The organism is Undibacterium sp. Tian12W, from assembly GCF_049339405.1.
In the GTDB taxonomy this organism is placed as follows: Bacteria; Pseudomonadota; Gammaproteobacteria; order Burkholderiales; family Burkholderiaceae_D; genus Undibacterium.
This window is the reverse complement of record NZ_JBMPPK010000013.1, coordinates 167921-209751: the sequence shown is the minus strand read 5'-3', so window position 1 is coordinate 209751 and position 41831 is coordinate 167921. Positions and strand designations below refer to the sequence as shown.

Here is a 41831-nt window from a genome sequence, read left to right as displayed (position 1 = left end):
CGTCGTCTAAAAATGCGTTATGAGAAACTAGCTATGACACACGAAGCATTTCTTTCGTTGGCTTGTTCTCTCATTTGCTGGAACTTTCTTAAACCTTTAATTTAATTTCGCAACAGCTTCTTAGTCACACTTTTGGCAATGAGTGTTTATGGCTACTGATACCACTTTGGGTGATGCTCACGGCAATACTTATTCGAAGTACCGTGCATTTGAAGGATGGAACGTCGCCACCGAATCCTGGACTAATTTCTTCGTTTGCGGCCGTTGGCGCAAGTTTTACTGGCCTGTTGACGTTTTACTTTTCAAAGGCCACGTTAAGTTTTGTTCTTGGGATAACGATGAATGTTTTGCTTTCTTTTGTCATGGCCTGCTCTGTTATCGTTTGGATACGCCGTTGTTTGACATTGAGGGCCGATAAAAGGAAGGCGTGACTTCCTACATTCCCAAGCTCGGGCGTTGATGATGGTTTACAGCTGATATGTGATTGCAACAGCCAGATTGCCGGAGCTAACAATCAGCCCCAGCATAAAAGCATCTCCTATTTTCCCGTGACCACCGCAGGCAAAGTGCTGATGATAGTCCGCTGAAATTTTTCTGCTTCCTCTTTATGGATTTGATGCCCGGAATGTTCAAATAAAAACAGCGCTTTCTTTGGTGCCTTCAATTGCGCGAAATAGTCTTGGGTAATCTGGGTGGATGTTTGTATGTCGTTTTTACCCACCAAAAAATACACTGGGCAATCAACTTTTTTCAAGGTCTTTGGTAAATCTACATCCATGACGGCATTCCACACCGGCGACCAGGTTTTTGCCCATTGCAGAAAACCATTCTGGAATTCAGCACTTGTTGCGAACTCTTTGCCTTCTTTGTACAGCAACCATTTTCTCAGGTAGAGCAGGTCTTCATCGATTTTAAAGGGGATATTGACGCTGGCCAGTTCCTGGCTGGCGATTGCATTGTCCTTGAAATGCTTCTTCAGGGCAGTCAGCAATTCTTTTTCACTTGCGAGCTGACTGATGACGGGATTGGACGCAAAATAGGCATGCAATAATTCAGGGTGGTTTTTGACGATGTAAAAACCCAGTACATTGCCCCAGGAGCTGCCGAGCAAATATATTTTTTCCTGCTTTAATTCTTTTCTGATGAATTGTATGACTTCATAGGTATCCTTCTCCATGAGATCGACCGAGGGCTGTACGGGTGAGGGATTGAGTTTCAGGGTTTTACCGGCATCTCGCTGGTCCCATTGAACTATGGTAAATCTGTCTTTCAAGATATTTGTGAAAGCATCCGCATTGTTGATCATCGAGCTTCCGGGCCCGCCCGATAAAAATAGCAGGACGGGCTTGTTGGCATCATCGGTTTTAATCTCGACAAGCTGTTTTATTCCGCCTATTTCCGGGGTCAAGGTCTTGTCGATTTTTATTGACATGGTTTGAGGCTGAGTCTGGTTCATGTCTTGCGCAGTGCTTGCAGAAAATGGGATCAGGGCGGTAAATAGTAAGACCAGCAGGTTTTTATTTATCATCGGTGAGCACTCAGGTTGATTAATTATGCTTTGGAGTCGTAACGGGGAACATCGTTCCCGCATCTTGGAAATTGATTCATGCATACAGCTTGTGGTTTCAGGATTATCCTTCAACGTGCAGTTGCAGGCACAGCCCGGAAAGCTGCAGTCTGGTTCGACATGATTTTTACCGGCGGTAGCACATAGGTGGAGTCGGTGGCAGTGAAGCTGAAGGTTTGCGTAGCAGCGGCAGCATTGGCATTGAAGGATGAATTGGGGATGGCTGCCAGCGTATTGTATTGATACACATTGTATTTCACCCCAACGCTGAGGCCATATACGGTTGCTGTCAGGGTTAGTGGGGCTGCCATGGGCGAGGTATTGGCGCCATTGCTCATTGCCGGGTTTTCGTAATTCAGGTCGGTTGCCAGACGCACCGGTACGGTTTCTCTGTTTATATCGATGACACCGGTAATGGCAACGGCTGAATTGATGTTGTTGCTGCTGCTATGCAGGGCCAGCGAGTATGGTGGCGCAGCCTGGGCGTTGGCCTGGGTGCGTGTAACCTGGAATTTGTCGAAGCCATACTGGAACAGATAAGCTGCGGCTACTGGTGGGGCAGTGAATTGATTGGGGTAGCTGGCATTATTGGTGCCGCTGTTATCGCTGAACTGCAAAATATCATCGGCGTAATAAGTCTGGTTCAAGCCCGGTACGAGCGGGTGGCTGGACGCGATGCCATTCACTGGCACGATATGGTCGTAGCTGGAAAAACCCGCCGCAGGGTTACCGCCAGGCTGATACTGGTTCACATAGATACCCATGATGACCGGATAACCCGCCAGCACATAGCCCTTGATCCAGGCCAGGTACTGGCTGGTCGTGGTGGCGTTTGACAGCCCGTTCCACTCAACGGCATTCAGGTGCATGTTGGCTGCTGCGGTCAGGTCATTGACCGAGACGAGCAACTGGCTGTTGACATCGTTTTGGCTTAAACCCGGTGTCGCGGCAGCGCGTGCGGTGTATTGCGATACATACTGGCCATAATACAAACCGGCGCTGATGAAGGCGGTTTCGCCACAATAGCCGTAGTTGGCATTCCACTGGTGACGTGGTGGAATCGCCAGTGACATCGCATAGCTGCCACCAGTGGGCGGTGGCGGTGAGTCTACCGGAACCGGCCCTGGCAAGATGATAGGCACCAGGCTGACACTGACCTGGGTTTGACTGCTGGTATCTGGCGCAGTGCTGGCACTGCCGCTGCCACCTGAGCCGCCACCACATCCTCCCAATGTCGCTGCCAAAATCGTTGCCAACAGGCTCAATGCGTGTGCACTGGCTATTTTTTTATTCATGGTGTCTCCGTATTGAGTGTGAACTTGTGGTTCATTTTTTTTGCCGGGTTTGCTGGCAGTCGCAAGCAATTGCGCGGTAGCAATTATGCAATGATTTGGTTGTCGGGTGAGAAATACTTCAATGTACTGGGGGTGTGACTGGAGTAACTCAGGCTGTTTCATGTAGCGGGCATTGGAATTAAGCTTTAGATTCAAGCTTTAGATTCAAGCTTTAGAATCAGGTTTTAGAATCAGGCTTAGCAATGTTATCCTGCGTTAATATTTGTGTTTTGCCGCTGAGACTGTCTCATCGCCTGAGATAATGCGGCAAACAGTACTGAGCAAAGGATATCTGGATGTTTTCCTGGTTTAAAAAGCGCCTGGGTGCAGGCAATGAGGCTGAAGTTCAGCCTGTGGCACAGCCAGTGACTCCGTCTGAACAGGCGGCTGGCGGGCCAATTGAGAGCCCGGCGAAGCCGGCGCCTGTCGCAGGGCAGTTGTCAGCAGTGGGTAGCTTGCTGGAGCAGGCTAATTATTTGTTTGCTGCTGGCAAACTCGATGAGGCAGAGGATTATTGCCAGCAGGCGCTTGTACTTGACCCGCAAGATGCGCAGGTGCACAACAAGCTGGGCGATATTGCCTATGAGCGTGGGCAACTGGCGGTAGCAGAAGCGGCTTATCGCCGTGCCCTTGAAATGGCGCCCGGCTTTGGTGATGCGGCGATTAATCTGGGTCTGGCCCTTGATGGGCAAGGTCGCAGCGCAGAGGCTGAAGCCACTTACCAGCAATTGATCGTGCGTGAGCCCGGTAATGCGGTGGCGCAGTTCAACCTGGCCGCCAACCTGACGGCGCAAAACCGTTTGCCCGAGGCAGAGGCCAGTTATCGCCAGGCCATACAGATCAACCCGGTTTTTTCTTTTGCGCATTTCAACCTGGGGACTTTATTGCAGGGGCAGAACAGGCTGGATGAGGCTGAGTCATGCTTCCAGCGTGTGCTCGAGATCAATCCCGACTCCGTCAATACCTATGCCAACCTGGGTGGCATACTGCTGACGCAGGCGCGCTATGCCGAGGCTGAGGCATTGCTGAAACAAGCCATTACCAATGCCCCGGTATCACCGCAATTATTGTGGATGTTAAGTAATGCGTTGCTGGCCCAGGCCAAGGGGGCAGAAGCTGAAACCTGGTTGTGGCGCTTGCTGGAAGTACAGCCCACCCATGCAGAAGCACGCGCCATCCTGCTCGAAACACTGGGTGCGCAAGACCGGCTGGTACAGGCCGACAGCCACTACCAGCGCCTGATCGCCAGTGTGACGGATGATGCCAACTGGCATTTCCAGTTAGCAGAAAAGCAGATGCAGCTAAGGCATATGGCAGAAGCGGTAAGCTGCTACCAGGCAGCGATCAAAATCAAACCTGATTTTGTCGAGGCGCACTTTAATCTCGGCGGCATACAGATAGGGCAGGGGCTGACGGCCAGTGCCGAGCGCAGTTTCAGGGCCGTGCTTGCGATCAACCCGCAGCATGCGTATGCGCATATCAATCTCGCCCTGTTGCTGATGGGGCAGCACAAGCCTGAAGAGGCAGAAGCGAGCTGCCGCAGCGCTATTGAGCATGTGCCGCAAACTGGCGATTTTTATTGCATACTGGCGTCCATCCTCAAATCCCAGGGCAAGATGGCGGATGCAGAACAGGCACTTAAACAGGCCCTGGAGGTTGATCCCGGCCTGATCGACCAGCGCCTGGAGCTGGCCAGCTGGAAATTATTCAACATGGTTGAAAATCAGGCGACTGATCCGCAAGCCCTGTTTGCTGAACATTGCCGCATAGGCGATATCTATGAAGCCGGCTTGCGCGATGCCTGGCCCAGACATCAAAACCAGCGTGACCCGCAAAAGCAACTGAGGGTAGGCTTTGTCTCGGCAGATTTATGCAATCACGCTGTCGCATCTTTCATAGAACCTGTGCTTGAACACCTGACGAATGCCAGTGATATTGCGGTATTCATTTACTATAACAATAGCGTGGATGACGAGATCACTTACCGCATCCGCTCCCGCTTCAGGCACTGGCGCAAGGTGGCTGGGTTGTCTGACGCTGACCTGGTCACCCAGATCACGCAGGATGGCGTTGATATTCTCATCGATCTTTCCAGCCACACCAGCATGCACAGGTTGCAGGCCTTTGCGTATAAACCAGCGCCAGTACAGGTGAGCTGGATGGGTTACCCCGGCACTACCGGCTTCCGCTCTGTTGATTATTTCCTGTCTGACCGATTTATCCTGCCACCCGGGCAGTTCGAGTCTCAGTTTGTCGAGAAGATAGTTCGTCTGCCTGCCAATGCGCCGTTCAAATCGACGGTGAACCCGCCTGATTTAGTGGCCTTGCCTGCGCTGGCGAAAGGCTATATCACCTTTGGCAGTTTTAACCGTGTTGGCAAGATCAATGCAGAAGTCGTCGCTATCTGGGCCAGGGTCTTGCAGTCTGTACCCAACTCACGCATGTTGCTGGGTTCCATGCCTGCCGATGGTGAACATCCGGCTATCCTTGGCTGGTTTGCTGATGCAGGCATCAGTGCAGATCGCCTGACGTTTGAACCGCATTGTGACTTGCGCAAATACCTGATGCTGCATCAGCAGGTGGATATCTGCCTCGATACCTTCCCGTATTCAGGTGGCACCACCACCATGTATGCGGTCTGGATGGGCGTGCCCACCGTGACCCTGCATGGCCAGACCATACCCAGCCGCACCAGTACATCCATCATGGGGCATCTGGGCCTGGATAATTACATCGCTGGCGATGCTGATGAATTTGTGCGCAAGGCCGTGGCTGCGGCCACTGATTTGGACAGCCTGGCCAGCCTGCGCATGAGCATGCGCACACGCATACAGCAATCAGTACCGGGCCGCCCTGAACTGATCGCCCGCGGCTTGCAGCGCGCCTTGCGCATCATGTGGCAAAACTGGTGCCAGGGTTTGCCGGCACAGTCGTTTGAGGTGCTTGAAAAGGATTTGAACGACGCGCAGTAATACATTGCGCGTCGCTGGTGTTCATGGGTGCTGCACTTTTTTCTGGATGAACAGTGCTCCACCCATAAAAAACGCCGTAGCTATTTCTGCCTGATGGCTGGCGAGATAAGCGTCGGCAGCACGGCGCGGGCCATCGCCAAAAGGCCATGAGTAATCATCAATGACTATCCAGCCACCAGGTGCCACCAGCGGGCACCAGGCAGCCACGTCTGCTCTGGCGCTGTCTTCGCTGTGGTTGCCATCAATGTGCAGCAAGGCGATCTGGCCGCTGTAGCTTGTGTTGCCAAACACGGTGTTATTGACACTGCCGTGGCTGGCATAATAGCTGGCACCATCAAGTGATGGCATGCGCAGATAATTAAGCCTGCCCTGGCTATAAGGCAGCAGGTTGACCAGGAATACGCCAAAGGCTTCTTCTGCGCTGAAATGGGTGAAGGCTGCTTCAACCAGGCTGTCTGCACCTTCTGAGACGATGCCGGTTTCTGACCACGGGTCTATGCACAGCACATTGCCCAGACCATAGCTTTGCGCCAAGTGGCCGAGGATGAAGGCTGACTTACCCCACCAGCTACCAATTTCAACCACATCACCAGCCGGGCAACTACGGGCAATTTCATACAGGGCGCGCAGTTTTTCATGGTCGCACATGCCGGGAATATCCTGCACATGCCGGTACAGGGCGGCGATGCTTAACAAGGGCAGGTCAGGTTTGATGCTTGTCTGCGCAGCCACGGCTATCGGTTGCTCAAGCACAGCTCTCGCCCATTGTGTCGCAACGCGAAAGGCATCCAGCTCGGTATTGGCGGGTGTGGTATTCAATAAACTCACTGCGGGGGCCAGGGTTGGCAGCAAACGGTTCAGGTAATCCCAGACTACCGCATGCGGCGTATAGATGCTGGTGATGCCTTGCTCTTGTATCGCGTTTGATAAAGCCTGGTCAAAATCTGCATGATTCACAAAGGGCAGGTGCAGCCAGTCGCTGTCACCATAGGTCTGACGTGCCGGGTCCAGTGCCAGGGATGAGGCACCGATCAGCCTGTCATTATCGTTTTTGCGTGACTGCATGAAGGCAACAGCCTGCGGCATGCCGGCAGGGAAAATCAGTATGGTTTTATTCATGATGGGCAGGGGATAGTAGGGCGGGTTTCATGAAAAAATATGGCGCATCACGATATTGTCTGCTGTATTCATATTCGCTTCTGCATGCTGCACAAAGCCGATTTTTTCATACAGCGCAATGGCGGCAGGATTGTTGGTGTTGACTTCAAGTTCCACCTGCAGGCAGCCACGGGCTTGTGCAAATTGCAGCGCCTGCTTTAACAAGGCCAGGGCGATACCCTGCTGCTGCCAGGTGGGCAGTACACTGACATTGGTGATGAAGGCGCGGCGATGTTGCACGTCATTACAATACATGGCGACCAGACCCGCCAGCTCATGTTCGGCGCTGGCGTTGGCCTCAAACCGCTGTGCAAGCTTGGTGATTTTGCTGGCATAGTCGTCTATGTTCAGGCGGCTGCTCAAAGTCGGCATAAAGGCAGCATCACATTGCTGCAGATGTGCTGCTATCGCCTGCTGGCTGGCCTGGTTATGCGAAAACTGGATGGCGGGATTCATTTTGTGGAATTTGTGGGGCTTGTCGTGACTTAAGTTTCCAGCACGGCTGCACCAAAGCCATAACGCCCGAATTCACTGCCGTTATACAGCAGGTAGGTATGGCCATCGCTATTGAAGGCATGCGGGTAGCACTGCATGTCGGCATCCCATTCGCCGGGTGTGCCTTCCAGCCTGGCTTGCCGGTCATCCCTGGTCCAGTTCAGCAAATCATCTGACCAGGCATGACCTATGCGGTAGCCGCGCTCAGTATTGGTCCTGAAGTCATAGGCATGGCGGTAGCAAAAAAACATATGGTAACGGCCATCAATTTCTACCACCGTCGGCAGGGCCTGGCATTCATGCTCGCCTATCTGGTCAGCAATGATCTGGCGCGCTTCTTCTTTTTGCCAGCTTATGCCATCGGCAGATGTGGCATGGCCTATCTTGTAAATGCGGTCTGGTGCGGCATCAGCAGCAAACTGTGTCCAGCCTGTGCCAAAGATATACCACATATGAAAAGTATTGCCGATGACTTTGACAAAGCCATCACCCACCAGGCAGGGTTCATGCAAGGATGCTGACAATACCGGGCCTGGCCCCATGCGCTGGAAAGTCAGGCCATCATCATCGCTGCTTGCGAGACCAACCGCCGTTTCCACAGACACTGACACACGCCTGCTCCAGCCACAGGTATAGCCATAGATACGGCCTTCGTGGCGCAGCACATTCATGGGGAAAATACCATGCTCATCAAAACTACCCAAGTCCCCTAGCGGTATCACGGTTTGCTGTGATACCCGCAAGGTGGTTTTTAATTCCTTGTCCATATCAACAAAGGCAATATGGCTCAGGTATTTGCCGGTTTTTTGTTCGAGCGCGCGGGTAGAAAAATAAATACGGATGAAATCATCAAACACCAGCGCCTGCGGTGACTGGGCAAATGCCACGCAGTCATTCGGCAACTGGTGTTGGGTAGGGTCAAATATCTTGCCCAGTTTTTTCCATCTCATGGTGCTGCTCTTCATTCAGCGTCAGCCGTGGTTTTCTTGCGCACGACGGCATACACGTCTGCGCACATGTCGGGATATTCATTACCAAGGCTGAACAAACCCTCGAGTTGTGGCTCACCGAGTATGCCGGAATCGATCATTTTATCCATCTGGAAATCCGCCAGGTATTTGAAGAAAATGCCGCCCTGGGCGACGATCTCAAAACCGGCAGTTTCCAGTTCACGATTGAGGGTGACGCGGTCATACACGCGGCGGTGGCCGCCACGCAAATCATTCGGTGTCAGTTCATACAGGCTGTCAAGCAGGCCCATGTGCCTGGCCAACTGGCGCGACAAGGCACGCGCATTCGGTACCGCAACAAACAGCAGGCCGTCTTTGCTCAGTGACTTGTGCACCATCTTCAAGACTTCCTGCACATCCAATAAATGTTCGAGAACATGGGAAGCGATGACGGCATCATATTGATGGGGCGCTTCATAATGCTCAAATAGCGAGCAAAAATAATTCGCGTTCGGCAGATTGCGAGACTTGGTCCTATCCAGGAATTCTTGTGAAGCATCGACAATATCCAGCGTATCTACCAGCGGGCTCAATAGCTCGGACATATAGCCGATCTCGCAACCCAGCTCCAGCGCCTTGCCGCGCTTCATGAATTGTTTGAAGACACGGATCTCCAGTTCACGCATCAGCCTTTGCTGGCTGGAATCGTCGGAGGTAATGTAGTTGGCGGCATAGGCTTCCAGCAAGCCTTTTTCTTTGTCGAGCAGAGGATTCACTGTCATCTTATTCATCTCATTTATTAAGTTGCCCTTGCTGAAATCAAGCAGCAAGCGGCAAGGATTTTATCAGTTCAGCTTTCCAGCCTGGCCAGGCCAAACCCATGCCTGCCCATCTGGTTACCCAGGTAGAGCAGATAAACTGCGCCATCAACGGCAAATACATGGGGGAAGGATACCATTTCTGAATCCCAGCCTTCTTCAGAAATCTCCAGCCCCGCCTTGTCATCATCGCGCACCCAGTTGAACAAATCATCAGAACTGGCATAGCCCATGCGGTAACCGCCTTCCTTGCCATGGTAATTGGTACTGGCACGGTAGCTGAAGAGCATGTGGTATCTGCCACCATATTCAAAGACATCGGGGCAGGCCTGGCATTCATTTTCGCCTATCCTGCATTCGACCAGGTTGCGGCCATGCTTGACCCAGTTGATGCCGTCATCCGAGGTCGCCATCCTGATCTGATACACCGGCTCTGCGCGGCTGGGCGTCTGCAACCAGCGTTGCCCGGCACTATAGAACAGATACCAGCGGCCATTGAAGCGGCGGATTCTTGGTACCGTCAAAAAAAATGGTTCATCCAGCGTACAGGGCAAGACCGGGCCAGGGCCAAGCCGGGCAAAGCTATCGCCACCGTCATGGCTGATGGCGGCACCGATATTGATCGTAAATGGTACAGACTCACAGCGCGAATAACCGACATAATAGGCCAGTATGTCTTCATCCTTACGTATTACTGAAGTGAAGTAAGCCCCAAACTCATCAAAGCTACCAGGGCCACCCAGGGGTAGCAAAGGCGCTTCGCATACACTGATCAGCTGGCTAGGGTCATCCCGCCTGAAGTCGGCATAGGCCGACAAGCTGACATAATTGCCCTGGTTATCCACCGGCGGGCGGCAGGCAAAATACACTCTGATTCTGTCTTCAAAGATCAAGGTGCTGGGTGCTTGTGCAAAGGCCGATATCCATGGCCGGTCTTTGATGAGCGCCGGATCAAATATCTTGCCCAGTTTTTTCCATTTGAACATGGATGCTTCCTTCATGCTGTCACTCACGCTGTCATTCATGCAGTTATTCATGCAATTATTCATGCAGTTATTCATGCTTCATAAGCGCATTTTACGCGAGGCCGGCTCAAATCAAGTCAAAACCCTGGTCCAGAGTGCTTTGTATGGTTTCAGGCGGGTTGAACATCATCACATCAATGATCGATAGCCAGGGTACAAAGTCCGCGCCAGCCTGTGCATATTCAAACGGTTTCGAGCGTATGAATTTAAGCTCCAGCCCATGCTGGCTGAACTCTTGCGGTTCGTACAAGTCCATACCGCCTATCGCATTGACATAGGTATGCGCACCAACAGCCTGGCACATGGCCATGACTTTATGCTTGCCCTTGAGCTCATGGGCGATGGGGATGGTCGATGACACCTTGAACTCAGTTGCTATACCCAGATGCGCGCAAGTCTTGCGCAAGGCATGCTCCAGAAAGCGGAACAGATTCTTGTCATCATGCAGTAATACCGCCTCCAGCAAAGGCAGGGTTTGTGCAAAATAAGGCGCACGGCGATAAGCGCCGCTGAGCTGCTGCAAGAGTTTGCGCGGGTTGAAGTCGGCGGCCAGTTCGCGCTCAACAATATCCAGCATATCCGAATCACTTTTCAGCGGCAGCGAAAACATGCAGTCCTGGTCGTTTTGCAAAAAGCGGTTACGGTTGATCCAGCCTTTTTTGGTATATTTGATATTGTCATACACGATGAACAAATCCACCGCATTGACGAGCTGGAAGTAGCCTATATAGGGAAAAAAATAAGGCTGCATGATGGCAACCTTGAGGCCAGTCCCTGAGCCGGTATCGGGGCCGGCATCTGCAACAGTAGGAGCCGCTTCCATTATTGACTGGCGATGTGCTCAACGATCATGCTGACCTGCGCATCGCTGAGCTCAGGATAAATCGGCAGGCATAATACCTGCTGTGCCGCCACGCGGGCGACTGGCAGGTTATCTTTTTGTGCCGATGGCAAGCCACGATACATGGGGAAGTCAGAAATCAGTGGGTAAAAATAACGCCGCACCATGATCTTTTGCGCCCGCAATGATTCATACAACGCATCGCGGCTGACAGGATAAGCCTCGTTGATCAGGATAGGGAAGTAAGCACAGTTCGCCACCTCATTGCCACCGCCCTGCACACAGCGCAGGCCTGGCACATCCTTCAGCAATTCACGGTAGAGCGCATCAATCTCGCGGCGTCGCGCCAGTGCCTGGTCTATATGCTTTAACTGCAGCAAGCCCAGTGCGGCATTAAACTCACTCATTTTGCCGTTAATGCCGGGTGCCGTGACCGTGGTTTCATCGACAAAACCAAAGTTCTTCAAATGATCTATATGGTTCTTGGTCTTGGCGTCAGGGCATATGATGGCACCACCCTCAAAGGTATTGAATACCTTGGTCGCATGAAAACTCAATACTGACAGATCACCATGACGCATGATGCTCGCGCCCCTGTCCTTGACCGCAAAAGCATGGGCCGCATCGTAGATAATCTTCAAATTGTAACGGTCAGCAATCGACTGTATCGCCTCGACATCGCAAGGGTGACCATAGCAATGCACAGGCATGATGGCCGTGGTCTGCGGGGTGATGGCCGCCTCGATTTTTGTCGGGTCAAGATTCAGGCTATGCGGGTCTATATCCGCAAACACTGGCTTGATACCATTCCACAGCAGCGAATGCGCGGTTGCCACAAATGAATAAGGGGTAGTTATCACCTCGCCAGTAATGCGCAAGGCCTGCAAGGCCGTGACCAGCGCCAGCGTACCATTGGTGAACAGCGCCAGGTGCTCAACACCGAGGTATTCGCACAGCGCAGCTTCCAGCTGTTGATGGAAAGGCCCGCCATTGGTCAGTATCTTATTGCCCCAAATTTGCTCCAGATAAGGAATAAATTCCTCAAGCGGAGGCAAATGAGGTTGCGTGACGTAGATGGGCTTTTTGTCAGGTGAATTATCCATAAAGCCTTGGCAGTGGCAGGTGCATCATCGGAGCTGATGGCTTATTGTTGGTGTTTGTAGCTGTTGTATATTGTCTATTTGTAAGGATAGCACAAACGGTCTGGATTTTAAGCTTGCCTGATTAAGCTTGCATAAGCCAGCTGATATTGCCAGAATGTCGAATATCTCTGGTCTTGTTTATTTATTAATCTCGTTGTATTTTTGGCTAAAATTGATGCATACAGAATTAAATATCGCCGAAATCCCCTATGAGAATGGTGGAATTCATTTCAGGTATTCAAGATATATGTCTGCCGACGGTACGCGCTGGATAAGACATGGATTGTTTCGCGCATACCATCCAAATGGAAACTTGTCCTCAGAGGGTTCATATACTGATGGTCAGGAAAATGGGCTGTGGCGCGATTATCATGACAATGGCCACATTGCCGCTGAAGGCGAGTATCTGGATGGAGTTGAAGCCGGTGAGTGGATGTATTGGAGTGCTGATGGGTTACCCTATAAGTGAGCGGCTTTGCTTGAATTTTTGAATGACCGGTTTTAAGTAAGGAAATTAATGAAAGATAAGTCAGTGCTGGACCAAGTGATTACACTTGAACCAAATGTAGATTATTTTCTGGGCCCGAATTTGCGATTGTTGAACTGCAAAATCGTTTCAAATGCAATTGCAAGAAATATATTTTTTTCAGGCGTGGAAATGACAGAAGGGTTTTTTGAACAAGGCCCGCGGCTTGAGAATTTTCATTTTGAGAAGGCTCATTTTAACAAGGTGAAATTCTGCGGAGATTTTGCAGGCTGTGATTTTGGAGACTGGGATAACTCTGACAAATCTTCAATTGTGAATTGCGATTTTGTAGACGCGAATATGAATGATTGCCGCTTTCTTAATACAGACATGCGGACCATCAGCTTACCTGCATGGCCACATTTTTCACTTCATTCTCCTGTTGATGCACGCGATTTTTCTTACGGGGAACTTGGCCAAAGAAACTGCGAGTTACATTGAATGTGTTTACCGACACAGATCCCGAGTGTACCGCCATTGTTTCCAATGCAGAGTTTCTAGCGCAGGATGTAGGACTTCCAATAAATGAGTTGAAGGCTTTTTTGGTGCAGATACCTGGAGTTACGATTTTGGAAAAATAACATTTTTATGCAATGCATGGCATTAGAACTTCAAATTAAGCGTCAAATGTATCCCATGTAACTACACACCATCACGCACAAAAAACCACCCAAAACATGATCGCAAATGCGTGATGGGAGGTCTTCTCCTCTGGACCCAATTTCTTCCATGCTCCTTCATTTGGCCCACTTGGCGTTATCATGGTTCCTCTCTTGATTCTCGCTTTGTTGTGGTTAAGCACAGCCCGCTCCTGTAAATGTACGCTACTACAAAATGCACGCTGCTACAAATGCACTTCACTCTTCTTGCGTATTGTCATCATACAGATGCCGCCGCAGATATTGTATGAACCCCGGTAGCAGGATGATGAGCAGCAGTAAAGATTCACCCTGCAGTGCATAAAGCTGTGATTTTTTATCATTTCCCACATAGGTGGTCAAGACGAGTATGGCGGCAACAAGAATAAAGCTGGCTGCATACTTTTTGAAAAATCCAGGTTTTCTGAACTTGCCCTTGGTGACCAGCACCAGACTCACCACCAGACTGATAGCTGCGACGGGAAATGAAAGCATTACGATAAGTAAACCCAGGATCCCGCTATAGTCGCTCGCCATGGCAAGGCTGGGCAGGCAACATGTCAGGCCAAATAACAAAAATGCTGGCATTGACTTGCCCGAGGTAACTTTGTTTTCAACATCGGATGAGCGCATGGTAAGTTTCATTTAAAGCGAGTAGGGCAGGGATCAATAAAATAGGCAAATACAGCAGTAGGGTGCGCCGTGCGCACCGTTCAAGTGTCAACTTAACTTGATCACATAATCGATGCGGTAAAAAAAACGGTGCGCATGACGCACTCTACAAATGATGGCATTTTACTGTCAGTACGCCGTGCGCACCATGCAAACGCCAATCTTAGGCAATGTCGATTGCCAGCGAATGTCATTTTACAAACGCTCCAGCAGGAGCAGCTTCATTGGGGCCGCATCCAGTATTGCCTGTGCATCTGCATGCATATCCTTGTCGGTACGCACAACCCACAAAAACATACCAGCCATATAATGCTGTGATTCTTCCGGGCTAAGTATGCCGTCCGGCGACATCCTGACACCACTGCCTTTTTTGATAAATGGCGGGAAGTTGTGATAGTTTTGACTTTCCCAGCTTGAACCATTGCCCCACCAATCCCGGTGTGCTTTGGGAGATATGATCTCGCCAGCAACAGATCTCGCGAAACTGGTCAACTGATCAATGTCTTCATCAAGTTCCAGACGTATTGCATTGGCATATAAAATTTTTCCTATACCAAGCCAGCGCTCTTGTAACCCGGCTTTGCTGAGTGACAGGCAGTCAAATACCAGCTCTTCGAGCAAATCGAGATTTTCAATGTGCTCACGACCCAGCTTTAGTTCTTCCAGGATGACGCGAGTGTATTTCTTTTTGATTTTCACTGAGCAAGTTTACTGTCACGAATTGGCACATGATAAAAACGGTGCGCATGGCGCACCTTACGAATTGTGGCACGCTGCTGTCAACAAACTGCTGTCACCAAATCACCGCGATCAAACATCAATCCACAAACACCGTATCCGTCTTGCCCTGAGGCGGGATCTTGATGGCGATGGCTTTGACCGGGCCGTTGCTGACGATGCTGCCAGCGTGGGCTGTACCTTTGGGGATGACGATGAGGCTGCCGGGTTTGAAATCTTTGCGTTCTTTACCCAGCCACATGCTGCCGCTGCCTTCGATGATGTACTGGATTTCGTCAGTCTGTGGGTGTATGTGCTTCGCAACATTGCCGGATTGTATGCCGACCGTGGCATTGTCCGTGACCACCAGTGGGCGGGCATTCAAATCTGGATTACCAGTCTTGGGCAAGTCATCATGCTTGATCGCCAGCAAGTCTATGATGCTGGCAGTCAGGCCAGGTGCATCGGCATGGGCATCGCTGACCATATGCTGCATCAGGGGTGAGGCAATCAGGCCTGCAAAAAAAGCAGCGGCAATGGCGAAGTTTTTGTTGATGCGCATGATGTCTCCAGATAGGTGGGTTTGCAGGGCAGGGTAGGGAACCATATCAAGTGTGCAATACAAAACGGTGCCGGGCAAGTGCTTTTGATACACATGGCAGTTTCATTTGCTTACCAGTGCTACGGGCTTGCAATCTGGCTGCTACAAATCATTACAAAACCCGGTCAACATGGTTTTTAAGATAGCCGTTAACTCTACACAAGGCAGCCTGGAGCATGCCTGTGTGCTTGGTGCGTCACCATGCGCCTATCAAACTGGAGTTATAAAAATGAAAGCAATCCCTCTTACTCTGGCAGCCCTGGCAGCTGCCACCGCCATGACAGGCTGTGTCGTGGCACCTCGCCCTTACTATCATGCGCAGCCTGTGCCTGTGGTGCAGCCTGTACCCGTGGTTCAGCCGGTGTATGCCCAGCCTGCCTATGCACCTGGTGTGGTCGTGGTGGAAGCTGCACCGCCTGCACCGTATTCTGAAGTCATAGGCGTAGCCCCCAGCCCCGGATATATCTGGATAGGCGGCGCCTGGTTCTGGGAAGGTGGCCGCCATGTGTGGCACCGCGGCTACTGGTCAGCACCACGCTCTGGTCATTACTGGGTCGGGCATCACTGGGAGCAGGTAGGCCATTCCTGGCATTTCAGGGAAGGCTACTGGGCACCGCACCGCCGCTGATCTGTTCCTGCTGGTCGCGATGGCGCATGGGCTTGCGCCATCGCGGGAGGGCATGTTTTAATCCTGCTGATTTATTCATACTCAACATACAACAGACAGATTTCATGCCCAGCACCCACATCAACAGCCGCCGCCGGGCGCTATTGTTCAGCCCAGCTTTACTCTTGTTGAATACTCCCCGTGTGCGTGCTGCCCCCACTTACCAGAAAAGCCAGACAGATGGCTGGACACTGATGCTTGACCAGGGTTTGCAAACGGCAGATGCTGCATTGAGGTCTGCCTTCATCAGTGCATTGAACGATCAACTGAGCAAACTCAATAAGTTGCCCATCCATGCCCAAGCCGGGTTGCGCAAGGTCAGCATCTATGTTTCCAGTGGCACTTACCGCGCCTTTGGTGCGCAATACCATCCTTCTGCACAATGGCTGCAAGAGCATGGCTACCCCGTTGAATTTGCCGGCAATATAGAAATCTGCAACTGGAAAGAATTCACCACCATAGTCAACAGCCAGCCCTATGCACTGCTGCATGAAATGGCGCATGCCTACCATTTCCAGCATCCCGAGCTTGATGCCATTATCCAGCGCGCCTACGACAATGCCAAAGCTGCCGGGCTGTACCGCAAGGTCACCCGCGACCACAGGCCTGAGCTGCAAGAGGCCTATGCCATCAGCAATCATCGCGAATATTTTGCAGAACTCAGTGAAGCTTATTTTGGAGAGAATGATTTTTTTCCGTATCACCGTGCCGAGCTCAGGCAATACGATGCGCAGGGCTATGCGATGCTGGAAAAAGTCTGGAAAATCTGAATTGCTTAACATGCACTTAAGGTCAGCAAGGCCAGCATTGCTGCAATCATTCACGACCATCTCAAATCAGCAATAGTATGTGCCGAATCAGCATGAGCATGGCTTAGCTGCCTCATATACTTTCCAGTAACCAGACACAGCAACGATCTGGCAAGTCAAGAATTCGCGCAGTTGAGTGCGCATTGAATTCTGTTTTTATTTCCAGGCCGGACATGCAGAATAAGGGAATCTTATCCCTGGTTCTGACCATGCTCTTACATTGTTGGAGTTCGACGTGCGCTCAAGATTCATACTGAACAAAGTCGTGCTGGCTTGCTCGTTATTTTGCTCTCTGTCATGCGCCGTAACCATCAATGCATGGGCAGATAATCAGGGTGCTGCAGATATCGTCCTTGGTCAGTCAGCTCCTTTGACTGGCAGTTTCAGTGAGCTTGGCAAGGCTTACCGTGATGGTGCGCTACTGTATTTTGATAAGATAAACCGCCAGGGTGGCATCAATGGCCGCGCCATCAAATTGCTGACCTTTGATGATGCTTATGTACCAAAGCAAGCAGAAGACAATACCCGCAAGCTAATAGCGCAACATCATGTGCTGGCGCTGTTCGGGCATATGTTTACCAATACGGTTAAAGTGTCTTTGCCCATCGCCACGGCAGCGCAAGTACCCTATGTGGCACCTTATGCGGGCAATGATGAATTGTATGCGACTGCCAACCCTTATCTGTTCATGACACGTGCCAGTTTTTCTGCAGAGCTTGATACCCTGATCAAACAATTTGCTGTCATGGGTTTGAAGCGGGTGGCGCTGATACGCTATGACAGTTCTTCAGGCGCTGCGCTGGAAAAAGAACTGGCAGGCAAGGTGCAGACGCTGAAACTGACACCGCTGGTCAGCACGGTAATTTCTTTACAGTCCAGTGACTTTTCCAAAAACCTGGGTGTGCTGGCACAGGCGCGCCCGGATGCGGTGGTGCTGGGCGTGTCGGGAAAAGATGCGGTGCAGTTTATCCAGCAATTCAACAAGGCCGCGCTGGTAAAACCCATACAATACTTTGCCCGCAGCCTGATCGCCGGGCATCAACTGGTGGCTGAACTGGGTGAAGAAAGCCGTGGCCTGGTCTTGTCACAGGTGGTGCCATCGCCCTTCAATGGCAAGACCCAGATCGCCCGCGAATACCAGGCCACGCTCAACACCACGACCACGCCTGCATTGAAGACCACACCCAGCCATATTTCGCTGGAAGGTTTTATCGCCGCCAAGGTCATGACAGAAGCGCTGAAACGCACTGGCAACAAGCTGACCAGACCGGCCTTGCTGGCCGCGCTGGAATCCATGCATGACTGGAATGCTGGTGATTTCCCGGTCAGTTTTTCTGCTGGTAAGCACAATGGGTCAGGCTTTGTGACGGTGACCGTGATTGGTGCTGGCGGGCATTTCATTGAATGAGGTGATGCCCTGCTTTAGCCGGCGCAAAAGAGATTTATCCGCCCTGACCGCCACTCTGTCCAGTATCCGCCAGCAAACCATTCCAGATTTTATCGGCGATGGCATTGTTACTGCCGCGCAGACGGCACAGGCAGATGTCGAAGCTGACGCGCATGCTGGCATCACCGACGATCATCAGTTTGCCCTGCTTCCAGTCGTCCTGTATCAGGCGCTGGGGCAACCAGGCCAGGCCGGTGCCGCGCTTGGCCATTTCCAGTATCGATTCATATGAATCCGCCTGGAACACGGTTTGCAAGGCCAGCTTGCGCGGCAATTCAGACAGGTGCCTGGCCAGCACGCCGCGCAAGGTGAGAGAGGTGGAATACGCCAGCCACGGCGTCGGCGCATTGCCTGACACCGAGATGCGAAATTTTGGCCGCCCCTGCGCATCTGGCGCGCTGACAGGCACCAGCACTTCGCGTTCCAGCGCCATGGTTTCAAACTGTCGTGGGTCCAGCAGCAGCCGTGTGGCCGGGCTGGAATAGCTGACCACCAGATCAACATCCCCAGCCGATAAATGCTTGATCGCTTCTTGCGCACCGCTGGTGGTGATGGAAGCAGAGAACGGCCCATAGCGGCGGTTCACCGATTCATACCAGTCAGGGAAAAAAGTATTGGCCAGCGTGCGGCCGGTGGCTATCCTGAGGGTGTCGTCCTGGCGGTAAGCGGTATCCTGCACTTGTGCCCTGGTGGCGTTCAGCACATCCAGCGTGTGGATGGCTGCATCCAGAAAAAGCAGGCCTGCCGGGGTAAGCGACACCGGTTGCTGGCGTTCTACCAGGCTGGCACCGACCCATTCTTCCAGCGCACGTATGCGCCGCCCAAATGCAGGGTGGGTCACAAAGCGGTTTTCAGCCGCACGCGAAAAGCTGCGCGTGCGTGCCAGTTCGACAAAATCTTCCAGCCATGTCAGTTGCATGTTGATGCCCTCTTGGTAGCAATCGCTTATGGCAGGTTGATGGTGAGCTTATTTGGCTTACTTGCCTTTGTAAATTCCCGCTTCCAATATCATATCGCCGCTGCGCACGAAATAGGTTGCTTTCTTTTCCAATTCCTTGGTTTCGGGATTATTGTAGCGATATTCCACCCATCCCTTGCCCTTGGTTTTGGCGATGTCAATGATTTCCTTGCGATAGAATTTGCCATCTGCATCCGCAAAGACCACCATGTTCTTGCCCACCGCACGCGGGTTGACTGGATGGGCGATGGTGGTGCCATCCATAGAGCGCAGGGCAAGATAGACATTGCCTTTGATGAAGGCCGGGTTTTTATTATTGACTTCCTTGATCAGCGCGTCCTTGCCATGTGCATCGACATAGGCCAGGCCTTTGTTGACAATGGCGATGGCGTCTTCAGGTGTATCTACTGCAAAAGCAGGAGTGAAACAAAGCATTAGCAGGGACAAGGCAAGCAATTTCAATGTTTTCATGATCATATTCCTTGGAAAATTTATCGGAGAGGGGAGAGCAGGAACACCAGCGACGTCAGCGACAACAGGAACAACAGGGCAGACTCATGTCACTCTGCCCGGCAGGAATATTCAAAAATAGTGACGCACACCCATGTTCAATACCTTGTCCGTCGCGCCACCAACCAGCACCTTGTATTTGGCCGCACCGTCATTGCGGATTTGCCCGTAACTGGTATATAGCGCAGTGCGTTTTGACAGATCATGGATATAGCCTATCGCCACTTGTGTTGCATCCGCATTCGCCACCGCCTTGTCAGTCTTGCGGATGTAGGAGAAAACTACAGTGCCAGCTTCGCCTGCCTTGGCGCGCACGCCCAGCAACAAGTCGCGTTGATCGAGCGGGCTGGTGGTGCCGAGTATCACGCCTTTTTCCCAGCCATAGGCGGCGTACAGAGTGGCCCAGTCGATTTGCACATTGCCACCGATCAGGGTCATCTTGGTGGCATTGGTGTCAGCTGCGTTCCTGATGTTCTGGTGCGTGATGACGACATCCACAGGCCCGGCCTGGTAACCGGCAAAGCCAGCAAGGGTGCGGTTGGCGCTGTTGTTGCCCGCCACTTCGCCGGCACCATATTGCAATTCACCCCGCAAGCCATTGGCGGCATAGCTATAGGTCAGCAGGTTGTCGGTACGGCTGCCGTTAAAGCTGATCAGGCGGGAAGAATCACCCGCCATGCCGATGCGAAAAGGATCAAAAGTCGCATTGTTGGCATACACAGGATTGACCTGGCGACCCATGCGCACTGCACCAAATGCACCGGTAAGGCCAACAAAGGCCTGGCGGTTGAACAGCCTGGCCGCGTCAGATTGCGCACCGGTATCGACATTGAAGCCGCTTTCGAGCAGGAAGATAGCGTTCAGGCCATTGCCCAGGTCTTCTGTCCCTTTAAAACCCAGGCGGCTGCTGTTCAAGATGCCGCTGTCCATGCGGGTGACGGTGGTGCTGCCATTGTTTTCATATACGATACCAGCATCGACAACACCATACACGGTGACACTGGATTGTGCCTGCGCCAGGCCCGTGACTGATATGGCTGACATGGCAGAAAGCAATGTGGCGATGCTCAAGAGTGGGGTTTTCATGGTAAATCCTTGCAAGGTTTTGATGGAAAAAACGGATAAATCAATCAGGTAAAAAATCAAGCATGTCCTTCGTTGTCTGCATGGCCATCCGGTATTTTTTTTGCCAGCCGCATGACGGTGACATTCGGCCCCAGGTGTCGCAATGAAGGCTGGACGATGACGCAATCGTCATACGGTGTGACGATGTCTGTACCGTTGTCTGTGGCTATCGTGGTGCCAGCAGTCTTGATCAGTTCCAGCCCACGGAAATCGCGGCTGAATGCAAAGTCCATGGTTTTGGCGACGACCGGTTGCGTGACTTGCAAAAAGCGTTGCGTGACCGGGTAAGCCAGTTTCAAAAAGTGCGACAGTTGCATGATGTCCATGACACCGGTGGCTGCCAGAAAACGGCTGGCCGTATCCAGCGCTACATCGCGGCTGCGCGCAGAAAAATGCTGGCCGGTTTCCACCAGCAAGGCATTCTTTGGGCTGTTGATATCGCCAAAGCCGCCATAGTCACGCATGCGTTTGCCATTTGGGTGTCCTGCATCCGCAATCACATTGGTTGGCACGCCAATTTGCGCGGCAAAGCGCAAGCCTTTTTCCAGCGGGCCACTCATCATCAGCGGTGGCGATTCTTCATGCATGGAATGGATGTCGAGCAGGTAATCGACGCTGTCGATGATGGGCCGCAGCGCACGGGCGCGCCGCAATTCCACGCTGTCGTCCCTGCCGCCCTTATCATAGAGCCTGGCTGCTGACCAGACACGGTTCATGTCTTCATCAATGTAGCGGGTTGCATCCGGGTTGTTGATGTCAAACTTCAGGTAGGCATCCACATTGGCAAAGCCCAGCGTGATGCGGCCCTGCAAAGGCTTGGGCCGCATCTGCAACAGGGCATCGACAGCAATTGCGCCGCTGACTTCATTGCCATGCGTGAGCGCCATCACCATGACATGCGGGCCAGCGATGCCGCTGTCGAAAGTGTGGATGTAATCGACGCCGGTATTACTTTTCTGCCATCTGGAAATGTCAGGGAAATCGACCTCGATAGGATAAACAGGTAATCCGGCACGAATCTGATCCAGGGTTTTCATGTAAATAATTCCAAAAAAAGACAAAGGGTGACCCAGCCTGCCATGCAGGAGAGCGGTAAAAAAATGGGGAAAAAAGCGAGGTGAGTGTTAGCTCTGCGGCCTGCGTTTCATGCGTCGGCCAAGCGCCAGCACGGCGATGACACTGATGGCAGACGTCGCCATGACATAAAAACTAGGAGCCATCTTGTTGTCAGTGGCAGAGATCATCCACGTCACCAGCAGAGGTGCAAAACCGCCAAAGATGGTGACAGAGAAGTTATAGCTCAAGGCCAGACCAGTACCGCGTGATGTGGTCGGGAAGATGTCAGACAGCATTGCCGGTATCGGGCCCAGACAGGCAGCGATCAATAAGCCCACCAGAAATTGCACGGCGATCAGCGTCGTCACCGTTGGCCAGGTGTTCAAGATCAAAAACAGCGGGTAAGACGTCAGGCCGATCAGCATCAGGGCAATCGACAATACACGGAAGCGGCCAAAGCGGTCAGACATCGCGCCAAAGATAGGGGCCGTAATCATCAGCACCACGCCCGTGATCATCGCACCCAAAAATGAAGAGGTGGCGGGTATGTGCAATTGCTTCAAGGCGTAAGTGGGCATGTACAGTTTGTGCACATAATTGAATGCCGTCGCACCCGACACTACACCTATGCCCAGCAGCAGGTTGGTGGTCTCATGCAGTAGCACAGTGCGTAGGGGGGAGCGTTCTGCCTTGACGTCTTTTACTTTTTTGAACTCTGGTGTTTCATCAATCTGGTTGCGTATATACAGCCCCACAGGCCCGACCAATAAACCAAAGGCAAACGCCAGACGCCAGCCCCAGTCGCTCAACTGCGCATCCGTGAGCGTATAGCTGAGCAGCGCACTGATACCGGCAGCCAGCACCGTCGCCAGCCCTTGGGTAGACAACTGCCAGCTGGCGAAAAAGCCACGGCGTTTGCCGTCAGCATGTTCCACCATATAAGCCGTGGCAGCACCAAATTCACCACCGGTAGAAAAGCCCTGCAACATGCGTGCAACGATAATGATGATAGGCGAGGCGATGCCAATCTGCGCATATGTCGGTGCAAAGGCGATCATGCCTGTGCCTATCATCATGATGGTGATCGACAATGTCAGCGAAGGCTTGCGACCGGCGCGATCAGCATACGACCCCAGCATGATGGCACCCAGCGGGCGCATGACAAAGGAAATCCCAAAGGTACCAACGCTGAGCAGCAAGGACGTGGTTTCACTTTCTGCCGGAAAAAACAGTTTGCCAATGATGATGGCGAAATAGCCATAGATCAGCAGGTCATAAAATTCCAGCGCATTGCCGATACTGGCAGCGCAGATTTCTTTCCACGGCTGGCGTGGCGCGGTGATGTTGGGTTCAACAGCAAGGGATTGCAGTTGTGCTGACATATACAGACTCCGGTATTTTTATCAGGTCTCATCAGTATGGGAGATACTGCGAAACACATTTAATCATGTCAAAAAAACTTGCTGGTTCCCACATCCTTCATAGTAACAAGCAAATTTCTCTGGGCTTGACCGAGTATAGTTTTGCGACAAATTCTCCCTTGTGCCGTTTCGGCACTACATCGTGCTTTCTTGTGCGACGCAGGTTTTTTCAAATGTGTGAAGCAATGTAAAAACTGCTCAGTGACATCATGCGATGCAGAGTGAAAAGAGAGTGAAAAGAGAGTGGAAAGACAGTGAAAAGCATGCTGAAAAAACAAAGTGGAAGGGATTTTGTATCGAAATCTGAATACATTCAAACCACATGCGACGAGGATAAAACACGCCGGGATTGTGGTTTTTCATCCAAAGGAAAAAATAGCATCTGACGGAAACATGGCCGTTGCTCTATTTTTTGCCTGATTATTCACGTAAATCATTTTGCTTACTATCCAAAATTCCCGTCTATGAATGTCATATACAATTCATACATGAACCCCATACAGGATCAAAAGGACGAAGTTGATGAATGCACTGGAAGTATTGAACCGTAGCCTGTTTTTACAATTGAATGCCGGTGATCAAACGGGTGCCAGTCTGATCAGCACCGCAAGGTTTATAGCCGATGTGCTGATTTACCTGATTCCGCTGGTCCTCGTGCTAGCCTGGCTGTGGCTGCCACAGCGCCGTCAACTGGCACTCCGGGCCTGCCTGGTTTGTTGTGTCGCTCTTGGCATAGGCCAGTTGCTGGCTTTGTTCTGGCCACATCCGAGACCCTTCATGATAGGACTGGGGCATACCTGGATAGCGCATGCTGCTGACCCCTCTTTCCCTAGCGACCACGGCATCGTCTTTGCCAGCATGGCTTGCAGCCTGCTGCTGACAGGTGAGCTGCTGTGGGGCATGGTAACGGCTGTTGTGGGTATTGCGGTTGCTTGGTCAAGGATATTCTTGGGTGTGCATTTTCCGCTGGATATGCTGGGTGCTCTTGCGGTGTCGTTGTTTGCCTATTTGTTGCTGTTGCCGGTGTGGGCAAGATGGGGTAAGCCGTTCATGCAGGCGGTGGAAAAACTTTACCGCTATCTGCTGGCCTGGCCTATTGCCAAGGGCTGGATCAGGGCGTAAGCCTGACTTGATCAGCGATTGAAATAGACCACCGCTGCAATAGCAACGCCTACCCAGAACAAGAGGCCAATAAAGATGGTCACATTGGTGCTCAGGACCAGGCCCTTGCTGTCGCGCCAGTAATAGGATTTGCCCGCCGGTGTTTTGCTCTTGAATCCTTCACCGCGCATGATACCCAAAGTCAGGGCAGGAATCAGCACGCGACCCGTGCCATAGAGGATCACTTGAAACAGGATTTCGAAAAAGAATTCCAGTATGAAGTCCATGAGGAATGTCCGATAGCGGGAGAAGGGCCAGGCGTTGGTCAAAGATATCATCTTGTGCAGATGGTAGTGCCATAATGTAGTTTAGCAGAGTAAGCCTATGTGCCGGATACTTGCCTGCGGAATTCTTGAGCGAATCAAGCTCCAGTTCATATGTGAAAGAGGAATCGCTTTGAAAATTCCAGGTCTGAAACTGATGTTGATGTTGATGTTGATGTTTGCATTTTCTGCTGCAAATGCAAGCGATGCGGATATTGATCAATTCTATTGCCATAGCCGTGCTGCAGATAGTCAATGCGAACGCTATGCGGTTTCCATCATTAATCTGATCACCGCGCCTGAGCGTTTTCATGGCAAGAAAATCAGTGTCACAGGATACCTCTTGATTGCTGACGAAACCATTGCGCTGCAATTGAGCAAAGACAGCTCGCCTGCCGAATCTGTATGGCTGTCTATACAAGAAGGGCAGATGGAAACGGAAAATGATTTCATGCGTTATCAAAAAAAGGAAAAACAACTGAAGTCAGCCTTCAATCGCAAACGTGTTTTGATAGAAGGCATATTCGATATGCATACCCGTGCCCACCTGTACCGTGGGTCTGTCAAAGACATTACACGTATAGATTATCGGTGAAGATCGGGTTTTATTGAATTGACCACCAGTTGAGAGTGCGCAGGGTAGGTAGCAGCGCACTCTGCAGCTTGCCTGCAACTTGATCACGGCAACCTTGGCATAGGGATAAACGTAGGGCGCATTATAATGCGCACTACGTTACGGCGGCGGCTAACATTAATGTCGCAGTCTGTTTACTCCGCCAGCTTCACATTCATGGTGATGCGCGCCGTAAAAACTTTAACGCCGCCGCCATCGACCACATCCACGGTCACGATCTTGTCGCCCGCCGTGCTCCAGTCCAGGCCGCTGCCATCTGCTACTGCCGTGACATCGGTCTTGGCCTTGGCCAAATATTCCACCGTCATGCCTTTGGGTATCCAGCGCGCACCTGCGGGGACAGTGACATCGGTCATCGTGCCAGCCACCAGTTCAGCTGCATTGCACAGGGCAATCGCATGGATGGTGCCCAGGTGATTGGTGATCTCGCGGCGAAAAGGCACGCTGGCAGATGCATAGCCGGGGCGCAGTTCAGTCAGTGTGGGGTTGATGGTGCTGAAGTAAGGGGCCATCTGGCAAACCATTTTACTGAACTGCTCGGGGCCGCCGAGTTTGAACATCTCTAATGCCTGGCTCATTGATTGTCTCCTGAAGTAAATAAGAAAAACCTTAAATTAGAATAATATTCTTAAATAGAATTAAATTCTGTTTAAGAATATTATTCTAGAACATTTTTCGGTGTCAAGCGGTTTACTCCCGGGCGAGCTGCGGTATCATCGACATTAAACGGTCACGCTCATTTAGCTTCTTACTCATTTTCAGGCAGCATAGACTTGGCAACAGCAGACGTACTCGAACGCAATTACCCCGGCAGGCGTGCGCAGTTAAAGCGCGATATCCTGCTGGGTGCACTCGCCTGTTTTAATGAACATGGCCTGGACCTGACCACGATAGAAATCATCAAGCAGCATTGCGACACCAGTGTCGGTAATATCTATCACCACTTTGGCAGCAAAGAAGGCCTGGTGGCAGCGCTGTTCTTCAGCGCGCTCGAAGACCAGGCGCGTCTGCTGGCAGACTACCTGGGCAAAGCCCAGACCGCGCAAGAAGGCGTGGCCGCCATCGTCTGCGCCTACGTCGATTGGGTGACTGAGCAACCAGAGCTGGCACGCTTCCAGTACCAGGCACGCGCAGCAATTGCCAAAGGGCCGCAGGCCGATGAACTGGCAAGCCGTAACCGCGCCCGCAATAAAAACATGCACGCCTGGTGGGCCGCACCCGGCAGGCGTGATTTGATCAAGCACATACCAGATGATTTGTTGCCATCGCTATTGATAGGCCAGGCAGAAAACTACTGCCGCGCCTGGTTGTCTGGCCGGGTAAATACCTCACCCAAAAAATACCGCGAGCATCTGACGCAGGCGGCGTGGAATTCTTTGGCGCCTTTGGCCTCGAATTGACTTGAAGAGAGGGCGTTTGACATCTTCTTTATGTGCTTTGGTTTTGGTATGGGCTGCATGTGTACCAATTGTGAGTATTGCAAACGCGGGCACAGGCATAGTGCGGCATCTAATGCAGGCAAGGTAGTTTGACGGCATGCATGCGTGCGATTACGCAAGCTAATCGCACCTACACTCTATCGTTTTTAGGGAGCTTGGTAGTAATGGAAATCAAAGAAGAAATTCATCGCGACAGGTATTGTATGGTCATCACCGATATGGGTCCTTCATTTGAGCGAGTTTTTTTTGAGATTCGGCAAATGACTGGAAAAAGTTTGAAGGAAGTCGCGGAACTGCTGAAACAGCCGCGCCCAACGGTGGAAGTTGCCACGAAGCAGGAGCTTATGCTTCGATCAATGCCTTTGACGAAAGCAGGGGCGAAAGTCGCGTTTGAGCTTGCACCTGAATAGCCTGCGTAAAAACGATCAGCCTCGTAGGGTGCGTTTCAACGCACCATTTATTTAGCAATCTCTAAAGCGGAAAAGTTGGTCGATCTCCGTTTTACTTTACGTAGAATCGGTGCGTTCAAACGCACCCTACAAAAACCTCTGATTCTCTGCCTCAGAAGACGAAGGCTGAAACCACTTCAATTCGCCAAAGCCAGACTACGCTTCGCGTTCTGCTGCTTCTGCAAATCCACTCTCTGCAACTCTACCTGATCCAGCCGTACAAACACAAAGCCTTGTTTCAATGTCTCTTCCAGTGCCACTGCCAAACCTTCCGCAGAGTCAGAGGCTGGCTTGTTCATGTGGGCTATGATGACGTCACCAGCCTGCAGGCGTTTGAATTGCTTGATGATGGCATGCTTGCGCAGGGTCGCGCCCTGGTCGGCGTTCAGGGAGAAACCGGCGATCTTGTAACCCATGCGCTTGATTTCGTCCATGGCTTGCGGGTCATATTTGGCACTGGCACCGCGGTACCATTGCGGTGTCGTGCCCATGGCGCTGGTGATGGCTTTGGCACCTTCGGTGACTTCACGTTGCAGGCTGGCGATGTCGGGTTCACCTGCCATACCATAGACTTTTTTGCCCGGGCCTATGATGGCGGGGATGTGTTTTTCGCCGTGGTCTTCAACATCAAACAGATCAAGATTAGCCTTGATGATGGCAACGCCTTGCGGGTTTTTGTCCAGCCATTTTTTGGTCACAAAGATGGTCGCGGGTATGCGCTTGCGTATCAAAAAATCGAGCAACTCAGCATCAAACTTGCCCGAGCATGCATCCAGTGTCAGTGCTATTTTTTTGCTTGTGATGGCGGGCGTAGCGATGCGGGTATGCACTTCAACAGGCATGGCTTGCAATGCCGGCGTCACCAGGGCGATGCCGAGCAGCGTTGTCAGCAACGAGGCTTTGTGTAAATAGCAGGATAAATCAGCGCGGCAAAATGTCATGTCAAATAAGCTTAATTATTCTATAAGCCGCGAGTATAAGGAGTTACGGGTCAGATTCAGCTTTAATTACATTTGGTAAAACCCGGTGGAAATGAAAGTGTGTGTGTCAGCGTACAGACTTGCGTGTCTGGAGTGTTTAGAATGTCTTCACGTTGCAAAGAACTGTATCACCTGGCAGATAAGCCAGGGAGCAGGGATAAGCACGGCATACATAACATGTCATCCTGGGATATAGATTCACTTTACAGATAGTAAGGGCGTTTATTCCGGCTTGGGTGACTTTAAAAGAACCTGCCACTGGCAGGTTTTTTTTCGTTCTGCTTTATTGCTAGATTGGTGCCTACATCCGTGCCTACATTGTTGCCGACACTCATGCCAGTGCCGGTGCTCATGAAGATAGTCATGAAGATAGTCATGAAGATACTCATGAAGATAGATGCGTGTCGGCTTCAAGGCAGCGCAGCGGCCATGCATATGAGCCTGGCTTGCATTGCCTATTTGACAAAGTAATTGATATGTCTTAGGGTAGTGCTTCTTTAATTTCTTTGTGATGACACGATCAAAAATGAAATCCACACTCGTCTTGCTCAGTATGCTGGCAGCCTTGTCGGCAAATATCCCCGCCGTTGCAGCACCCGATACCAATAGCAGTAGCGTCAAGATAGACGGCGATACCAAAGTTTCGACCATCGATGGCGTGGCAGGCATTGCCAATGAAAGCGGTAATATCCTTGAACTCAAGGATGGCGAGCTCAGCCTCAATGGTACCGTTGTCTATAAAAAGAAGGGCGTGCTGAAAGTGCGGCTGGTGCACAATGGGGCGACATTCAGCCTGACTGTCGATGGCAAGAACGTGCCGCTGCCAAATATCAAACCGGCACCTGCATTGACTTGATAGCAGGTCAGCACGGGTTTGCCATCAGGTCAACGCAAGTGCTGTGTCTGTGTTACTGCTCTTGCCTGGGCATGCCCGGGCAAGTCTCAGGCATCTTGCGTCGTTTGAAGAAATTGACCAGCGCCTGATTCTCGGCGCTGACTGCACGTGCATACAGTGCATGGCCATTGCTATTGTCAATGTCGTCGCCCCTGTTGCTGGCATCCGGGCAGATAAAATCGCGCAACTGTTGATCGTTAAGACGGTCAAGCACGTCCAATACCGCCGGTGATGTCTGGGCATATACGTCGATGAGATCGCGGCCAGCGCGGTTAAGCTCGCGCATATTGTTGCTGCTTTTGATCAGGTAGGCCAGTAACCCGGCACCGCCATCTTTGGCCGCTGCCAGGCCGCCTTTAAGCGGCAGCTTCTGTGCCAGTGATGCCGCCTCCTTGCTATTCATTTCACGCAGGTGTGACTGTATGCGTTTCTGGTCTGCTTCGCTGTACGCTATTGGCCCCGCATCGGCATAGCCAAATCTTTGCAGGGTCCAGATTTGCTGTGGCGACAGCATGCTATCGTTCTCAGGGATGGCGTAAGGATCGACACCTGCATCCAGGGCAAACAGGACAAGATCGACCTTGCCACTTTCCATGGCGATAGTCAGCAGCGAACGGTCATTCGCGACGATTTTCATATCCACATTATGCGCCTGCAAATAGCGCAAAATAGTCAACAGGCGATCTGTGTCTTTGGTGTCTGATGTGATTTGCCCATCGTTCAGAATATCCCACCATGCTGGCGCGACTTTGCTTGTGTCGGGGACATAAGCATATTTGGGCGAAGTGCAGGCGAGCGACAGCTTTTGCTCGACAAATACATCCAGCAAAACGGTATTCATGCTCTGCAAGACCGGTGGCAGGTAAGTGCAATAGGCGCGTCCATCCTTGTCATTGCTCACCGCATCCTGCAACAGGATGCGCAATGCCTGCGCATCGGCCTGCGGCAGCACACATTCATTCAAGGCGCGTAACTTGTTTTCTATCTGATGCCTGCCCGAGGCCAGTTCTGATTGCAGCAAGGCATGATTGCCCTCACAGGCATTGATGCGCAAGAAATTATGCTGCCAGGCGTCTTCTTCTACGCTGGCGATGTGTGCCGCATCCTGTTCTTGCTGGTACTGCTTGATTTCATGCGCAATGTAACCCATGCCCATGCTGCCCGCCATGCACAGCGGGAAAACCAGCACAGGCGTCACCAACATGGCAAGCAAACGTGGCAATAAACTGATCTTCAATTTGATCAACACCACGACCATGGCAATCAGGCTGACTATCGCACTGCCAATGGCTGCATAGATCAGCTCTTCGAGATTGGATGTGGGTGAAAAAGCAAAGGCCGGGCTGGTGAACGAGAAACAGAATACTGTGAAAAACAGGCGGCTCAGCTGGCCTGTGCAATGCTTGCCGCATGAAGAAATTAAACTGGTCGTATTGCAGGTTTTTGTATTGCTCAAGATATTGTCCGCAGTTTTGTACGTATTTGCATGTGGCATAAGTAAGGAAACTTGATGGCGATGCGACTATAGCATGCGGCTTGCTCATGACGATGTTTTGCGTCTTGACATATACCTCTGTATGCATACCGCCTGCCGTGAGGGATGACGGCACTTTATTCAAGGCTCTTTAGTCTTCTGTTCTCAGGAAAATGCAGCATGAGTCAGTGTAAGATGCGTTTATTCCAATATACAGATAAATCAATGAATATTGTCGCGCTAGGTGTTTCCATGCCTTTGTCCAGGTTCATGACGGACCTGTTTCCCATTTTTGCTTTCCTGTCTTTGCCATCTTTGCTTGTGGTTGTTTTGCTGCAAATCATTATCTTTGCGCAAGCGGGGGCGTTTTCTGATTCCAGGCGCAATTGGATTGCGCCTTCGATTATCCTGACGGTGGTAACTGCCTTATTTCTGCGCCTCGTTTTTTACATGTTTTTTGCAGACAAGTCCTTATTATCTCCATATTTACGCTATGGCGGTTTCCTGACTCTCCATGTCTTGTTATCTTCAGCGCTTGCTGGTTTCTTGTTTACGCGGCTGGTTTTGGGCAGGGCGCGTGAATATCAGCCATTGAGAGATGTGCCTGAGCTTATGCGAAACCTGGTACTAAGTTGCCTGCTGATGTTATTGCCAGGGGCACTGTATTTGATCGTAATGTGTTTGCACTGGCTCCCGATAAAGCCATGGCTCATCAGTTTTTACACCTTCTTCGATAAAGCCCATGCGCCTTTATATTTTATTGCTTTCCCGGCTTTTATCTGGCATCTGCACATCCTTAAGCATCTGCTAGAAGTCGCCAAAAAGAGCAAATTGCTGTGGGTGGGGTCTGGCATCATTTACTGGTCTTTGCCAACACTTTATTATGCAATTACTGCGTATCTGTTCTCCATCGGCCGCTACCACATGGGGCTTGATTACAGGTTGATATTAGTTGTGATGACTATCTGCGTGATAGGCAGTATGAGCGTCGTGCGCAGCGTACGCCGGATGGTGCGTGAACAATTGCGGTATGAGGAATTTCTCAGGGAAAGCTAATAAGCTTAAAAATAAAATGCAGGGCATGCCGTTTTCGCCCTGCATTTTATCAAGTTTGAATCTTGCCTCAGGCAGTAAAACTATGGATGAGCTCAATCTCGCCAAGGATATTGGCATTCATGAGTTCCACATCTTCCGCCGGTATCCACCACTCAGTATGTATGGCACCACCAACGGTCTGGACTGGGTAATTGTCCATGAAACTCTTGCTGACCTCAAAGCGCGTGACATAGCCAGAGCCGCTTGCTGGCACATTCCAGTCTCTGGCAATCTGTATCGCGTATTCCACATTGGTCACCGGGTAAAAGATAGGTTGCTCAGGCAGACGGGGCGGCCATTTTTTGTTGCCACTGTCGCGCACCAGTGCCAGCTCTTCTGGGCCCGTAGGACGGTAGAGTGTGACGGTGGTGATGTTGTGCGTAGTCATGATGCGTTCAGTTTGGGGTTGTAGTGCTCACACTATAAAATACTTATTTTTAAATTGCAACTAACTTGGTTGTGAATTTTATTTAAGATGCCGGTTTATCCTGCGTCAGTCAATCGTGCTATTGAGCTGCAGTTTCTGTGAGAGAGTGGTAGCTTGCCGACTGCCCGTCCGCTATGCATAGTGGGGAAACTGACAAAGGGAAAACCTGGTTGATCGACTCAAGGTGCATTCCCAGTTTTTTTGTTGATGCAAGCATGTTTTCTACAAGCGGATTCTCGATTGACTCTCGCTTTCCACCTCAATACATGGGACTTCCCTGAGCGGCAAATCCACAAATAAGCTGATGCTATTTCTCTGTAACTCTTACTTAATACCAATGAGTTCAAGGGGACAAAATCAAAATATGACAACTGGAGATTACATCTTTCTGAATAGACTGATTTCATTGGCTGATAGAAGAAAGAAGCTGATGTCTGTGCAGAAAATTGCATTTAATATAAATCCGTTTAATAGGAGTTGAACGTGAAACGTCTATTGATCATATCGCTCGCAGTCTCTTTAAACGTACAAGCTGAAGAGCCATTCAGTACCTATAGCTTTAAGGAGTATGGCTCATCCGGTTGGGGTGGTTCCAGTAACTTCTGGACTCATCGATACTGGAATCCTGCTAAGTCGCGGGACGAATGCCGTTTTGACGGGTGCCGATTTAATACGGCTACCCATACTGGTATGGACTACTCGGTCAATAATCCGGACTATAAAGATGCAGTTATGTCATACGGGTTTGGCAAGGTAATGGGGAAAAAAAAGGATTCGTATGGTCAGGTAAGCATCCGGAACTTGATAAGGTCTGGTGAATATTTTCAGGTAAATTTATTGCATAGTTCCGATTTGTCCGAAGCGATCGCGGAACGCGACTATATAGCCAAAGGCCAGTATGTTGGAAAAAAAGGCGGGATAGGAGCGGGTGGAGTCACTGTATTCAGTCCGCATTTGCATGTAGAGATTGCCGACACCGTAAGCTTGGCATGGATTTACACAACCTATGCCCGCCCAGGTGAGCTGGCCGCAGATATTAGTTTGTATTCTAAAGCATCTTTAACTGCGCATTACTCTACAACAGATGCTAATTTGCGCTATTACGATCCTTTGGTTTTTGTGGCAAACAAGCGTGAACTACTTCCATTTGTTGGCCGAAGCAGTACAACATCTGAATCAGATTTTGATGTATATGGCGTTACCAAAAAGGCGTTGTATGGCTTTCTTCCAATTCAGGGAAATCATAAGCGCTCAAGTATATTGGTGCGGAAAACTGGCAAACGTAGCGAAGCCGAGGATTCCACAAAATCGAGTGGCCTGACTGAAAAACAGAAATTTCTTGGTAATACTGTTGGTGCCGTTCCTTCTTCAGGTATTTCAGGCGTTGCAAGTGATGGTTATGACGTTGGTGACTATATGTTTCTGCCTTTTTTAGATCCCACGGATAGTAGTGATTCCCGCTACGGATATCCTTTGAAATTTTCCATTGTCAATGACGGCGATATTATCGTCGATAACGATCAGCTCAATACAAAAAATGGGGTATCGGTTGGATCATTCTTTGATGGAACAAAACCTTCGAATTCTAGCGCTGGCAAGGTACCTGGTTATTATCTGACTGCTTATCTCTTCAAGGGCAGAAGCGAGGCATTTGCTCAATGGAAGCCCGGTACTGCGGCCAAGTACAAGATTTATGTGCACATCCCTGAGCGGGGACCAATTGCCAAATCGGTTTATTATAAAATCAAACCTGATGGCTCCAAAGTGTTGATATCAAAGCCAGTCGATCAAAAAAATAATGGCAATAAATGGGTCCAATTAGTAGCAGAAGATAATACAGATGTCTTTGATTTTAACTCGCTTGGTTATGTGGGATTGTCTTTGGGGGCAGCAAGTGATGATAGAAATAAAGGAATAACAATTTCTGAAGATGTTGCAGTTGATGCCGTCAAGTTTGAAAAAATTTCGACAAACAACACGAACGGCATCAATGTTACTTCTAATCCAATTGATGCCATGTATGCTAAATACCAGGGATACTTCGGTTTTAAATCTGGTGGAAACTATGCATGTTTCACTAGCTATTTATGTCAGAATTTTGGCGGCGGCAAGATCATCGCTATGTTTGTTTCTACCAGAGAGTTGTATTGGTATGACGGTAGCAAGTGGTCATATTTTGGGTATGTCTCTTGAAGTTGCCGCTCTAAATATTTTAACCATAAAGGTATCATCGATGACAGTGTAGTTTTTTTGAGTCTATCAAAAACTTTGGCTTGCGAATTGAATCTGCCTTTCTTGATGAGTATTGTCTTTTCCTCATCCGCAAAAAACGCCCCAATAAAATGGGGCGTTTTGCATTGATATTTCAAAAAAATGTAACTGGGAATTAGTCCCACCGTTTATATGCAAGAACACGATTATAGCGATGAAAAATTTGATATTCAAATCCAGTTAAAAATAGCCCAGGATAACTTTCTCCCACTGTCCTGATCTTCTTATGCCTTAGCTTGCGATGGAAGTGTCAATCATGGCAGTCCGTATGTTTGACGTTAAAGTCAGAAATAGAATGATTAATTAATAACTTAATTGTATGATTGAGAACGTAGTTTTTAATCTTTTGAGCAAATCAATTTTCAGCGAAACCCTGATCAAGTCTGGTTTCGTATTTTCGTCCTAGGTCATGATGCGGCTGCATTACTTGCTCCATTCATGCCCAGAATTTTACTGATTAATGTAGGGGCATATATGAGTAGTTTGGACTTGGGAAATTTTCTTAGAGTAGAAGCAAGAAAACAGCTAATCAGTGATTCTGAGTTGGCAAGACGAGCTAATATCAGCAGAACCGCGCTATTGAAAATACTGAATGGAGAAGTCCAACAACCAACTGTCAGGACATTGGCCAATCTCGCCTATGCACTTGATCATAATCCACATCATCTGGTCAGCTTATATCTGGCAGGAACATCTTCACCAGAAAGAGGCACCTGGCGTAGAAGCAGGCGGAATGACACCAGTCACTTCGTTAAAGATGTCACTTTCCCTGACGGCGATATCGTGTTAATTGGGCAGAAATTTCTCAAAGTATGGAAAATCGCAAATCGGGGAGAATTACCCTGGATAGACCGTAAACTCGTTTGCCAGGATCAAAACTTTATTATTTATAGAAAACAAGGTGATTCTTATGTGCAATTAAGCTATTCATTGGTGCCTCAATATCAGGAAATAACTGTTCCGAACACATTACCAGGTAACTCTGCGACACTCGAGGTTGAATTTATTGCTCCTGATACACCGGCTTTGGTAGTTTCTTACTGGAAAATGGCTGATAAAAATGGCGAGCTGTGTTTCCCCGAAATGGCGGGACTAAGATGCTGTGTCAGCGTAATTGCAGTTTAATTATTTTGTTTACTCGCCAAAGCAAATAATAAAACTGAGCAACTGAGCTTGGCTGACCATCAGCGCTCTGTCTGGCGGCGCTGGTGGTCAATAGCCCTACGCGAAGTGAACAGCCCTGCGAGATCACGCCCAGCCAGGCAAAATTTTACGCATCCCTATTAACGCAGACAATCCTCGCTATATCGTCAGATGAGATAGTCGTAGCCGATATCACATGAAATTAACAGTACCACAAAATTTCCTAAAAAACTGTAGCGAGCAATGACGCACGAGAATGTGTGCGCAGCTATTTGTACGTGTGGCGCTCCTTTGATTTATATTGGCTAGCTCCGCTTCATCCTGTCCTTCTCCTTCACTGAACGCATCAACACCTTCCACTTTGACCTTGCTGCTATCCGTTCCAGCGGGGTTTGCTGGTGGCGGCGGGTTTCGCGTTGCAGTTTCTGGAAGTTGCTGAGCCTGTCTGCATCAATGGCATCGCGCACGGCGCAACCGGGCTCACTTTGGTGGCTGCAGTCGCGGAACTGGCACTCTGCGGCCAGTGCATCAATGTCGGCAAAGCTGGCGCTGAGTTCCTGCTCGTCGAGATTGAGTTGCAGAGTGCGCAGGCCGGGGGTGTCGATGATGCAGGCACCGCCGGGGCACAGGTGCAGCGAACGTGCGGTGGTGGTGTGCTGGCCGCGGCCATCAGTGGATCGCACGGCACCGGTATCTTGCGCGCTACTTGCCAGGGTATTGGTCAGCGTCGATTTGCCCGCGCCGGATGAGCCGAGCAAGATCAGAGTCTGGCCAGCCGCCATCCAGGGTGCCAGCAAATCTGCTGTCGTGCTGCTCTTGCCGTTGACGGCAAGCACAGGCACACTGGCCGACAAGCGTTGTTCTACCTCGGCCAGGCGCGCCTGCGTATCTTCGTGCACATCGGCCTTGGTCAGCACGATGATGGGGGCGACCCCGGCGGCTTGCACCAGTGCCAGGTAACGTTCCAGCCTGCGCAGCTTGAAGTCGCTGTCCAGGCCCATGACGAGCAGGGCGGTATCGACGTTGCTGGCCAGTGCTTGCAAACGCCCTTCATTATTGCGGCGTGCCAGATGCGTGAATGGCGGCATGCGGGCGATGAACCTGTAGTCAGCGCCGGTATCGCCATTATTGCTCAACAGGCCCCAGTCGCCTACGGCCAGGTTGCTGTCATCTGCCGCCAGCTCATGCAAGAGACGCGGCAGGGCGCGCACCTGCATGCTCTGGCTGCCATTGTGGACGACCAGGCTGTCGCGGTGTACTTCAGTAATACGTGCCATTTGCAGGCTGGCATCGTCGTCATTATCTGCTGCCAGTGCGTGTAACTGGTTGGCGATAGCCGGTGTCAGGCCGATCAGGCGCAGGGATGTGAAATCAAAATTGATCATGATAAGTGTGTCTGTCCATATTCATGGGCGTGCATCGTTTTTGGATACACTGAACCATCCCGCAGGCACGGCAAATAATAAAAAAGCCGGGGCGAGCAGGAACGAAAAAAGAAAATGGAAGTCGGCGCGCGATCAGACGCACAAGCAGACGCACAAGCAGACGCGATTTTAGGCGCGCATCAGCACACTAGCGATAAATTTTTTAAGACGCCAAGAAAAGATGTGTGCGGCGATAAAGGCAGCGATGTGAGCAGATCAGGCAGCCGACAAGAGGGCAATATCCGTGGTTCTCATGATGTTGTCTCCTGTGGTGGTTGATGGAAGCTGTAGTGTGCCAGTAGTAGGCGGGGGCGTCAAGTGTACGTGCAGGCACCTGGCAGTAGAGATGCAGGGACAAGCATGTCCCTGCATCCCTACTATCTGTCAATACGCGTAATCGACAATATCTGCTGCACCAAACTGGCTGGCACCAAGCAGTTTGACGATGACATCTGTGCCCGCAACAGTATTGGCGATTGTAGAAGTGTGTTCATACAGATAAGTACCTGCGGCCTCGCCACTGCCGATGGTGATCAGGTATGCCTGCCCCGCAGTTGCCGATAGTGCCTGTCCGGCTGCGGCCGCGCTGCTGGCAATATTGCTGGCGAGGCTGGCAAAGTCAGAACTGTTGATACTGATTTTACTCAGCGATGTCGCTGCTGTACCTGTAGCGAATTTATCGTTGCCAGTGACATTGAAATTGCTGATGGTGCACAGCGCAGTCTTGATGGTTTCTACTGTCGAATATTTAATCTCCATCTTGTCATTTCCGCCGCCCGTCCTGGCAAGCTTGATATTGGTTGGCGTGGAACTGCTGGTCGTCAAGTTAAAGTTACCAGTCTTGCCTTCTGTCTCCTGCACATTCACCAGTGCACCGTTGCCCGTTATAAATATGCTGGAACCTGGTTGATAGACATTTACTGTAGTTGAGCTATGTGTTGAGTAAGCTCCCAGGAACAGCATGCCTGTACCACCAAGATTGACGGTGACTGCCCCGGTTCCCAGGAACTCGTAAAAGCCCACGGAATTGGTACCGGCCGTGGTCAGGTTGATGTCGCCAGTTGCGCCAAATTCATAAAAATACGCCTTGGGCTTGCTGCCCGCGCCCGTGATGTCAAAACTACCGGCACCAGAGAATTTGATCGTGCCACCGCCACCATTGCTCATGTCAAGTTTGGTAGGCACGGAGCTGTAGATAGTGTGGTCTTCGGTGTTGATATCTTTGACCGTCAGCGTGCCACCTTTGTCGGAAAGGTCGATGCTGGAAAACTGACTGTTTTCTATCGTAAATTTGCTGTTGCCATACAGCGTCAGCCCGTATGCCTTGGCGCCGGTGATACTCACATTTTGTCCGCCCTTTGCAGCGATAGTGACATTTTTGCTGCTGGACAGGCTGATGGCAAGATCGCGCGATGGGGTGACGTCCAGGCTGGTGTCGTCGGTTCCGCGTACGATGATCTTATTGAGGCCTATCATGTTGACACGATCCAGTTTGAAACCACTGCTGTCAGTCAGTTCCAGTGTATGGTCGCCCGTACCGGTATTACTGAAATTGAAGCTCGCCCCTTTGAGGTTGGCACTGCTGCTTTTGATGATAGAGTTAGCCTGCGCTGCAGCCTGGGTGACACTCTGGTTGATGCCGCCCAGCGTGACTGTCGATGTACCGCTCTGGTTATTCAGGTTCACGGTCTGGCCAGACAGATTGCCAAGTACGATATTGTCACCGCCACTGATGCGGTTGGCATTGATAACCGTGAAACTGTTGAGGAAATCATTGCCCGCATTGCTGGTGTCAGCACCCGCTTGCAGGTTCAGTGTCTGCACGGCGCTAACAACTGCACCGCTGTGCGAGGTTGGCGTAAAAAAGCTGTTGACATTGAGCGCCACTGCCGCGCCGTTGCCTGTCAGCCTGGTATTCGATGTCAGCAACTGGCTATCGTCTGCGGTGAAATAAAAGTCCCCGGTCTTGCTACCTGTATTGTTCTGGCCCGCCAGCACAGGTACGAGGACTGCGTTTGCCAGTTTGTCGTTACCGTAGGCTGCGTTCGACGTTAATTTTTCAGTGATGCTGACCAGGCTGTTGATGGCATCAATACCGCTGGAGATATCAACCACAGGGGCCAGCCAGCTCTTGGCTGTGTTGAATGCTGCGCCACCGAGGTTATAGGCATAATCTGCCAAAGGGTCAGTGACCAGTTTTTTTGTGAATGCAATCGCCGCTGCATTCTTGGATTGCACCGCCATCTGGTCTGCACCTGTGGCACCGTTCAAAATCGCAATCGCTGCTGCCCCTATGCTGACCTTGCCAAATTTGATCTGGCCACTCCAGTACGCCAAGCCATCAGTGTCAGCCTTGTGGTTGAACAGGTTGTTGTACAGGGCATTGATGGTTTGTTCTGCTGTGAACCCGGCAAAGGCGCTTGCATATTCCTTTTGTTCAGAAAAACTCTGCGCGATCTGCAAGAGGCTCAGGCTGACATCCTTCCAGTAAGCGAGACCAGCCTTGTCGGCAGGGCGGTTGAAATAAGCGATGTACAAATTCTGAATCTCGACTTCGGTAGCCATGTAAAAACCTTGTTGCTGAGCGGGAGTGGGGCAATGCCTTGCCAAAAGAGTCAGCATCATCGCAAAAAAACAGGAACTTGTATATATGCAGGTGCCAGCAAGGTGAGTAGGGTGCGTAGGGTACGCCATGCGCACCGTTACAGGTATCAGTAAAATTAAAAAACGGTGCGCACGGCGCACCCTACCAGTGGAATGTCAGTACAGGTAAGGAACCCGCCTCAAGTCCTGTTCACTGACACCCCGCCATCCACCAGCATCGCTGTACCCGTCATGAATGAAGATGCATCCGACGCCAGGAACAGTGCTGCGCGCGCAATTTCTTCCGGCTGTGCCAGACGTTTCAATGCATGCAAGCTGGCGACCTGGGCCATGGCCTCTGGCGTGTGATTCATTTGATGTGCCATCGGTGTCTCTGTGCCACCAGGCAAGATCGCATTCACGCGTATGCCTTGTGCGCCAAATTCTGTTGCCAGTGCCTGCGTCAAGCCATTCAACCCCGCCTTGCTGGCGGCATAGGCGGCCACACCAGGAAAACCCACTGTATGACCGACAAAGCTAGATGTAAAAATCAGGCTGCCGCCACCGCGTTTGAGCATTGCAGGTATCTGATATTTCGCGCCAAAAAATGCACTGTTCAAATTGGTATCCAGCGTATCTTGCCAGCCATCGGCAGACACTTGTGGTGTTGCCCCCATTTCACCCATGGTGCCTGCATTATTGAAGGCAATGTCGAGGCCGCTAAATTCTTGTACGGCAAATTCAACCAGGGTTTGCGCATAGGCTTCCTGCCTGACATCGCCCGCGATGCCTGCAGCACGGCCACCCGCCTGCCGTATCTGTGTTACCAGACTATCCAGCTCAGGCTGCCGCCGCGCAGCAACAATCACGCTTGCCCCTGCGCTGGCAAACAGCAAGGCCGCAGCCCGCCCTATGCCTGAGCTTGCCCCGGTGATGATGGCGACTTTATTGTTCAGTTCTATCATGCTCTTCCTCTTTAAGGTGTCTATATGGTGTTGGACAAGAGCAGGCAGTATTGATGTTCAGACCTGGACAGTCTCGCCAGAAACGGACTGGGGATTTTTTGAGGAATGGGCTACCAGTATATTCTGCGGCTTTCGCACGCTAATTGAGCATGCGCGTAGTTTATACTTGAGGCGATATCGCGACTGCGTTTCTGAAGATCGCGCTACAAGAACCACACGGATAAAACTTGTAAAGGCTACAGATTGAATGGGCTACTAGAATTTTTGCTGGAATCAGTTCCTGTAAATCAGCTTGCATCTTTGATGTCCAGGCTCGCTATCGATATTTCTAATGTGCGAAACTTTGAGCAAAGTGGTCTTGGAGAACTTGAATTTCAAAACGTCTTTAGTCAAAGCTTTTGGGCGCAGATATTCAAAGGCGAAAACTACAGCAGCTTTTTCTTAAATCTTCATGAAATGAAGATTGATCAGCAAATGTTGAAAAATCCAAGCGTGCAGATTATCTATGGCGAAAGTGCTTTTGATGTAGTCATACTTTTATCCACCAAAGACTGCAGCGACGCAGGCCTGGTGTTAGCCTCAGACTTTTTTGTCTGGTTGAAAGACCTCGCTCATACTTTTGGCGCACTTGGCTATTGTGGTGGACTGGAGCCCGCCTTTGATGCAGCAACTCAGTTGTTCTCATCAAAAGGCTTGGGGCCTATAGATCATATTTAAAAAGCAAAAAAACTGGCAATAAATTGTTTTTTTGATATAATAAAAATGTTAACTTTTCAGCAATCTCTCATGCTGCTCCTGGCATAGGAATTGATACCGGAATTGTTAACGTCAATCCGCTTTTTAGCGCGATTGCAAAGCTCACCCAGTCCGATTTCTTTATGAAGATATGCAGATGGCATGAGGTGCTACGCCGACTTTATGGCCTTTACGGCCATCATGCTGATGGCTGCATATTGAGGATAGGCAAACTATCACATCAATCCAAAGGAGTATCAACATGGCAGACCTGGCAAATGGCATCAATGCGTGGATCTTTCTGAATGAAGATGAACCACCCGGCACCAACTACGACAGCACAAACAGTTGCTTTCAAACACTGATCAGCAATAAAACCTATAACAGCGCAAACTTTCTCGGCATCGCTTTTTTCGCGGTCACCCCGGCTGTGAATGGTGACAC

General features: G+C 50.7%; 43 protein-coding genes (1 of these 43 cut by a window edge). 17 read left to right on the top strand and 26 right to left on the bottom strand.

Features of this window, described 5'->3' with window-relative positions; all coding sequences use genetic code 11:
• The first annotated feature begins 148 nt into the window (after positions 1 to 148).
• Positions 149 to 418 carry a hypothetical protein gene (locus ACO0LI_RS18090; protein ID WP_422954143.1) on the top strand — a complete coding sequence of 90 codons (270 nt, stop codon included), beginning with the start codon at positions 149 to 151 and terminating at the stop codon, positions 416 to 418.
• Positions 419 to 538: 120 nt separating this feature from the next.
• On the opposite strand, the gene ACO0LI_RS18085 is transcribed toward ACO0LI_RS18090, so the two are convergent.
• A complete protein-coding gene (locus ACO0LI_RS18085; protein ID WP_422954144.1) occupies positions 539 to 1528 on the bottom strand; it encodes an alpha/beta fold hydrolase in 990 nt (329 codons plus the stop codon).
• Positions 1529 to 1638: 110 nt separating this feature from the next.
• Positions 1639 to 2862 (bottom strand): C39 family peptidase, encoded by a 1224-nt coding sequence (locus ACO0LI_RS18080; protein ID WP_422954145.1) that lies wholly within the window; start codon positions 2860 to 2862, stop codon positions 1639 to 1641.
• A gap of 335 nt (positions 2863 to 3197) precedes the next feature.
• Here ACO0LI_RS18080 and ACO0LI_RS18075 point away from each other — a divergent pair, with 335 nt between their 5' ends.
• Entirely contained in the window at positions 3198 to 5873 is a 2676-nt protein-coding gene (locus ACO0LI_RS18075) for a tetratricopeptide repeat protein (protein WP_422954146.1), read from the top strand.
• A 21-nt stretch (positions 5874 to 5894) separates the two neighbouring features.
• On the opposite strand, the gene ACO0LI_RS18070 is transcribed toward ACO0LI_RS18075, so the two are convergent.
• The 7 genes from ACO0LI_RS18070 to ACO0LI_RS18040 form a co-directional block, all read right to left on the bottom strand.
• Positions 5895 to 6992 carry a class I SAM-dependent methyltransferase gene (locus ACO0LI_RS18070; RefSeq protein ID WP_422954147.1) on the bottom strand — a complete coding sequence of 366 codons (1098 nt, stop codon included), beginning with the start codon at positions 6990 to 6992 and terminating at the stop codon, positions 5895 to 5897.
• 27 nt (positions 6993 to 7019) lie between these two features.
• A complete protein-coding gene (locus ACO0LI_RS18065; protein ID WP_422954148.1) occupies positions 7020 to 7487 on the bottom strand; it encodes a GNAT family N-acetyltransferase in 468 nt (155 codons plus the stop codon).
• Between the two features lie 29 nt (positions 7488 to 7516).
• On the bottom strand, positions 7517 to 8476 hold the full coding sequence (locus ACO0LI_RS18060; protein WP_422954149.1) for a hypothetical protein: 960 nt from the start codon (positions 8474 to 8476) through the stop codon (positions 7517 to 7519).
• 11 nt (positions 8477 to 8487) lie between these two features.
• Complete coding sequence (locus ACO0LI_RS18055; protein ID WP_423034284.1) at positions 8488 to 9258, bottom strand: class I SAM-dependent methyltransferase; 771 nt, start codon at positions 9256 to 9258, stop codon at positions 8488 to 8490.
• 68 nt (positions 9259 to 9326) lie between these two features.
• A complete protein-coding gene (locus ACO0LI_RS18050) occupies positions 9327 to 10319 on the bottom strand; it encodes a hypothetical protein (RefSeq protein ID WP_423034282.1) in 993 nt (330 codons plus the stop codon).
• Between the two features lie 67 nt (positions 10320 to 10386).
• A complete protein-coding gene (locus ACO0LI_RS18045) occupies positions 10387 to 11142 on the bottom strand; it encodes a WbqC family protein (RefSeq protein ID WP_422954152.1) in 756 nt (251 codons plus the stop codon).
• A complete protein-coding gene (locus ACO0LI_RS18040; RefSeq protein ID WP_422954153.1) occupies positions 11142 to 12263 on the bottom strand; it encodes a DegT/DnrJ/EryC1/StrS family aminotransferase in 1122 nt (373 codons plus the stop codon). The genes ACO0LI_RS18045 and ACO0LI_RS18040 overlap by 1 nt, the downstream gene beginning before the upstream one ends.
• A gap of 154 nt (positions 12264 to 12417) precedes the next feature.
• Here ACO0LI_RS18040 and ACO0LI_RS18035 point away from each other — a divergent pair, with 154 nt between their 5' ends.
• Both ACO0LI_RS18035 and ACO0LI_RS18030 read left to right on the top strand, forming a co-directional pair.
• A complete protein-coding gene (locus ACO0LI_RS18035; RefSeq protein ID WP_422954154.1) occupies positions 12418 to 12771 on the top strand; it encodes a toxin-antitoxin system YwqK family antitoxin in 354 nt (117 codons plus the stop codon).
• 48 nt (positions 12772 to 12819) lie between these two features.
• Positions 12820 to 13269 (top strand): hypothetical protein, encoded by a 450-nt coding sequence (locus ACO0LI_RS18030; protein ID WP_422954155.1) that lies wholly within the window; start codon positions 12820 to 12822, stop codon positions 13267 to 13269.
• Positions 13270 to 13685: 416 nt separating this feature from the next.
• Here ACO0LI_RS18030 and ACO0LI_RS18025 read toward each other — a convergent pair whose 3' ends face one another.
• The 3 genes from ACO0LI_RS18025 to ACO0LI_RS18015 form a co-directional block, all read right to left on the bottom strand.
• Positions 13686 to 14099 (bottom strand): hypothetical protein, encoded by a 414-nt coding sequence (locus ACO0LI_RS18025; RefSeq protein WP_422954156.1) that lies wholly within the window; start codon positions 14097 to 14099, stop codon positions 13686 to 13688.
• Between the two features lie 234 nt (positions 14100 to 14333).
• Complete coding sequence (locus ACO0LI_RS18020) at positions 14334 to 14837, bottom strand: hypothetical protein (RefSeq protein ID WP_422954157.1); 504 nt, start codon at positions 14835 to 14837, stop codon at positions 14334 to 14336.
• A 118-nt stretch (positions 14838 to 14955) separates the two neighbouring features.
• A complete protein-coding gene (locus ACO0LI_RS18015; RefSeq protein ID WP_422954158.1) occupies positions 14956 to 15417 on the bottom strand; it encodes a cupin domain-containing protein in 462 nt (153 codons plus the stop codon).
• A 268-nt stretch (positions 15418 to 15685) separates the two neighbouring features.
• Between ACO0LI_RS18015 and ACO0LI_RS18010 the strand changes: the two genes are divergently transcribed.
• The 3 genes from ACO0LI_RS18010 to ACO0LI_RS18000 all read left to right on the top strand — a co-directional run bounded on the left by ACO0LI_RS18010 (position 15686) and on the right by ACO0LI_RS18000 (position 18340).
• On the top strand, positions 15686 to 16084 hold the full coding sequence (locus tag ACO0LI_RS18010) for a hypothetical protein (RefSeq protein ID WP_422954159.1): 399 nt from the start codon (positions 15686 to 15688) through the stop codon (positions 16082 to 16084).
• Between the two features lie 104 nt (positions 16085 to 16188).
• Complete coding sequence (locus tag ACO0LI_RS18005; RefSeq protein ID WP_423034280.1) at positions 16189 to 16893, top strand: hypothetical protein; 705 nt, start codon at positions 16189 to 16191, stop codon at positions 16891 to 16893.
• Positions 16894 to 17167: 274 nt separating this feature from the next.
• Positions 17168 to 18340 (top strand): ABC transporter substrate-binding protein, encoded by a 1173-nt coding sequence (locus tag ACO0LI_RS18000; protein ID WP_423034278.1) that lies wholly within the window; start codon positions 17168 to 17170, stop codon positions 18338 to 18340.
• A gap of 34 nt (positions 18341 to 18374) precedes the next feature.
• On the opposite strand, the gene ACO0LI_RS17995 is transcribed toward ACO0LI_RS18000, so the two are convergent.
• The 5 genes from ACO0LI_RS17995 to ACO0LI_RS17975 all read right to left on the bottom strand — a co-directional run bounded on the left by ACO0LI_RS17995 (position 18375) and on the right by ACO0LI_RS17975 (position 23410).
• Positions 18375 to 19298, bottom strand: coding sequence for a LysR family transcriptional regulator (locus tag ACO0LI_RS17995; RefSeq protein ID WP_423034276.1), 924 nt, complete (start codon positions 19296 to 19298; stop codon positions 18375 to 18377).
• A 57-nt stretch (positions 19299 to 19355) separates the two neighbouring features.
• Positions 19356 to 19808 carry a cache domain-containing protein gene (locus ACO0LI_RS17990; RefSeq protein WP_423034274.1) on the bottom strand — a complete coding sequence of 151 codons (453 nt, stop codon included), beginning with the start codon at positions 19806 to 19808 and terminating at the stop codon, positions 19356 to 19358.
• A 111-nt stretch (positions 19809 to 19919) separates the two neighbouring features.
• Positions 19920 to 20933 (bottom strand): porin, encoded by a 1014-nt coding sequence (locus ACO0LI_RS17985; protein ID WP_423034272.1) that lies wholly within the window; start codon positions 20931 to 20933, stop codon positions 19920 to 19922.
• A gap of 56 nt (positions 20934 to 20989) precedes the next feature.
• The gene (locus tag ACO0LI_RS17980) at positions 20990 to 22009 is read right to left on the bottom strand and encodes a succinylglutamate desuccinylase (RefSeq protein WP_423034270.1); all 1020 of its coding nucleotides are present in this window, start codon (positions 22007 to 22009) and stop codon (positions 20990 to 20992) included.
• A gap of 87 nt (positions 22010 to 22096) precedes the next feature.
• Positions 22097 to 23410: an MFS transporter gene (locus ACO0LI_RS17975; RefSeq protein ID WP_423034268.1), complete on the bottom strand. Its 1314-nt coding sequence runs from the start codon at positions 23408 to 23410 to the stop codon at positions 22097 to 22099.
• A 561-nt stretch (positions 23411 to 23971) separates the two neighbouring features.
• Between ACO0LI_RS17975 and ACO0LI_RS17970 the strand changes: the two genes are divergently transcribed.
• On the top strand, positions 23972 to 24571 hold the full coding sequence (locus ACO0LI_RS17970) for a phosphatase PAP2 family protein (RefSeq protein ID WP_423034266.1): 600 nt from the start codon (positions 23972 to 23974) through the stop codon (positions 24569 to 24571).
• An 11-nt stretch (positions 24572 to 24582) separates the two neighbouring features.
• Here ACO0LI_RS17970 and ACO0LI_RS17965 read toward each other — a convergent pair whose 3' ends face one another.
• Positions 24583 to 24837: a hypothetical protein gene (locus ACO0LI_RS17965; protein WP_423034264.1), complete on the bottom strand. Its 255-nt coding sequence runs from the start codon at positions 24835 to 24837 to the stop codon at positions 24583 to 24585.
• 169 nt (positions 24838 to 25006) lie between these two features.
• Here ACO0LI_RS17965 and ACO0LI_RS17960 point away from each other — a divergent pair, with 169 nt between their 5' ends.
• Positions 25007 to 25468, top strand: coding sequence for a hypothetical protein (locus tag ACO0LI_RS17960; RefSeq protein WP_423034262.1), 462 nt, complete (start codon positions 25007 to 25009; stop codon positions 25466 to 25468).
• A 173-nt stretch (positions 25469 to 25641) separates the two neighbouring features.
• On the opposite strand, the gene ACO0LI_RS17955 is transcribed toward ACO0LI_RS17960, so the two are convergent.
• Positions 25642 to 26085: a hotdog fold domain-containing protein gene (locus ACO0LI_RS17955; protein ID WP_423034260.1), complete on the bottom strand. Its 444-nt coding sequence runs from the start codon at positions 26083 to 26085 to the stop codon at positions 25642 to 25644.
• Positions 26086 to 26280: 195 nt separating this feature from the next.
• Between ACO0LI_RS17955 and ACO0LI_RS17950 the strand changes: the two genes are divergently transcribed.
• Positions 26281 to 26907, top strand: coding sequence for a TetR/AcrR family transcriptional regulator (locus ACO0LI_RS17950; RefSeq protein ID WP_423034258.1), 627 nt, complete (start codon positions 26281 to 26283; stop codon positions 26905 to 26907).
• Between the two features lie 203 nt (positions 26908 to 27110).
• Positions 27111 to 27356 (top strand): hypothetical protein, encoded by a 246-nt coding sequence (locus tag ACO0LI_RS17945; RefSeq protein WP_423034256.1) that lies wholly within the window; start codon positions 27111 to 27113, stop codon positions 27354 to 27356.
• 176 nt (positions 27357 to 27532) lie between these two features.
• Here ACO0LI_RS17945 and ACO0LI_RS17940 read toward each other — a convergent pair whose 3' ends face one another.
• Entirely contained in the window at positions 27533 to 28336 is an 804-nt protein-coding gene (locus tag ACO0LI_RS17940; protein WP_423034254.1) for a polysaccharide deacetylase family protein, read from the bottom strand.
• Between the two features lie 281 nt (positions 28337 to 28617).
• Positions 28618 to 28752: a hypothetical protein gene (locus ACO0LI_RS17935; RefSeq protein ID WP_423034252.1), complete on the bottom strand. Its 135-nt coding sequence runs from the start codon at positions 28750 to 28752 to the stop codon at positions 28618 to 28620.
• A 149-nt stretch (positions 28753 to 28901) separates the two neighbouring features.
• Between ACO0LI_RS17935 and ACO0LI_RS17930 the strand changes: the two genes are divergently transcribed.
• Positions 28902 to 29231 carry a hypothetical protein gene (locus ACO0LI_RS17930; protein WP_423034250.1) on the top strand — a complete coding sequence of 110 codons (330 nt, stop codon included), beginning with the start codon at positions 28902 to 28904 and terminating at the stop codon, positions 29229 to 29231.
• Positions 29232 to 29283: 52 nt separating this feature from the next.
• Here ACO0LI_RS17930 and ACO0LI_RS17925 read toward each other — a convergent pair whose 3' ends face one another.
• A complete protein-coding gene (locus ACO0LI_RS17925; RefSeq protein WP_423034248.1) occupies positions 29284 to 30726 on the bottom strand; it encodes a hypothetical protein in 1443 nt (480 codons plus the stop codon).
• A 213-nt stretch (positions 30727 to 30939) separates the two neighbouring features.
• Here ACO0LI_RS17925 and ACO0LI_RS17920 point away from each other — a divergent pair, with 213 nt between their 5' ends.
• On the top strand, positions 30940 to 31800 hold the full coding sequence (locus tag ACO0LI_RS17920; protein ID WP_423034246.1) for a hypothetical protein: 861 nt from the start codon (positions 30940 to 30942) through the stop codon (positions 31798 to 31800).
• Between the two features lie 67 nt (positions 31801 to 31867).
• On the opposite strand, the gene ACO0LI_RS17915 is transcribed toward ACO0LI_RS17920, so the two are convergent.
• On the bottom strand, positions 31868 to 32227 hold the full coding sequence (locus ACO0LI_RS17915; protein WP_423034244.1) for a hypothetical protein: 360 nt from the start codon (positions 32225 to 32227) through the stop codon (positions 31868 to 31870).
• Positions 32228 to 32749: 522 nt separating this feature from the next.
• Between ACO0LI_RS17915 and ACO0LI_RS17910 the strand changes: the two genes are divergently transcribed.
• Together ACO0LI_RS17910 and ACO0LI_RS17905 are read left to right on the top strand one after the other, a co-directional pair.
• The gene (locus ACO0LI_RS17910; protein WP_423034242.1) at positions 32750 to 34459 is read left to right on the top strand and encodes a hypothetical protein; all 1710 of its coding nucleotides are present in this window, start codon (positions 32750 to 32752) and stop codon (positions 34457 to 34459) included.
• A gap of 552 nt (positions 34460 to 35011) precedes the next feature.
• Entirely contained in the window at positions 35012 to 35662 is a 651-nt protein-coding gene (locus ACO0LI_RS17905; protein WP_423034240.1) for an NBR1-Ig-like domain-containing protein, read from the top strand.
• Between the two features lie 323 nt (positions 35663 to 35985).
• Here the strand turns inward: ACO0LI_RS17905 and rsgA are convergent, their stop codons facing one another.
• The 3 genes from rsgA to ACO0LI_RS17890 all read right to left on the bottom strand — a co-directional run bounded on the left by rsgA (position 35986) and on the right by ACO0LI_RS17890 (position 40652).
• A complete protein-coding gene (rsgA, locus tag ACO0LI_RS17900) occupies positions 35986 to 37065 on the bottom strand; it encodes a ribosome small subunit-dependent GTPase A (RefSeq protein ID WP_423034238.1) in 1080 nt (359 codons plus the stop codon).
• A 423-nt stretch (positions 37066 to 37488) separates the two neighbouring features.
• Positions 37489 to 39669: a DUF4214 domain-containing protein gene (locus tag ACO0LI_RS17895; RefSeq protein ID WP_423034236.1), complete on the bottom strand. Its 2181-nt coding sequence runs from the start codon at positions 39667 to 39669 to the stop codon at positions 37489 to 37491.
• 218 nt (positions 39670 to 39887) lie between these two features.
• Positions 39888 to 40652 carry an SDR family oxidoreductase gene (locus tag ACO0LI_RS17890; protein WP_423034234.1) on the bottom strand — a complete coding sequence of 255 codons (765 nt, stop codon included), beginning with the start codon at positions 40650 to 40652 and terminating at the stop codon, positions 39888 to 39890.
• 243 nt (positions 40653 to 40895) lie between these two features.
• On the opposite strand from ACO0LI_RS17890, the gene ACO0LI_RS17885 reads away from it, so the two are divergent.
• Together ACO0LI_RS17885 and ACO0LI_RS17880 are read left to right on the top strand one after the other, a co-directional pair.
• Entirely contained in the window at positions 40896 to 41369 is a 474-nt protein-coding gene (locus ACO0LI_RS17885; RefSeq protein ID WP_423034232.1) for a hypothetical protein, read from the top strand.
• 280 nt (positions 41370 to 41649) lie between these two features.
• A protein-coding gene (locus ACO0LI_RS17880) for a glycosyl hydrolase family 18 protein (RefSeq protein WP_423034230.1) crosses the window boundary here: on the top strand, positions 41650 to 41831 show its 5' portion. Its footprint extends 1174 nt past the window's final position; 182 of the gene's 1356 nt are visible here — the first part of the coding sequence; the start codon lies at positions 41650 to 41652; its stop codon lies beyond the right edge, outside the window.

Excerpts from the sequence above, each read along its gene's own strand:
- ACO0LI_RS18090 (WP_422954143.1), top strand. The coding sequence starts at position 149 with ATGGCTACTGATACCACTTTGGGTGATGCTCACGGCAATACTTATTCG.
- ACO0LI_RS18085 (WP_422954144.1), bottom strand. The coding sequence starts at position 1,528 with ATGATAAATAAAAACCTGCTGGTCTTACTATTTACCGCCCTGATCCCA.
- ACO0LI_RS18080 (WP_422954145.1), bottom strand. The coding sequence starts at position 2,862 with ATGAATAAAAAAATAGCCAGTGCACACGCATTGAGCCTGTTGGCAACG.
- ACO0LI_RS18075 (WP_422954146.1), top strand. The coding sequence starts at position 3,198 with ATGTTTTCCTGGTTTAAAAAGCGCCTGGGTGCAGGCAATGAGGCTGAA.
- ACO0LI_RS18070 (WP_422954147.1), bottom strand. The coding sequence starts at position 6,992 with ATGAATAAAACCATACTGATTTTCCCTGCCGGCATGCCGCAGGCTGTT.
- ACO0LI_RS18065 (WP_422954148.1), bottom strand. The coding sequence starts at position 7,487 with ATGAATCCCGCCATCCAGTTTTCGCATAACCAGGCCAGCCAGCAGGCG.
- ACO0LI_RS18060 (WP_422954149.1), bottom strand. The coding sequence starts at position 8,476 with ATGAGATGGAAAAAACTGGGCAAGATATTTGACCCTACCCAACACCAG.
- ACO0LI_RS18055 (WP_423034284.1), bottom strand. The coding sequence starts at position 9,258 with ATGACAGTGAATCCTCTGCTCGACAAAGAAAAAGGCTTGCTGGAAGCC.
- ACO0LI_RS18050 (WP_423034282.1), bottom strand. The coding sequence starts at position 10,319 with ATGAATGACAGCGTGAGTGACAGCATGAAGGAAGCATCCATGTTCAAA.
- ACO0LI_RS18045 (WP_422954152.1), bottom strand. The coding sequence starts at position 11,142 with ATGGAAGCGGCTCCTACTGTTGCAGATGCCGGCCCCGATACCGGCTCA.
- ACO0LI_RS18040 (WP_422954153.1), bottom strand. The coding sequence starts at position 12,263 with ATGGATAATTCACCTGACAAAAAGCCCATCTACGTCACGCAACCTCAT.
- ACO0LI_RS18035 (WP_422954154.1), top strand. The coding sequence starts at position 12,418 with ATGTCGAATATCTCTGGTCTTGTTTATTTATTAATCTCGTTGTATTTT.
- ACO0LI_RS18030 (WP_422954155.1), top strand. The coding sequence starts at position 12,820 with ATGAAAGATAAGTCAGTGCTGGACCAAGTGATTACACTTGAACCAAAT.
- ACO0LI_RS18025 (WP_422954156.1), bottom strand. The coding sequence starts at position 14,099 with ATGCGCTCATCCGATGTTGAAAACAAAGTTACCTCGGGCAAGTCAATG.
- ACO0LI_RS18015 (WP_422954158.1), bottom strand. The coding sequence starts at position 15,417 with ATGCGCATCAACAAAAACTTCGCCATTGCCGCTGCTTTTTTTGCAGGC.
- ACO0LI_RS18010 (WP_422954159.1), top strand. The coding sequence starts at position 15,686 with ATGAAAGCAATCCCTCTTACTCTGGCAGCCCTGGCAGCTGCCACCGCC.
- ACO0LI_RS18005 (WP_423034280.1), top strand. The coding sequence starts at position 16,189 with ATGCCCAGCACCCACATCAACAGCCGCCGCCGGGCGCTATTGTTCAGC.
- ACO0LI_RS17995 (WP_423034276.1), bottom strand. The coding sequence starts at position 19,298 with ATGCAACTGACATGGCTGGAAGATTTTGTCGAACTGGCACGCACGCGC.
- ACO0LI_RS17990 (WP_423034274.1), bottom strand. The coding sequence starts at position 19,808 with ATGAAAACATTGAAATTGCTTGCCTTGTCCCTGCTAATGCTTTGTTTC.
- ACO0LI_RS17985 (WP_423034272.1), bottom strand. The coding sequence starts at position 20,933 with ATGAAAACCCCACTCTTGAGCATCGCCACATTGCTTTCTGCCATGTCA.
- ACO0LI_RS17980 (WP_423034270.1), bottom strand. The coding sequence starts at position 22,009 with ATGAAAACCCTGGATCAGATTCGTGCCGGATTACCTGTTTATCCTATC.
- ACO0LI_RS17975 (WP_423034268.1), bottom strand. The coding sequence starts at position 23,410 with ATGTCAGCACAACTGCAATCCCTTGCTGTTGAACCCAACATCACCGCG.
- ACO0LI_RS17970 (WP_423034266.1), top strand. The coding sequence starts at position 23,972 with ATGAATGCACTGGAAGTATTGAACCGTAGCCTGTTTTTACAATTGAAT.
- ACO0LI_RS17965 (WP_423034264.1), bottom strand. The coding sequence starts at position 24,837 with ATGGACTTCATACTGGAATTCTTTTTCGAAATCCTGTTTCAAGTGATC.
- ACO0LI_RS17955 (WP_423034260.1), bottom strand. The coding sequence starts at position 26,085 with ATGAGCCAGGCATTAGAGATGTTCAAACTCGGCGGCCCCGAGCAGTTC.
- ACO0LI_RS17945 (WP_423034256.1), top strand. The coding sequence starts at position 27,111 with ATGGAAATCAAAGAAGAAATTCATCGCGACAGGTATTGTATGGTCATC.
- ACO0LI_RS17940 (WP_423034254.1), bottom strand. The coding sequence starts at position 28,336 with ATGACATTTTGCCGCGCTGATTTATCCTGCTATTTACACAAAGCCTCG.
- ACO0LI_RS17935 (WP_423034252.1), bottom strand. The coding sequence starts at position 28,752 with ATGACTATCTTCATGACTATCTTCATGAGCACCGGCACTGGCATGAGT.
- ACO0LI_RS17930 (WP_423034250.1), top strand. The coding sequence starts at position 28,902 with ATGAAATCCACACTCGTCTTGCTCAGTATGCTGGCAGCCTTGTCGGCA.
- ACO0LI_RS17920 (WP_423034246.1), top strand. The coding sequence starts at position 30,940 with ATGCGTTTATTCCAATATACAGATAAATCAATGAATATTGTCGCGCTA.
- ACO0LI_RS17915 (WP_423034244.1), bottom strand. The coding sequence starts at position 32,227 with ATGACTACGCACAACATCACCACCGTCACACTCTACCGTCCTACGGGC.
- ACO0LI_RS17905 (WP_423034240.1), top strand. The coding sequence starts at position 35,012 with ATGAGTAGTTTGGACTTGGGAAATTTTCTTAGAGTAGAAGCAAGAAAA.
- rsgA (WP_423034238.1), bottom strand. The coding sequence starts at position 37,065 with ATGATCAATTTTGATTTCACATCCCTGCGCCTGATCGGCCTGACACCG.
- ACO0LI_RS17895 (WP_423034236.1), bottom strand. The coding sequence starts at position 39,669 with ATGGCTACCGAAGTCGAGATTCAGAATTTGTACATCGCTTATTTCAAC.
- ACO0LI_RS17890 (WP_423034234.1), bottom strand. The coding sequence starts at position 40,652 with ATGATAGAACTGAACAATAAAGTCGCCATCATCACCGGGGCAAGCTCA.